At 46.7% G+C, this 54,540-nt stretch carries 40 protein-coding genes (1 of these 40 cut by a window edge); 27 read left to right on the top strand and 13 right to left on the bottom strand.

The window, feature by feature from the left end:
* A partial coding sequence (locus tag DPF93_RS09460) for an integrase core domain-containing protein (protein WP_164675302.1) occupies positions 1-207 on the top strand: 207 nt, incomplete at its 5' end.
* A 56-nt stretch (positions 208-263) separates the two neighbouring features.
* Here DPF93_RS09460 and DPF93_RS09455 read toward each other — a convergent pair.
* The 3 genes from DPF93_RS09455 to erpA all read right to left on the bottom strand — a co-directional run bounded on the left by DPF93_RS09455 (position 264) and on the right by erpA (position 5,096).
* Positions 264-3,383: an efflux RND transporter permease subunit gene (locus DPF93_RS09455; RefSeq protein WP_114765952.1), complete on the bottom strand. Its 3,120-nt coding sequence runs from the start codon at positions 3,381-3,383 to the stop codon at positions 264-266.
* A gap of 8 nt (positions 3,384-3,391) precedes the next feature.
* Complete coding sequence (locus DPF93_RS09450; RefSeq protein ID WP_114765951.1) at positions 3,392-4,492, bottom strand: efflux RND transporter periplasmic adaptor subunit; 1,101 nt, start codon at positions 4,490-4,492, stop codon at positions 3,392-3,394.
* 262 nt (positions 4,493-4,754) lie between these two features.
* Positions 4,755-5,096, bottom strand: coding sequence for an iron-sulfur cluster insertion protein ErpA (gene erpA / locus DPF93_RS09445; protein ID WP_114765950.1), 342 nt, complete (start codon positions 5,094-5,096; stop codon positions 4,755-4,757).
* Positions 5,097-5,387: 291 nt separating this feature from the next.
* On the opposite strand from erpA, the gene hemL reads away from it, so the two are divergent.
* From hemL to DPF93_RS09365, 16 genes are all read left to right on the top strand, one after another.
* Entirely contained in the window at positions 5,388-6,683 is a 1,296-nt protein-coding gene (gene hemL, locus DPF93_RS09440; RefSeq protein ID WP_114765949.1) for a glutamate-1-semialdehyde 2,1-aminomutase, read from the top strand.
* Between the two features lie 380 nt (positions 6,684-7,063).
* Entirely contained in the window at positions 7,064-8,149 is a 1,086-nt protein-coding gene (locus DPF93_RS09435) for an AI-2E family transporter (protein WP_114765948.1), read from the top strand.
* Between the two features lie 58 nt (positions 8,150-8,207).
* Positions 8,208-9,230 (top strand): 16S rRNA (guanine(1207)-N(2))-methyltransferase RsmC, encoded by a 1,023-nt coding sequence (rsmC, locus tag DPF93_RS09430; protein ID WP_114765947.1) that lies wholly within the window; start codon positions 8,208-8,210, stop codon positions 9,228-9,230.
* A gap of 251 nt (positions 9,231-9,481) precedes the next feature.
* A complete protein-coding gene (locus DPF93_RS09425; RefSeq protein ID WP_114765946.1) occupies positions 9,482-12,865 on the top strand; it encodes a response regulator in 3,384 nt (1,127 codons plus the stop codon).
* A 653-nt stretch (positions 12,866-13,518) separates the two neighbouring features.
* The gene (locus DPF93_RS09420) at positions 13,519-15,201 is read left to right on the top strand and encodes an ABC transporter substrate-binding protein (RefSeq protein WP_114765945.1); all 1,683 of its coding nucleotides are present in this window, start codon (positions 13,519-13,521) and stop codon (positions 15,199-15,201) included.
* A 176-nt stretch (positions 15,202-15,377) separates the two neighbouring features.
* Complete coding sequence (locus DPF93_RS09415) at positions 15,378-16,364, top strand: ABC transporter permease (RefSeq protein WP_114765944.1); 987 nt, start codon at positions 15,378-15,380, stop codon at positions 16,362-16,364.
* A 2-nt stretch (positions 16,365-16,366) separates the two neighbouring features.
* A complete protein-coding gene (locus DPF93_RS09410; protein ID WP_114765943.1) occupies positions 16,367-17,392 on the top strand; it encodes an ABC transporter permease in 1,026 nt (341 codons plus the stop codon).
* Between the two features lie 2 nt (positions 17,393-17,394).
* Entirely contained in the window at positions 17,395-18,378 is a 984-nt protein-coding gene (locus DPF93_RS09405) for an ABC transporter ATP-binding protein (protein ID WP_114765942.1), read from the top strand.
* Positions 18,379-18,419: 41 nt separating this feature from the next.
* On the top strand, positions 18,420-19,415 hold the full coding sequence (locus tag DPF93_RS09400) for an ABC transporter ATP-binding protein (protein WP_114765941.1): 996 nt from the start codon (positions 18,420-18,422) through the stop codon (positions 19,413-19,415).
* Positions 19,416-19,495: 80 nt separating this feature from the next.
* A complete protein-coding gene (locus DPF93_RS09395) occupies positions 19,496-21,217 on the top strand; it encodes a glycoside hydrolase family 9 protein (RefSeq protein WP_114765940.1) in 1,722 nt (573 codons plus the stop codon).
* 1 nt (position 21,218) lies between these two features.
* Positions 21,219-22,094: a glucosamine kinase nucleotide-binding domain-containing protein gene (locus DPF93_RS09390; protein ID WP_114765939.1), complete on the top strand. Its 876-nt coding sequence runs from the start codon at positions 21,219-21,221 to the stop codon at positions 22,092-22,094.
* A 12-nt stretch (positions 22,095-22,106) separates the two neighbouring features.
* On the top strand, positions 22,107-24,032 hold the full coding sequence (locus DPF93_RS09385) for a beta-N-acetylhexosaminidase (protein ID WP_114765938.1): 1,926 nt from the start codon (positions 22,107-22,109) through the stop codon (positions 24,030-24,032).
* A gap of 78 nt (positions 24,033-24,110) precedes the next feature.
* Complete coding sequence (locus DPF93_RS09380; RefSeq protein ID WP_114765937.1) at positions 24,111-26,519, top strand: glycoside hydrolase family 94 protein; 2,409 nt, start codon at positions 24,111-24,113, stop codon at positions 26,517-26,519.
* A gap of 51 nt (positions 26,520-26,570) precedes the next feature.
* Positions 26,571-27,983 (top strand): phosphoglucomutase/phosphomannomutase family protein, encoded by a 1,413-nt coding sequence (locus DPF93_RS09375; protein WP_114765936.1) that lies wholly within the window; start codon positions 26,571-26,573, stop codon positions 27,981-27,983.
* 149 nt (positions 27,984-28,132) lie between these two features.
* Complete coding sequence (locus tag DPF93_RS09370) at positions 28,133-28,693, top strand: DJ-1/PfpI family protein (RefSeq protein ID WP_114765935.1); 561 nt, start codon at positions 28,133-28,135, stop codon at positions 28,691-28,693.
* Positions 28,694-28,772: 79 nt separating this feature from the next.
* Positions 28,773-29,066, top strand: coding sequence for a ribbon-helix-helix domain-containing protein (locus tag DPF93_RS09365; protein WP_114765934.1), 294 nt, complete (start codon positions 28,773-28,775; stop codon positions 29,064-29,066).
* A 6-nt stretch (positions 29,067-29,072) separates the two neighbouring features.
* Here the strand turns inward: DPF93_RS09365 and DPF93_RS09360 are convergent, their stop codons facing one another.
* From DPF93_RS09360 to DPF93_RS09335, 6 genes are all read right to left on the bottom strand, one after another.
* Positions 29,073-30,104: an ABC transporter ATP-binding protein gene (locus tag DPF93_RS09360; RefSeq protein WP_114765933.1), complete on the bottom strand. Its 1,032-nt coding sequence runs from the start codon at positions 30,102-30,104 to the stop codon at positions 29,073-29,075.
* Entirely contained in the window at positions 30,104-31,729 is a 1,626-nt protein-coding gene (locus DPF93_RS09355; RefSeq protein WP_114765932.1) for an ABC transporter permease, read from the bottom strand. Before DPF93_RS09355 ends, DPF93_RS09360 begins: the two co-directional genes overlap by 1 nt.
* 96 nt (positions 31,730-31,825) lie before the next feature.
* On the bottom strand, positions 31,826-32,839 hold the full coding sequence (locus tag DPF93_RS09350) for a Fe(3+) ABC transporter substrate-binding protein (RefSeq protein ID WP_114765931.1): 1,014 nt from the start codon (positions 32,837-32,839) through the stop codon (positions 31,826-31,828).
* Between the two features lie 147 nt (positions 32,840-32,986).
* Entirely contained in the window at positions 32,987-34,216 is a 1,230-nt protein-coding gene (locus DPF93_RS09345; protein ID WP_114765930.1) for an ammonium transporter, read from the bottom strand.
* Between the two features lie 23 nt (positions 34,217-34,239).
* Complete coding sequence (gene glnK / locus DPF93_RS09340) at positions 34,240-34,578, bottom strand: P-II family nitrogen regulator (RefSeq protein ID WP_004742633.1); 339 nt, start codon at positions 34,576-34,578, stop codon at positions 34,240-34,242.
* Positions 34,579-34,764: 186 nt separating this feature from the next.
* Positions 34,765-35,136 carry a YacL family protein gene (locus tag DPF93_RS09335; RefSeq protein WP_114765929.1) on the bottom strand — a complete coding sequence of 124 codons (372 nt, stop codon included), beginning with the start codon at positions 35,134-35,136 and terminating at the stop codon, positions 34,765-34,767.
* 134 nt (positions 35,137-35,270) lie between these two features.
* On the opposite strand from DPF93_RS09335, the gene DPF93_RS09330 reads away from it, so the two are divergent.
* From DPF93_RS09330 to DPF93_RS09320, 3 genes are all read left to right on the top strand, one after another.
* Positions 35,271-36,422, top strand: coding sequence for a sugar diacid recognition domain-containing protein (locus DPF93_RS09330; protein ID WP_114765928.1), 1,152 nt, complete (start codon positions 35,271-35,273; stop codon positions 36,420-36,422).
* A gap of 133 nt (positions 36,423-36,555) precedes the next feature.
* Complete coding sequence (locus DPF93_RS09325; protein WP_075649362.1) at positions 36,556-37,821, top strand: GntP family permease; 1,266 nt, start codon at positions 36,556-36,558, stop codon at positions 37,819-37,821.
* A 17-nt stretch (positions 37,822-37,838) separates the two neighbouring features.
* Complete coding sequence (locus tag DPF93_RS09320) at positions 37,839-38,972, top strand: glycerate kinase (RefSeq protein WP_114765927.1); 1,134 nt, start codon at positions 37,839-37,841, stop codon at positions 38,970-38,972.
* Between the two features lie 90 nt (positions 38,973-39,062).
* On the opposite strand, the gene acnB is transcribed toward DPF93_RS09320, so the two are convergent.
* The 4 genes from acnB to hrpB form a co-directional block, all read right to left on the bottom strand.
* Positions 39,063-41,651 carry a bifunctional aconitate hydratase 2/2-methylisocitrate dehydratase gene (gene acnB / locus DPF93_RS09315; protein WP_114765926.1) on the bottom strand — a complete coding sequence of 863 codons (2,589 nt, stop codon included), beginning with the start codon at positions 41,649-41,651 and terminating at the stop codon, positions 39,063-39,065.
* 286 nt (positions 41,652-41,937) lie between these two features.
* Positions 41,938-44,196 carry a patatin-like phospholipase family protein gene (locus DPF93_RS09310; RefSeq protein WP_114765955.1) on the bottom strand — a complete coding sequence of 753 codons (2,259 nt, stop codon included), beginning with the start codon at positions 44,194-44,196 and terminating at the stop codon, positions 41,938-41,940.
* A gap of 63 nt (positions 44,197-44,259) precedes the next feature.
* Positions 44,260-46,623 (bottom strand): penicillin-binding protein 1B, encoded by a 2,364-nt coding sequence (gene mrcB, locus DPF93_RS09305; RefSeq protein ID WP_114765925.1) that lies wholly within the window; start codon positions 46,621-46,623, stop codon positions 44,260-44,262.
* A gap of 2 nt (positions 46,624-46,625) precedes the next feature.
* Positions 46,626-49,085, bottom strand: a complete 2,460-nt coding sequence (gene hrpB, locus DPF93_RS09300; RefSeq protein WP_114765954.1) for an ATP-dependent helicase HrpB — start codon at positions 49,083-49,085, stop codon at positions 46,626-46,628.
* Between the two features lie 54 nt (positions 49,086-49,139).
* Here hrpB and sfsA point away from each other — a divergent pair, with 54 nt between their 5' ends.
* The 7 genes from sfsA to panC all read left to right on the top strand — a co-directional run.
* Complete coding sequence (gene sfsA / locus DPF93_RS09295; RefSeq protein WP_114765924.1) at positions 49,140-49,859, top strand: DNA/RNA nuclease SfsA; 720 nt, start codon at positions 49,140-49,142, stop codon at positions 49,857-49,859.
* 132 nt (positions 49,860-49,991) lie between these two features.
* A complete protein-coding gene (gene dksA / locus DPF93_RS09290; protein WP_114765923.1) occupies positions 49,992-50,438 on the top strand; it encodes an RNA polymerase-binding protein DksA in 447 nt (148 codons plus the stop codon).
* Positions 50,439-50,520: 82 nt separating this feature from the next.
* On the top strand, positions 50,521-51,408 hold the full coding sequence (gluQRS, locus tag DPF93_RS09285) for a tRNA glutamyl-Q(34) synthetase GluQRS (protein WP_114765922.1): 888 nt from the start codon (positions 50,521-50,523) through the stop codon (positions 51,406-51,408).
* An 87-nt stretch (positions 51,409-51,495) separates the two neighbouring features.
* Complete coding sequence (gene pcnB / locus DPF93_RS09280) at positions 51,496-52,872, top strand: polynucleotide adenylyltransferase PcnB (protein ID WP_114765921.1); 1,377 nt, start codon at positions 51,496-51,498, stop codon at positions 52,870-52,872.
* Positions 52,869-53,354: a 2-amino-4-hydroxy-6-hydroxymethyldihydropteridine diphosphokinase gene (gene folK, locus DPF93_RS09275; protein ID WP_114765920.1), complete on the top strand. Its 486-nt coding sequence runs from the start codon at positions 52,869-52,871 to the stop codon at positions 53,352-53,354. Before pcnB ends, folK begins: the two co-directional genes overlap by 4 nt.
* Before the next feature lie 23 nt (positions 53,355-53,377).
* Positions 53,378-54,172, top strand: coding sequence for a 3-methyl-2-oxobutanoate hydroxymethyltransferase (gene panB / locus DPF93_RS09270; protein WP_114765919.1), 795 nt, complete (start codon positions 53,378-53,380; stop codon positions 54,170-54,172).
* Between the two features lie 11 nt (positions 54,173-54,183).
* Positions 54,184-54,540, top strand: partial view of a pantoate--beta-alanine ligase gene (gene panC, locus DPF93_RS09265; protein WP_114765918.1) — the 5' end (the start) only. 525 nt of this gene lie beyond the right edge of the window; 357 of the gene's 882 nt are visible here — the first part of the coding sequence; its start codon is at positions 54,184-54,186; its stop codon lies beyond the right edge, outside the window.

Here is a 54,540-nt window from a genome sequence, read left to right as displayed (position 1 = left end):
TCAATGACGGATGGGTATGACTGCTACCAGAATGCGTTGGCAGAGAGGGTGAACGGCATTTTGAAAATGGAATATCTCTTGCGAAAGCCTAAAGATGTAGCTCAAGCAAGAAAAATGGTCGCTGAGTCAGTAGAAATCTATAATCAGATGAGGCCTCATACAGCGCTAAAATACAAAACGCCCGATGAAGTACACCGAGCGTTTTAACTAAAAAGTGTCAACCCATATCAGGACGGGTCATAAATGAAGTGTTTTCGCTAAGGTTAGTTTTCTTCAACTAAGATCGGTTTATCATCTTCTTGTGGCAGCTTATTACGCCCTAGCATCAACAGACATGGCGTTAGAACTAAGGTCAACACCGTTGCAAAAGCCAAACCGCCTGATACTGCCGTCGCCAATTGAGACCACCACTGGGTACTTGGCGCGCCAAACTCTACCTTTTGGTTAATCAAATCGATATTAATCTCTAATACCATCGGCAATAGACCCAATATGGTTGTCACTGTGGTCAAAAGCACCGGACGCAGACGCTGTACCCCGGTACGTAAAATGGCTTCACGCTTTTCTAACCCTCGGCGACGCAATTGGTTGTAGGTATCAATTAAGACGATATTGTTGTTAACCACTATCCCCGCCAAAGCGATCACCCCGATTCCCGACATCACCACACCAAATGGGCGCTGGAAGATAAGCAATCCGGCAAAAACGCCTACAGTGGAGAACAGAACCGCACTTAAGATCAAAAACGCTTGATAGAAACTATTAAACTGGGTGATCAAGATTAACGCCATCACTACCAGAGCGACTAAGAAGGCAGATTGCAAAAAGGCAGATGAGTTTTCTTGCTCTTCGTTTTGACCGCGCAATTTAAACTCAACTCCATCAGCAAACTTAAGCTCACTTAACGCCTGTTGGATCTTTGGTAGCTCCAGCGCAAGGTTATAGCCTTCTTTGATATCCGCTTTGATACTGATAATTCGGTGACCATCGACGCGATTAATAGTGTCTTGCTTGTGATCCGGGACAATGCTGGCAAAGTTGGTGATCGGCACCATGCCCAATGGCGTTTTTACTCGCAGTTGATCAAACTTGCCAATATCACGTTTGTCTTCTGGATAACGAACAATAATATCCACCTCTTCGTTCGAATCATCCGGCAGATAATCACCAATAGTTAAGCCATTAGTGACAAATTGCACCGTATTGCCGACGAGCGTAGCATCAGCAGCAAAACGAGAAGCGTCATCACGACGAATATCAATTTGCCAGTCAATCCCCTCTTTACTTGAGTTATCACTAATGTTGGTTAATGCTGGATAATTATCCGACCACTCACGCACTTGTTTGGCGGCTGAGTCCAAATCATCCAAATTCAGCGCCGACATTTCAATCACCAAGTCATGCTCAACCGGAGGACCTGCATCAGGGAACTTATATTCTATCTCCACCCCTGCGTATTGGTCAGTTTGCTGCTTGAGATCTTCAATAATGTCTTTCACTTTGCGACGATACTGCCAGTCAACTGGCGTGATCTGGATTTGACCAATCTCATCATCACCGCCGGTGCGAGTGTAGACGCTCTCAAATTCATCATGTCCCAGCATTGCTTGTTCGATATCGCGCATAATGTTGTCTTTCTCGTTAATCGAAAGATCGCCATAAGAGCGCACCTTAACGGTAAAAAATGGTGGATCCACTTCCGGGAAAAACTCTGCGCCTAATCCCGCTTTGTTGTAAGCCGTGCCAACACCAAATGCCATCGCAATGGCCAAAATGAGAATTTTGATTGGGTGGCTGAGGGCAATATCGAGCGTGTGATAATAGAGCTTTGTAATACCTGTCGCCTGTGAAAAGTCACCATCATGCAACGCAACCATGCGCGCTCGGCTTTCTTGCGTCACATGCTGCGGTTTACCAAATAAGCCGCCTAATACCGGCACAAATAGCAGCGCCATAACAAGCGAAGCAAACAAGGTAGCAATCAACGTCAGCGGTAAGAACTTCATAAACTCACCGGTGATGTCAGGCCAAAACAGTAGCGGTGCAAATGCCGCTAATGTGGTTGCGGTTGATGCAGTGATTGGCCACGCCATCCGTTTTGCTGCGTCTCGATAAGCTTGTTTTCTCGGTGTGCCTTCTTGCATGCGCCGATCGGCAAACTCGGTCACCACGATCGCACCATCCACCAGCATGCCGACCGCCATAATAAAGGAGAACAGCACCACGATATTCACCGTGACACCAAATACCGCCAGCGCCAGCAAACCTGCCAAAAACGAACCGGGAATCGAAATCCCGACCAACATCGCGGTGCGCATACCTAAAATGGCGATAATCACGATCACCACCAAGATGATCGCGGACAAAATATTGTTCTGCAGATCATTGAGCATCATCTTGACGTCATCGGACTGATCCCAAGTGTACTTAACCAGCAGATTGTTTGGCCATTGTGGGCTTTTCTGCGCCTCGGTCAGCACTGCCTTAACTAGTTCAACGGTTTCAATGATGTTTTCACCTGCGCGTTTACTCACATCGAGCACCACCGCAGATTCACCATCCAGACGGGCAAAGGTTTCTGGATCGCGAAACGCGCGGCGCACTGTCGCGACATCCGCGAAAGTGATCACTTGTTTGCCATCCACTTTAATCGGCAGTTCCAGAACATCTTTAATTGAGTCAAATACCGAAGGTACTTTAACGGAAAAACGCCCGTAGCCAGTATCAACAAAGCCGGCTGCCACCACGCGGTTGTTCAGCGCAATTAGGTTATAGATATCTGCCTGATCTAAGCCGTAGCTTTCCATCAGCAATGGGTCAACGATGATCTCAACGATATCCTCGCGATCCCCAGCAATCTCTACTTCCAGTACTTGTCGATAGCTCTCAAGCTTATCCTGCAGACGGCGAGCAATTTGCACTATGGTGCGCTCAGGCACTGTGCCGTAAAGCACCAAAGACAATACCGGCTCTTCCGATGCTAACGTCACTTCGTTAACGGTTGGCTCATCACTGTCTTCCGGTAATTTAGGTTTGGCAAGATCAACCGCTTCACGCACATCTGCCATCGCTTTGTTGAGATCCATCCCCACCGAGAACTCAAGCATCACCGAAGCGTGCCCTTCTGCTGCGGTCGCGGTCATCTCTTTTACGCCCTCAATTGAGCGCAGTTCTTGCTCGATAGGTCGCACTAAGAGACGTTCTGCATCAACCGGAGAAATCCCTTGGTGACCAACCGAAACATAGATAATGGGAATGGTGATGTCTGGGCTCGATTCTTTCGGAATCGTGATATAGGTGATCACCCCAGCGATAAGAATAAAGACCAGCAATACCAGCATGGTCCGAGTGCGCGAAAGCGCAGCATCAATTATGCTAAACATGCTGTCTCCTACTGCGCTTGGCTTGAGCTTGGTACTGCCATCACTTTATCGCCATCACGGACAAAACCTTGTCCAGTGGTGATAATATCCACTTCTTGACCTAGCCCTGTTAGCCAAACGCCATCTTGCTCTGCTTTGACTAATTGGATCGGCACAAACTTGACTGTATCTTGATTTAGCAGGGTTTTGACACCCAAATTGCCTGACTCATCCAAAGCCAGCATTGCGGGAGTGATTTTTACCGCTTGTTGATCTTTAAGATTCAGCTCTACCTCTGTACTCACACCTGCTGGAATTAACTGCTCTGGATTCGCCACTTCGATTTCGATAGGGAATGTATTGGTCGAAGCGGAAGAAACGCGCGCGATATAACGCACTTTGCCTTGGGTTTGCTGTCCGTTAATAAAGCGTACTGTTGCCGGCTGATTAAGCTTAATGTCTTGAATATGACGTTCACTAACATCAGCCTCAATGACGATTTTTTCCAAATCGATCAGCGTCGCAACCGGATCGCCAACACCGACAAAATCGCCCTTTTCGATAAACAGGTAATCGACTACTCCAGCAAACGGCGCTTTCACACTGGTATTACGCAGCGCAAGTTTGGCGTTACTGACCATGGCTTTGGCTTCAACCAGCATCGCTTGCGCATTGGCAAAAGCAACTTCGCCTTGTAATCCTTTACTCTTGAGTGATTGTGCCGCTTTAAACTCTTTCTCTCGCACCGCAAGCATCGCCGTTGCGCGCTGGAGTTGGATCTCTAAGTCACCTTTATCAATCATGGCAATCACTTGATTACGCTTGACGACATCGCCTTTTTTGACCTGCAGTGAGGTGATTTTCCCTGCAATTTCAGCACCGAGCTTCGCTTCTCTGTCAGGCGCTGTGCGTCCATAAAGATCAATGGTTTTATGAGTGGACTGGGCAACAAAGGTATCAAAGGCAACCTTAGCCAGCGGCACCTGAGTTTCTTGTTGTTTCTGATCAGTTGGCAACTCTTCTGAATTGGAAGAACCCATCGCCAACCATGTACCGAGCAATACGACGAGAAATATCGAGATAAAATAAGGTCGTACTGATAAAAAACGAAATATAGACAACTTAGCCATAACTATCCTTAACTACTTCATAAGCAACATCCAGCGTGCTTAAGATTCCTTTCTACTGTTTCTTATAGATTTTTGATCAAAAAGGACCGCATTAATCTTGTACACTTGGATAGCATAACAAGGTTGCAACAGATGACAAGTTTACAAAATGTACAATTTTTCGTAACAGCGACAAATTTGACGCCGCTCGTTAATTAACCAACTCATCGTTGTAATACAAAAAAAGCTGCCATTGGCAGCTTTTTCTCTTTCGTAGTGCAAATTACACGCTAAACGAAGCACCACAACCACAAGTCGTAGTTGCATTTGGGTTGTTAACGAAAAATCGTGAACCTTCCAAACCTTCCATGTAATCCACTTCACCACCAATCAAGTATTGTAGGCTCATAGGATCAACAACTAGCGTAACGCCGCTATTTACAATAGTGGTATCGCCATCATTTACGTTTTCATCAAACGTAAAGCCGTACTGGAAACCACTACAGCCGCCGCCTGTAATGTAGACGCGCAGTTTTAGATTTGGGTTTTCTTCCTCAGCAATCAACATGTTTACACGCTTTGCCGCCGCATCAGAAAATGTCAAAGGAATATTGGCTTCGCTCACACCGACCTCTCTCACTTGTCGCTACTGCTTATGATTTACCAAAGTTTGGTCGTATATTGTGCAGCAGTTTTGTTTTATTGATTGGGTGATTATCTAATACCTGAGTGCAGCGTTCAAGTATTCACCACCGATTGAGTAAATTGATAGTTTAACTTACTGGTTTTGAAGGCGGCAATTACCCACTTTGGTCTTAAATTGTTCATAATTTGTTGGAAAACGTTTTTCATCCTCGCATAGAGGGGTACAATGCCTCCCTTAAGCTGGTCCGAGCAATCAAAAGAGGATATTTCAATGACCAAATCAGCAGACCTATATGAAAAAGCGCAGAAAACCATTCCTGGCGGTGTGAACTCTCCAGTACGTGCTTTTAACGGCGTTGGTGGCGCTCCAATTTTTGTTGAACGTGCTGATGGCCCTCTAATTTTTGATGCTGACGGCAAAGCTTACATTGACTACGTGGGCTCTTGGGGTCCAATGATCCTAGGTCACAACCATGTTGCAATTCGCGAAGCTGTAATCGCGGCTGCACAACGTGGTCTAAGCTTTGGTGCACCAACTGAACTTGAAATCAATATGGCTGAGCTGGTTTCAGAGCTAGTACCATCAATGGAACAAGTTCGCATGGTAAGCTCAGGTACTGAAGCAACCATGAGCGCAATTCGCCTAGCACGCGGCTTTACGGGTCGTGACAAAATCATCAAGTTTGAAGGTTGTTACCACGGTCATGCTGATAGCCTGCTGGTTAAAGCAGGTTCAGGCGCTCTAACACTTGGTCAACCAAGCTCACCGGGTGTACCAGAAGACTTCGCGAAGCACACTCTAACTGCAACGTTCAACAACCTAGAGTCTGTACGTGAGTTGTTCGCAGCTAACAAAGATCAAATCGCGTGTATTATTGTTGAGCCTGTTGCAGGCAACATGAACTGTATTCCACCTGTAGATGGCTTCCACCAAGGTCTGCGTGAAATTTGTGACCAAGAAGGCGCACTACTGATCTTTGATGAGGTAATGACAGGCTTCCGCGTAGCACTTGGCGGCGCACAAGCGCATTACGACATCAAACCAGACCTAACCACGCTAGGTAAAGTGATTGGTGGCGGTATGCCTGTAGGTGCGTTTGGTGGTCGTCGCGAAGTGATGCAATACATCGCGCCAACAGGTCCAGTTTACCAAGCTGGTACTCTGTCTGGTAACCCAGTTGCAATGGCAGCAGGTTTTGCATGTCTAAACGTGCTACGCGCGGAAGGCAATGAAGAGCGTTTAGCTTACATCACCAAACAACTGGCTGACGGCTTTAAGCAACTGGCAGACAAGCACGGCATTCCTCTAGTGGTTAACCAAGTTGGCGGTATGTTCGGCTTCTTCTTTACTGAGCAAGAAAGCGTAACTTGCTACGAAGACGTAACTAAGTGTGATGTTGAACGCTTCAAGCGCTTCTTCCACTTAATGTTAGATAACGGTGTTTACCTAGCGCCTTCTGCTTTTGAAGCAAGCTTTACATCTCTGGCGCACGGCAGCAAAGAAATTGAAGCAACGCTTAGCGCGGCAGATCGCTGTTTCGCGATTCTTGCGCAAGAAGCAAAGTAATACCAGTTATTTTGAAGAGGCTGCCTAGGCAGCCTTTTTTATTGCCAATTGACAATAACTAAAAGCACGAGAGCGCTGAGTAACAGCGCAAACCACGGAATGCGACGCTTTGGTTTTTCCGCTGAAGTTGCACTGCACTTATCATTGTTGCAACACCCCATATTAAACTCTCCGCAAATAGGTTTTAGAAATACAACTCAAGAACATCACTTTGTGTGATTGACTACCCTGCGCTCGATTAAGAGTTGAAAACAGGCTCACTGCCTAGCGATGCCAATGGCAAACAATAAGAGTTAACAAAACTCTGATTTCAATATCTTGCAGTCACTGGGGTATCAAGCCATTATACTCTATATCTTGGTTATCTACTGGGCACTACTGTGACAAATAAAGTAAACATTACGTCAGGACATTGGGTTCTGATCGCAGCCTTACTTGGCGCAGGCTTCGCTTGTTTTCTATTAGTTGAGCCGTACATTAATTCTATTGTGATGGCATTTATTCTGTCGCTATTAATGTTTCCTATTCACGAGTGGATTGAAAGCAAACTGCCGAATCACAAAAACATCGTTTCTCTACTCTCTTGTGTGATTCTGACTTTTATTATTGTCATTCCGCTACTGTTCGTTTTTGCCGCCATCGTGCAGCAAGGTACGGTGTTTTCGCAAAATGTTTACTACTGGGTGACGCATGGCGGCATTCAAGAAGTCTTTGCCCATCCTTGGGTGGTCAAAGGGCTCAAACTGGTTAACACCTATTTGCCATTTGAAGAAATTCAGCCACAAGAAATTGCCCAGCGCGTGGCGCAGTTCGCCACCACCTTTGGCAGCAATATTGTCGGCTTTAGTGCTAAGATCTTAGGTGACGCGACTAACTTTTTGATGTCGTTCTTCTTAATGCTATTCGTGCTGTTCTTCCTATTGCGCGACCACGACAAAATTATTTCTGCAATGCGCCATATCTTGCCTCTTTCTCGTAGCCAAGAAGACAAGTTGCTGAGCGAAGTGGAAAAAGTAGCAAAATCTGCGGTTATGGGATCATTTCTAACCGCAATCGCGCAAGGTCTTGCTGGTGGTTTTGGTATGTGGTTGGCGGGTTTCCCAGGGCTTTTCTGGGGTACCATGATGGGCTTTGCATCCTTTATTCCTGTGGTGGGTACCGCGTTGATTTGGATTCCAGCAACTATCTACCTCTTCCTTACTGGTGATACAACATGGGCTATTTTCCTCTTGGTATGGAGTGTGGCCATCGTAGGTTCGATTGATAACTTGCTGCGACCACTGCTTATGCAAGGCAGCGCGGGAATGAATACCTTAATGATTTTCTTCTCGCTACTGGGTGGTCTACACCTATTTGGTTTGATTGGCCTTATCTACGGTCCAATTATTTTTGCCGTCACCATGGTCCTTTTCTATATCTATGAAGAAGAGTTTTCTGACTTCTTAGACCAACAAGATAAGAGTTAGCACCCGAGGGAGGATTATGAGAGAATCCTCCCTCTTTTTTATTCAGTCGAGCTACATCATGTCTGCCTATATTGCACCAAGCCAGATTGCTGAACGTCAGTTAGCCTATTTTTCAGGAAAACACGTTCTAGTCGCTGGTGAAGCCGAAGACCTCTTTCCAGTTGAGTTATCTAAACACTGTGAATCGGTAACGGTATTTACTACCAACTATGGCTACTACCGCCAGTTATCCGGCTACTCAACCATCACGAGTCTATTTGGTGCCGAGTTTACCGAGCAAACTTGTGCAGATATGGTTCTACTCTACTGGCCAAAGGCAAAAGCAGAAGCGGAATACTTGCTGGCGATGCTGATGGCGAAACTGGGTCCAGACACTGAAATTGTCGTGGTTGGTGAGAACCGCTCTGGGGTGAAAAGCATTGAAAAAATGTTCAAGCCTTATGGTCTGATCAACAAATATGATTCAGCCCGTCGTTGCTCATTTTATTGGGGTCAATGTAATCAAGCGGTGAAACCATTCAATCTTAACGATTGGTTTAAAACCTACACGGTTAACTACCAAACGCATCAACTGACAATCAAGAGTTTACCGGGTGTATTTAGCCATGGTGAGTTCGATATCGGCAGTCAGTTGCTGCTCGATACCTTGCCATCACTTACTGGCAAAGTGCTGGATTTTGGTTGTGGTGCAGGCGTCATTGGCAGTGTTATGGCGACGCTCAACCCAGAGATTAAGCTGGATATGTGTGATATTAGCGCACTGGCTATTGAGTCCTCTAAAGCAACCCTAGCGGCGAATAACTTGTCAGGTAATGTTTTTGCCTCGGACGTTTATTCAGATTGCGGCGACGACTACCAGTTTGTGATCAGTAACCCGCCGTTCCATTCAGGGTTAGATACCAGCTATAGCGCGACGGAAACCTTGTTAAAACATGCGCCAAAACAGTTAAAAACGTCTGGTGAACTGATTATTGTTGCCAATAGCTTTTTGCAGTATCCGCCAATTATTGAGCAAGCGTTTGGAAAATGCGACACGCTAAATAAGACCAATAAATTCGCGATTTATCGCGCACAAAAATAACGTTCAGTCCCGCAGAACGGCGTTTCTGCGGGCATTTTCTTCTCAAATCGCTTTTTTCTGCGCTGCCTACCACGCTTTCCGCCCCACTTACTTGTCAAAGTAAAAAAACTCGTTAATTTTGTCATTTTAGGCAATCTATACCTCAAGAACTTCTCACTGACTTGTTGCTAATCAGTGCCTTAAATAATCACGGTATACATAGTTAACGTTGAGTCCTCCGCTCAGCAATCATGGAAAGTTATACTTTAATTATGCTTAAGTTGTATCGAAAACAGCGCTTTAAACGCCTGCAAAACACCTTGATGTTAGCGTTTTTAGCCTTAAGTATTACCCCACTGACGGTAATCGCTCTCTTTTTCTTGCAGTCCCATAGCCAAGATCTGCAGGAACAAAGTACCTCACACCTAATTTCAGTTCGTGATAGCAAACAACAGCAGATCATCGATTACCTCAACGCACGTGAGTCTGAGGTGATGGGCTTTGTTCGCTCTGAACTTGCCTACGCAAGTGGCGGGCGCTTTTATGGCTTGGTCAATGCTTTCCAAAGCCTTGGCTTGGATATCGAACAAGCGCGGCAATATGCTCAGAAGCGTTATATTGTCGGCTCTGGCGACCAAGTAAAAACGTCAATTTTGCCAGAATCTCCAATATTCAATGGCACAGAGCGTTACCGACTGTTGCATAAGCGCTATCATCGCTCTTTCCTTGAACTCCTCAAGCGCTCTGATTTTGACGATATTCTGTTGGTGGATATTAACGGTAATGTCACTTACTCAATCTTTAAACACGAATACTTCGGCACTAACCTGCTTGATAACCAGTACAAAAACAGCAATTTAACGCAAGCGTTTGAGAAGTTGCGTGCTGATGTGACCAGTAAACACAAGGATAACCCTGACTACACACCTGTGGTCTTTTCCGATTTTAAACCAGAGCAAAACAAAAGTTATGCTTGGATTGGCGCACCGATTATCCAACAAGGCTACTTGCACAGTTACGCAATGTTTCGCTTACCCAACAACAGCCTAACCAAACTGATTGCTGACAATAACAATGTATGGGAAATCAAAACCCTACTGGTGGGTAAAGACAATCATCTACGCACCCTGTCCTACCAACAGCAAGACGTCGACAATAGCCAATCAATTATCGATAGTGCATTTACCAATCCATCAGCGGTGGGCACCTTTTACAACTCGTTAGGTGAAGAGATCATTGCCGCTCATAGCCATATTCAATCCAAAGGACTTGATTGGGCGCTAGTGGTCGAAGTACCTGAAAAAGAGGCTTTCTCTCGTATTAAGCAGCTCGAGACTCTGTTTGTGTTCGCGATGCTGTTTGCCATCGTTGTGGTGGTGATCGCGTCGCACTATCTGTCTAATTTTATTACAGCCCCGCTGCTCAAACTCACCTGGTCAGCTGAAAAGGCCTCTGCAGGCGATTTGAGCGCAGAAATCAACACCAGTCGCCGTGATGAAATTGGACGCTTAGCGATCGCTTTTGAGCGCATGCAGCGCTCGATTCGTGAAAAGATGCAGTTAATCAAAGAACAGAATGAAGAGCTGGAAAGTAACCTGAAACTGATTCAGAAAAAGAATGATGAACTGCAACTGGCAAACAAACTCAAAGATGAGTTTTTAGCCACCACCTCACACGAATTACGGACGCCTTTACACGGTATGGTCGGTATCGCCGAAACACTGGTATCAGGAGCCAATGGTCCTATTCGCGCCGAGCACAAATACCAGCTCGATATCATTATTAGCAGTGGTCTGCGCCTTGCTAATCTGGTTGATGACCTACTGGACTATCACAAAATGCGTTATGGCAATATGGACATAGCCACCAGCGCCGTCGATCTTTCCAGCGCCACTCGCCTAGTGCTTGAGCTCTCCTCTCACCTATTGGGCAACAAACAGATCCGCATTATCAACCAAGTACCAAGTGAGCCAGTTTGGGTTGCTGCCGATCCGCAGCGTCTTGAGCAAGTGCTGTACAACTTAGTCGGTAACGCCATCAAATACACCAATGAAGGCAAGATTGTCATTTCGGCCAATGTGGTCGATGCCAAACTTAGAGTGCAAGTGGTCGATACCGGTCAAGGCATACCGGCCGATCAGCTGGAGCATATTTTCGAGCCATTGATCCAAGCCGGCAGCGATACCAGTCGCTACCGCCAAGGCGCAGGACTTGGCTTATCGATTAGCCGTCAATTGGTTGAGCTAATGGGTGGCTCACTGTATGTCAGCAGCCAACCTATGGTAGGTACGACATTTAGCTTTACCTTGCCGCTTGCCACCGAACAACAAATCGATATGGCAAGCCACAGTGACAGCGTGCACTTTAAAGCGCCAGAAAGCTTTGAAGTTGAAGAAGCAGACATCGCGAGCTTGCCAGAAAATGCCGATGGCGAATTGCTATTGGTGGTTGATGATGAACCGGTCAACTTGCGTGTGTTAGACAGCTTCTTACGCCTCGCAGGCTATCGCGTTCGAACCGCTAAAGATGGCTACGAAGCGCTGCAATACATCGAGCAAGAAAAACCAGAACTGGTGTTGTTAGATGTGATGATGCCAGGTTTAAGTGGTTATCAGGTGTGTGAAACCATTCGCCAGCGATTTGATAATATTGAATTGCCCGTCATCATGCTAACCGCACTCAACCAAGCCGATGACCGCATTCGCGGCTTTGACGCGGGTGCCAACGACTACCTATCCAAGCCGTTTAATAAACAAGAACTGGCGGCAAGGATCTTGGTTCACTTATCGGCAAGCCAAGCAGAAAAACGTCTTTTAGAGAATCAAGAGTTGCAAGATGAACTGCGCCAACGCGCAGCGGTTGAAGCAAGCTTGATTGAAACCCAAGGTCGTCTGCTAGAACAACTTGAGTCAGCACCTGAAGCCATTATCTGTACCCGTGCCGACGGTAAAGTCCGTTTTGCCAATGAAGCAGCAGCACGCCTATTTAAACGCTCGGTTGAGCAACTTAAGCGCGCCAGCGCCGAAGAGTTGTTGTCACCGAAGTTTATCGATATTAATCAGGAGCATTATTGTGGCAAGGTCGACATCTATATAGAAGATACTCGCCAACATATTAATGGTGACATTCTTCGCCTGCCTGACGCTTCGGGTTTGAAGTCGATGTATATCTTCGACCATGGTGGTGGCGTAAATGCCGTACGCATCAACAACCTCGAAACCGCCATTGAAGCCCTAACCAGCTACGCCTTTGACGGTGATAAGGGCAAATTACAACAGCTTAAAGAGCTTGGTGGTGAATTTACCCGACTGGCTGATCGCGTCTCAAGCGATCAGAAGTCTAAACAAGAGCTGATGCGCGAGGTATTAGTCGATGCGATGGCTACCGCGCTTGATTACTGGGAGAGTTCAACCGGACACAGTAAGTTTACCTTCGCCGAACAAAGCGGTCTGTGGCGTGTCTACTTAGACCGCAGTACGCTACAAACCCGAACACTGGATAAGTACTTGCGCATCGAGACCCTGCCGAAAACGCCGCGTTGGCGTACCGTGCTCAACTCACTTGAATATATCCTTGCCAACTGTTCAGACATGACAACAGAGCGAAGCAAAATAGAAGAGCTACGCGATAAATTGCAACATTTGCTCACTACCTAAAAGTTGATATTCAGCAACAAGCCCACCCTTTGGTGGGCTTTTTTATTGCGCTAATTTATTGCGCTAGATAGCTATGAAATGAGTTTTTACACGACACAAAACAACGTCATCACTACCGTTAAAAACGCTCGATTTATCGAATGAAAACCACCGAATTTGGCGATAATCGTATTAGATTTACCCACTATAGAACGTAATTGAGAGAGCAATCACAACAATTCGGCAGATTTAAATTGGCGGATGAAATTAACCAAATGACAGCTAAGTGACAGAGATCTCAATCAAAAATAGCACCTTAAATTACCATTACAGCGAAGCGATAAAACGATAGTAACCACTAACATACTAATCTCACCCACAAACTTTTTGCGAGTGACATCAATATTAAAAAAACTTTAAAACCTTGTGCAAATCAACGGAAATTTACGTTATTAACGTTTGTCGCAATGTTTTTGACGAAATTAACGGGAATCGAAATTGCTAAAAGCGTCATTTCGGTGTTTTCTTAACCGTGCCTAAGGCCTACAGGCCACTCGAATGTGTATGACACCCTCCGACGTCATCCATCTCAATGAGGTAGGCCTTAGTGAGTGTTCATCAATTGATAACATTCGTATCCATTGTGAAATGAAAGCAAATAGTAAGGAACAGCTATGCTTGCCAACATTAAAAAAACTGCACTAGCAACAGCGATTATCGCAACAGCTACTACTGGTTTTGCATCAGTAGCAACAGCAGCAGAGAAAAATGAACTAACTATCCACCCGAAAGAGTTCACGACTTTTGTACGTAACTTCAACCCTTTCCTAGGTGCAACTAACCTACATACAACAACTGACTTCATGTTTGAGCCACTTGTTGTTTTCAACGAGATGCAAGGTAACACGCCTGTATTCCGTCTAGCAGAGAACTACACAATTGCTGACGACCTACTAAGCGTTGTATTTGATATCCGTAAAGGTGTGAAGTGGTCTGATGGCGAAACATTTAACGCAGACGACGTAATCTACTCTTTCAACCTAGTGAAAGAAAAACCTGAGCTAGACCAAGCTGGTACTAACGCTTGGGTAACGAAAGTAGAAAAGCTAAACGACTACCAAGTTAAGTTCTACGTTTCTGAAGCTAACTCAAACGCACCATATGAGATCGTTAAACTTCCTATCGTTCCTGAGCACATCTGGAGCAAAGTTGAAGATCCATCAACCTTCACCAACGAAAACCCAGTTGGTAGCGGTCCGTTTACTGAAATTGCTACATTTACACCACAACTTTACGTTCAGTGTGAAAACCCGAACTACTGGGATGCTGATAACCTAGATGTTGACTGTCTACGTGTTCCTCAAATCGCGAACAACGACCAGTTCCTAGGTAAAGTAATCAACGGCGAAATGGACTGGACTTCATCATTCATTCCAGACATCGACCGTACTTACGCTGCTGCAAGTCCTAACCACCAATACTGGTACCCGCCAGCAGGTACTCAAGCATTCGTAGTTAACTTCAAGCACCCAGATGCTGCTAAGAACGAAGCTCTAACTAACGTTGACTTCCGTCGTGCATTCTCTATGGCACTTGACCGTCAAACTATCATCGACATCGCATTCTACGGTGGCGGTACAGTGAATGACTTCGCATCTGGTCTAGGTTACGCATTCAAGACTTGGTCAGACGAAGAGACTCACAACAAGTACAAAGGCTTCAACACGTACAACGTTGAAGGCGCTAAAGAGCTTCTAGCGAAAGCTGGCTTTAAAGATGTGAACAACGATGGTTTCGTTGACACTCCATCTGGTAAGTCTTTTGAGCTACTAATCCAATCGCCAAATGGTTGGACTGACTTCAACAACACAGTTCAACTTGCTGTTGAGCAGCTAGCTGAAGTAGGTATCCAAGCGAAAGCTCGTACGCCAGACTTCTCTGTATACAACCAAGCGATGCTTGAAGCGACTTATGACGTTGCATACACCAACTACTTCCACGGTGCAGATCCACACTTGTACTGGAACAGTGGTTACAACTCTAACCTTCAAGAAGGTGACGGTATGCCTCGTTTCGCACTGCACTACTACAAAAATGCAGAGCTAGACAAACTACTTAACAGCTTCTACAAAACAGCTGATAAGAAAGAGCAGCTAGAAATTGCTCACGGCATCCAATCTATCATTGCTGAAAACCAAGTAACGATTCCTGTAATGTCTGGCGCATACATGTTCCAGTACAACACAACTCGCTTTACTGGTTGGTGGAATGAAGAAAACCCTCAAGGACGTCCAAACATTTGGGCTGGTATCCCTGAGCGTCTACTACACGTACTGGACCTAAAACCAGTTAAGTAATAGGCAATAAATCTAGCGGCGCACATTCCGTGCGCCGCACATCCCCCCCTCCTTCCAATATGTCATGAAAGGTATGGCGCTCTGCGTCAGGGGATTTCTACGCTCAAATTTGTAGTTTCGCTAAGAGCGACCTGACACCAGGAACAGGGAAAATCTGGGTGAGTAAGGTGTAAGTTATGGGTTATTTTTTAAGACGTTTGTCATTTTATTTTGTCGCCCTTTTAGTTGCGGCAACTTTAAACTTTATTATTCCGCGAGCAATGCCAGGTGACCCAGTTACCATGATGTTTGCTAACGCATCGGTTCAGGTTACACCTGAACGTATCGCAGCAATGAAAGAGCTACTAGGTTTCGTCGATGGCGGTCTATTGGTTCAATACGCTGCTTACATGAAAAACATTCTAAGTTGGGAATTGGGTACCTCTATCCAGTTCTACCCACTATCAGTAAATGAACTACTAGGTGGTGCATTTGGTTGGTCACTATTCCTAGCTGGTACTGCGGTAATTCTTTCCTTCTCACTAGGATCAATTCTTGGTATTTACGCAGCTTGGAAACGTGGCAGCAAATACGATGCCTTTATCACTCCAGGTATGCTGGTTATCCAAGCGGTTCCTCAAGTTGTAATCGCGATGATTGCCCTATTTACCTTCGCAATCGGTCTTAAGTGGTTCCCGACTGGCTATGCATATACAGCCGGTACCTCACCAGATTGGACTAGCTGGGCATTTATCAAAGACGTTGCCTACCATGCTGTCCTTCCTCTTTTCTGTGCGACCGTGGTTCAGATTGGTGGCTTCTTGGTGAACATGCGTAACAACATGATCAACCTGCTAGCAGAAGACTACATCACCATGGCAAAAGGTAAGGGTCTTAACGAGAAGCGTATCGTTTTCAACTACGCGGCACGTAACGCGATGCTACCAAGTGTAACCGCACTTTCGATGGCTTTGGGTATGGCAATCGGTGGTCAGTTGATTATCGAAATCATCTTTAACTACCCAGGTCTTGGTTCAGTACTGTTTAACGCAATCAAAGCACGTGATTACCAAGTGCTGCAAGGTCAGCTACTTATCATGACTCTATTTATGCTGTTCTTTAACCTACTAGCAGACATGCTGTACGTTGTTCTTGACCCTCGCCTACGTAAGGGAGGCAAATAATTATGAAAGGTTTCGTTAAACTCGTTATTGGCAACCCAATGGCACTCGTGGGCAGTATCATCCTCGCATGTTTCGTTTTTATTGCCTTATTTGCTCCTTTATTAGCAAAACACGCACCAGACAAGCGCACTGGTAACCCACACGAGTATCCATCAATCGTGGTGAAATCAGCGCAAAGCAATCCTGATGGTTGGATCGCACAAAACCTTGCTGACGACCGTCGCACACTGATTTTGTCGAAAAAAGCCGACCACGTAATGGGTACTAGCCGCATGGGTCGTGACGTTTGGTCTCAGTTTGTTCATGGTGCACGTGTTTCACTTGCAGTTGGCTTTGGCGCAGGTATCACTGTGTGTTTCCTAGCAACAGTTATCGGTATCTCAGCTGGTTACTTTGGTGGTCGTGTCGATGACATTTTGACTGCTGCGATGAACATCATGCTGGTAATCCCACAATATCCATTGCTGTTCGTACTGGCTGCATTTATCGGTGAGGCAGGGCCGCTAACCATTGCCTTGATAATCGGCTTTACCGCCTGGGCCTGGGGTGCGCGTGTCATACGTTCTCAAACCATGGCACTGCGTGAAAAAGAGTTTGTTAAAGCAGCAGAAGTACTGGGTGAATCTTCATGGCGCATTATCTTCGTTGAAATTCTACCAAACCTTATCCCAATCGTTGGTGCAAGCTTCATCGGTTCGGTGATGTACGCAATCATGATGGAAGCGACTATCTCGTTCCTAGGTCTTGGTGACCCGAATACCGTTAGTTGGGGCATCATGCTTTACAACGTACAAACCTCATCTTCAATGCTAATTGGCGCTTGGTGGGAGCTACTAGCACCATGTTCAGCACTGATCTTACTGATGACTGGTCTGGCTCTACTTAACTTCGCGGTAGATGAAATTGCTAACCCGCAACTTCGTTCACACAAAGGCATGAAACGCTGGAAAAAACTTGCTGAGCAAGAAAAGAAAGAGCGCGAGCCTGAACTACCACCACAAAATGCACTTTGGAGCGGAGATAAATAATCATGACAGCACCACTAATTTCTATCCGCAATCTATGCGTTGACTACATTACTGCCTCGGGTGATGTTCGAGCGTGTAACAACGTTAGTTTCGATATCGCACCGGGTGAAGTGTTCGGTCTTGCTGGTGAATCTGGTTGTGGTAAATCAACCGTTGCCTTCTCGCTGATGCGTCTACATAAGCCGCCAGCGTTTATCACCGGCGGTGAGGTAATCTTCAACGGTGAAAACATCTTAGAGTACAGTGATGACCGTATGCAGGCATTCCGCTGGAGTGAAATGTCGATGGTTTTCCAAAGTGCAATGAACGCTCTAAACCCAGTTTTAACCATGGAAGAGCAGTTCTGTGACGTGATTATGCGCCACACTAATATGACTCGTGAGCAAGCACGTAAACGTGCTGAGGGTCTACTTGAGATTGTCGATATTCACCCAAATCGTCTAACAGATTACCCACACCAGTTCTCTGGTGGCATGCGTCAGCGCTTGGTTATTGCGATCGCTCTGGCACTTAATCCGAAGATGATCATCATGGATGAACCAACAACTGCACTGGATGTAGTGGTTCAACGTGAAATTCTACAAAAAATCTACGCACTTAAAGAAGAGTTTGGTTTCTCGATTCTGTTTATTACGCACGACCTATCACTGATGGTCGAGTTCTCTGACCGAATCGGCATCATGTACTCTGGTGAGTTGATTGAAGTTGCTCCTTCGAAGGAAATTTTAACTAGCCCATACCACCCTTACACCAAGGGCTTGGGTAGCTCTTTCCCTCCACTAACCGGGCCAAAAACGAAACTAACAGGTATTCCAGGTAACCCTCTGAACTTGCTTGAAATCCCTCAAGGTTGTCGCTTCCAAGCTCGTTGCGACCGTGTACATGACAAATGTACTCAGGTTGAGACCAAGTTGAGACAGATTGAGCCAAATCGCTACTCAAACTGCCACCTTTACGGTGAGCCAATTGCCCAGACCAAGATCTAGCAATGTAAAAAAGCAAAACTAAAAAATTTCTGGAGACAATCATGAGCAAAGATTTCGGCGAACTACTGGTAGAGGGTAAAAACCTCGTTAAGGATTTCCCTATCAGCAGTAATGCCCTAAAACAACCAATGATGCGTGCAATCAACGACGTATCATTCAAGATGTACAAAAGCCGTGGCTTATCTGTGGTCGGTGAATCTGGTTCAGGTAAATCAACCACTGCAAAAATGATCGCAAAAATGTACGCGCCAACCTCAGGTACGATTGAGTACAAAGGTCGTGACATTCTTGATATCAAATCTAAGTCAGATCTAATGCACTACCGTGAAGGTGTGCAGATGGTATGGCAAGACCCGTTTGGTTCACTTAACCCAACGCACAACATTTTCCACCATATCGCACGTCCGTTGTTGATCCATAAAAAGGTCAAACCGGGCAACAAAAAGGAGCTGGAAGAGCGTGTGTACGACTTGCTAGAACAAGTTGGCTTGATCCCACCAAAAGCGACCGCTGAAAAGTTCCCCCATCAGCTATCAGGTGGTCAACGTCAGCGTGTTAACTTAGCGCGTAACATTGCGGTAGGTGCGGAAGTTGTCCTCGCCGATGAGCCGACCTCAATGCTCGACGTTTCTATCCGTGCCGGGGTACTTAACCTGATGGAAGAAATGAAGTTTGAGAAGCAAATGTCGCTACTTTACATCACCCACGACATCGCGACTGCACGTTACATCGCAGAAGATCTTGCGGTTATGTATGTCGGTCACATGGTTGAATGGGGTGACACGGAAGAGATCATCCACGATCCGCAACACCCATATACTCAATTGCTGGTTTCAGCGGTGCCAGATCCAAGCAAGTCGATCCACGAAAAACTGAAAGGCAATAAGGGTGAAATCCCACTCTGGACGCCAGATTCAGTCGGTTGTCCATTTGCCGGTCGCTGTACCCATGCAACTGATAAGTGTCGTGAACGTCTACCGGGTGTTACGCAGTTATCTGACAACCACTTTGTGCGCTGTTACTTATACGAAAACTAAGCACTAACGAGCCAAGAGTTGCGACTCTTGGCTCTCATTCTCTCACAGAAGCTATTACCAATATTTTTGCGGAGACAGCAATGCTGCTAGTTACTAACCATCTTGGTTATGAATCCCTTGGGCCTAAACAGGCTGTATTGATGACGAAAAAGCTACGCCTAACCACTACCACTGCCTTGTTAGTGTGTGCTGACAGTCATCAAACTGTTGCGTCTATAGAAGTTGAAAAAGGCGGAAAAGTTGCACATTGGCACCAAGGGAATTTTTTTCGCATTGATTTCTCCAATTACCAATCTCTCGGACGCTACTACCTGCGTTTCGATAACATCCGTTCAGAAATATTCGAAATAGGCTCTGGGGTCTTAATGCAAAAGACCTTCTCTGATGTACTGCACTATTTTAAATCACAACGTTGTGGCGGCATCTTTGATAAGCAAGACCATCAAGCACCAGTGCTTGATAGCGAACAAGCCGTTGATGCTCATGGCGGTTGGTATGACGCCTCAGGTGATGTAAGCAAATATCTCAGTCACTTGTCTTACGCTAACTACTTTAACCCTCAGCAAACCCCGATGGTGGTTTGGAATATGCTAAAAGGCTTAGAGCTGGTTGCAGACAATGAAAAATTTGCCAAGTTTTCTGCCGTGCGCTTAGTCGAAGAAGCCCTGTATGGCGCCGACTTTTTACTACGTATGCAAAACCCGGCAGGCTTTTTCTATATGACGGTATTTGATAAGTGGTCAAAAGACATTAATCAGCGCGAGATCTGTGCTTACGCAACTCAAGATGGGCATAAGTCAGCCGATTATCAAGCTGGTTTTCGCCAAGGTGGCGGTGTGACAATTGCGGCTCTTGCGAAAGTGGCTCGTCTTGAACAAGACGGAGAATTTACATCGGCGGATTATTTACAAGCGGCAGAAACAGGCTATTGGCACCTCAAAGAGTTCAACACCCAATATCTCAATGATGGTGAAGAAAATATCATTGATGAGTACTGCGCACTCTTGGCTGTGGTTGAGCTTTTCCGCTCCACTCACAACCATGACTATCTCGCCGAAGCTCGCCTTTGGGCAGAGCGCCTGGCTGCGCGTCAAACCTCAGATAGCCAGCAGGAAAACTACTGGTCAGCCAACCACGATGGCTCAAGACCTTATTTCCACGCTGCTGAAGCGGGACTTCCGGTTATAGCCTTGTGTGAATACCTTGCCATCGAACCAGAGCAAGCGCTGCGCGAGCCAATGGTTCAAGTGGTCAATCAAGCAATTAACTTCGAGCTGGCGATCACAAGCCAAGTTGCCAATCCATTTGGTTACCCGCGCCAATATGTCAAACCAGTTGATGGTGACAAGCGCGCGGCGTTTTTTGTCGCCCACAACAACGAGACCGGCTACTGGTGGCAAGGCGAAAATGCCCGCTTAGGCTCGTTGGCAACGATGGCATTTATGGCGCAGCCGTTTGTTACTGATGCCCAACAACGTAGCCAATTAATTCGCTACGCACAAAACGCCTTGAACTGGGTAGTTGGACACAACCCATACAACATGAGCATGCTCGATGGTCATGGACACAATAACCCTGATTACTTACCTCACCTTGGTTTCTTTAATGCTAAAGGTGGCGTTTGCAACGGTATTACAGGCGGTTTTGAGGACGAGGAAGATATTGCATTTAATCCTCCTAAGCAGAAAGATGATATGTTGCAGAACTGGCGATGGGGTGAGCAATGGATCCCTCACGGAGCTTGGTATTTGCTCGCGATCATCTGTCAATTTAACCATTTTGACAGCTTAAAGGAGCAATAACATGACTCGTTACCATGTAGGTATAGACGGCGGCGGCACCTCTTGTCGCGCACGCATTCGCGATGAAAACCACACACTAATCGGTGAAGCTAAAAGTGGCAGTGCCAACATTATGTTGGGCGCAGAAGTCGCGATGGCTGCGATTATTGAAGCGATTAGAGTTGCTGCAAACCAAGGTGGGTTAACTCAACAAGACTTTACCAATATGCATGTCGGTCTAGCCCTTGCTGGCGCCGAGCATAAAAACTCTTGGCAAGCTTTTATGGCGCTACCTCATCCTTTTGCCTCCTTGGTTCTTAATACCGATGCTTACGGTGCATGCCTTGGCGCGCACAATGGCGATGATGGCGCAATTATGATTGGCGGCACTGGTTCGTGCGGCATTTTTCTCCAAAACGGTGAACAGCATGTCGTCGGTGGTCGCGAGTTTCCTATCTCTGATCAAGGCGGCGGCGCAGTTATGGGGCTACGTCTTATTCAACAAGTGCTGCTCGCTTATGACGGTATCGTGGAAAAAACACCACTTGCCGAACATGTACTGAATTACTTTGGTCATGACGTCGATGCGATTGTTGAGTGGTCAAAAGGCGCAATTCCAAAAGATTATGGACAGTTTTCTCCAGCCATTTTTGAGCATGCCTATCAAGGCGACAGCCTTGCAATCTCAATGCTCAAACAAACGGCAGCAGATATTGAGATGTTCCTCATTGCATTAAATCGCAAAGGTGCAACGCGCATTTGCTTAATGGGCAGCATTGCTGAACGCATTCAAGATTGGCTATCTCCTCCTGTACAACAGTGGATTGTTACTCCTCAATTTGACGCAATTGAAGGAGCAATCATGATGGCAGGAAAAGCAGAACACAATCTGTATTAAAGGTTTGTATTTATGAGCTACCGTGTTGATCTCACTGTTTTATCTGAACAAAAACAGTTTTGCCGTTTCGGCGTAACCTTGCACAACCTTTCCGATCAAGATTTGGTCGACTGGAAACTGCAATTTATTATCGACCGCTATATTCTTCCAGATAGTTTTACCTGTGGAGAGATCTCGCAAATAGGTAGTTTTTGTACGGTCACCCCTGACATCGAAGTATTGCAGGCCAATCAGCATTATTACTGTGAGTTCAGCATCAATACGGCGCCCCTACGTTACTACACCGACGGCTTTAAAGATGCCCTAATTGTCGAGCAGCATGGCAAGGTCACCCACCCTGTCGTAGTGACTCCAATTGCGCTCGCCTCGCCATATCGCGACCGCTCAGTGGTCCCTGAGGTAGATAGTCATCGTCTTGCACTGATCCCTAAACCAAATGCGATGACAGTGCATGACGGGCACTATTTACTGTCACCAAATAGTCAGATCACTTTGCAATCAACTCGCGCTGAAAAAGCGGCGACTTGGCTGCAAGTCGAATTGGACTCTTTGTTCCAATTTAAAACCAATCCAATTGGTCATAGTGACATTCTATTTCGTGATAATCCGACCCTAGATGAAGGGGAATACAATTTAACCATCAACAGTAATGGTATTCGCCTAGAAGCAGGCTCTACTGCCGGCTTTGTGCATGCCAGCGCTACGCTGCTGCAACTTCTCGAAGTGACCGGACAAGCCAACACGCTCAAAGCACCTTATGTGCAAATCACAGATACGCCACGTTTCCGTTACCGTGGCATGATGCTGGATTGTGCCCGCCATTTTCATCCGGTTGAGCGCGTGAAACGCCTGATTAATCACCTTGCGCACTACAAATTTAACCACTTTCATTGGCACCTTACCGATGATGAAGGCTGGCGCGTAGAAATAAAAGCCTACCCAGAGTTAACCGAGATTGGTGCTAAGCGTGGCGTTGGTACTGCGCTTGAACCGCAGTTCAGTAGCTTAAAAGAGCCTCACCAAGGTTACTACTCGCAAGAGCAAATTCGCGACGTCATTTGTTATGCCGAAGAGCGTGGGATCACTGTTATTCCAGAAATCGATATTCCTGGTCACTGTCGTGCAGCCTTGAAATCACTGCCTGATCTTTTGTGTGATACCGAAGACAAATCACAGTATCGCAGCATTCAACACTATAACGACAATGTGCTATCACCAGCCCTACAAGGCACCTACGACTTCCTTGATAACGTGCTGACAGAAGTGGCTGAACTATTCCCTTCTCCTTGGGTGCACATTGGCGCAGATGAAGTGCCAGATGGCGTGTGGGTGAACAGTCCAAGCTGCAAAGCCTTAATGGCAGAGCACGGCTATCACAGCGCAAAAGAGCTACAAGGTCATCTGCTGCGCTATGCAGAAAAAAGACTAAAAACGCTTGGCAAACGCATGGTCGGTTGGGAAGAAGCGCAGCACGGCAACAAGGTAAGCAAAGACACCATTATCTATTCGTGGCTTAGCGAAGAAGCGGCACTGAACTGTGCTAGCCAAGGTTTCGATGTCATTTTACAGCCAGCGCAATACACCTACTTGGATATGACACAAGATTATTCTCCAGAAGAACCCGGGGTTGATTGGGCAAGCACCATTCCACTAGAGATCGCCTATCGTTATGAGCCGCTGAAAGAAGTGCCAGATAGCGATCCGATCCGCAAACGTATTTTAGGTATTCAGTGCGCGCTGTGGTGTGAGATTGTCACCCACCAGCAACGCATGGACTACATGGTGTTCCCACGCTTAACCGCGCTAGCAGAAGCGTGTTGGACGAACAAACCACAACGAGATTGGACAGATTATTTATCGCGTTTGAAAGGACATTTACCGCTACTTGATAAACAGGGCGTTGAATACCGTCATCCGTGGCAAACAAATAACCGCTAACAGCCTGAAGTTGTTAGAAGTTTTCACTAGCTTAAAAGTTTAACCACCTAAGAGTGGCTTGGTAAAAAGGAAATTAAGATGAAATACGGCTATTTCGATAATGACAATCGTGAATATGTCATCACACGCCCAGATGTCCCAGCACCATGGACCAACTACCTTGGTACAGAAAAGTTCTGTACGGTAATTTCACATAACGCTGGCGGCTACTCTTTCTACAACTCACCAGAGTACAACCGTGTGACGAAATTCCGTCCGAATGCGACATTCGACCGTCCGGGACACTATGTTTACCTGCGTGATGACGAAACTGGTGACTATTGGTCAATCTCATGGCAACCAGTAGCGAAGAGCCTAGACGAAGCAACTTATGAGGTTCGCCACGGTCTGTCATACTCGAAATTTAAGTGTGACTACAATGGCATCGAAGCGACTAAGACATTGTTTGTACCAAAAGGTGAAGACGCAGAAGTGTGGGATGTGGTGATCAAAAACACCTCAGACAAGCCACGCACGATCAGCGCATTCTCATTTGTTGAATTCTCGTTCAGCCATATTCAATCAGACAACCAAAACCATCAGATGTCACTGTACTCTGCAGGTACTGCGTACAAAGATGGTGTGATTGAGTACGATCTCTACTACAACACGAACGATTTCGAAGGTTTCTACTACCTAGCGTCAACGTTTGATCCAGATTCATACGACGGTCAACGTGACAGCTTCCTTGGTCTATACCGTGACGAAGCGAACCCACTTGCCGTTGAGCAAGGTAAGTGTTTCAACACGGCGCAAACCTGTTACAACCACTGTGGTTCACTACACAAACAATTCACTATCCAACCAGGTGAAGAAGTTCGCTTTGCTTACATCCTAGGTATCGGTAAAGGTAACGGTGAGCGTCTACGTGCGAAATACCAAGATCTAGCAGAAGTTGACAACGCATTAGCAGGCATCAAAGCGCACTGGGATGAGCGTTGTGGCAAGTTCCAAGTCAAATCTCCAAACGAAGGTCTAGACACCATGATCAATGCTTGGACGCTATACCAAGCTGAAACTTGTGTGGTTTGGTCTCGCTTTGCTTCGTTCATCGAAGTGGGTGGTCGTACAGGTCTTGGCTACCGTGATACTGCACAAGACGCGATTTCTGTCCCTCACGCTAACCCGAAAATGACTCGCAAGCGTATCGTTGATCTGCTTCGCGGTCAGGTAAAAGCGGGTTACGGTCTGCACCTATTTGATCCAGATTGGTTCGATCCAGAAAAAGCGGACGTTAAACCATCTAAATCACCAACGGTAGTACCAACACCATCTGATGAAGACAAGATCCACGGCATTGAAGATACCTGTTCTGATGACCACCTATGGCTAGTGCCAACTATCTGTAAGTATGTCATGGAAACGGGTGAGCATAGCTTCTTCGATGAAATGATCCCTTACGCTGATGGCGGCGATGCTAGCGTATATGACCACATGAAAGCGGCGCTAGATTTCTCAGCAGAATACGTAGGTCAAACTGGTATTTGTAAAGGTCTACGCGCTGACTGGAACGACTGTCTAAACCTAGGCGGCGGTGAGTCTTCTATGGTGTCATTCCTCCATTTCTGGGCACTGCAAGAGTTCATCGATCTAGCTAAATACCTAGGTAAAGATGCTGATGTTGAAAAATACACCATCATGGCAGCAAACGTTCGTGAAGCGTGTGAAACGCACCTATGGGATGATGAAGGCGGTTGGTACATCCGTGGTCTAACCAAAAATGGCGACAAGATCGGTACCGCGCAGCAAAAAGAAGGTCGTGTTCACCTTGAGTCAAACACACTAGCCGTTCTATCTGGCGCGGTTTCTCAAGAACGTGGTGAAAAAGCGATGGATGCCGTCGATGAGAACCTATTCTCAGAATACGGTCTGCACCTAAATTCACCATCATTTGCCACACCAAACGATGACATCGGCTTCGTGACTCGCGTTTACCAAGGCGTGAAAGAGAACGGCGCAATCTTCTCGCATCCAAACCCATGGGCTTGGGTTGCTGAAGCGAAATTAGGTCGTGGTGACCGTGCAATGAAGTTCTATGATGCACTAAACCCATACAACCAAAACGACATCATCGAAAAACGTATCGCAGAACCTTACTCATACGTACAGTTCATCATGGGTCGTGACCACCAAGATCACGGTCGCGCAAACCACCCATGGCTAACAGGTACTTCTGGTTGGGCTTACTTCGCAGTAACTAACTTTATCCTTGGTGTGCGTACCGGCTTTGATGGTCTGACTATCGATCCTTGTATTCCAACTAACTGGCCAGGTTTCGAAGTCACTCGTCAGTGGCTAGGTGCAACATACAACATCAAAGTAGTTAACCCTGACTCAGTCAGCAAAGGCGTTAAGTCGATTACAGTAAACGGCGAAGCGGTAACTGGCGCATCAGTACCAGTGCAAGCAGAAGGCAGTGTCAACGAAGTCATCGTGACTCTAGGTTAAACCCGATGGGCAGCCCAAGCGCGGCTGCCCTCATTTTCTAAGGAAAATCCCATGATCCAATTTGGTACAGGCGGCTGGCGCGCCTTTATTGGTGAAGAGTTTACCAAGGATAACGTCTGTCTCGTTGCTCAAGCCGTTGCCAATATCATTAATGATGAGCAAGTAGCAGATCGTGGCTTCATCATTGGTTATGACCGCCGTTTTCTTTCCGATAAAGCTGGACGTTGGTTTGCTGAAGTCTTAGCAGCAAATAACATTAAAGTGAGCTTTATCGACAAGTTTGTTCCGACGCCAATCGTAATGTTCAAGGCAAAGGAAATGAACTGCGCCTATTCAGCGTGTATCACTGCCTCGCATAACCCTGCCGATTACAACGGTATCAAGGTATTTATCGAAGGTGGTCGTGACGCTGACGAAGTGATCACGCAGAAAATCGAAACGCAAATCGCGACCTTAACGCAAGCGGATGTGAAAAGTGTCGAATTTGAACAAGCGGTTGACGATAAGCTTATCGAAATCATCAACCCAATGAATGAATTCGTCGATTCGATTATTAATTTTATCGATATCGAAGCGATCAAAAAAGCTAACCTACGCGTACTGATCGACCCAATGTTTGGCGTAGCGAAAAACGCGCTCCAAACCGTACTGATCAATGGTCGCTGTGAAGTTGACGTTATTCACGATGGTAAAAACCCAGACTTCGGTGGTTTAATGCCATCACCAAGCGCCGCAACATTGTATCGCTTGATGCACCTTGTCGCGCACGAAGGTTACGATATTGGTATCGGTACTGATGGCGATGCTGACCGTCTTGGTATCATTGATGAAAAAGGTAACTTTATTCATCCAAATGAAGTACTGATCCTGCTTTACTACTACCTACTTGAGTACAAAGGCTGGAAAGGCTCTGTGGTACGTAATATTGCCACCACTCACCTGCTCGACAAAATTGCCGCTGACCATGGTGAAAAGAGCTTTGAGGTTCCAGTAGGCTTTAAGCATATCAGCTCACAAATGGAAGCCGATGATTCACTGATCGGTGGTGAGAGTTCAGGCGGTTTAACCATTCGTGGTCACATCAAAGGCAAAGATGGTGTATTTGCTTCTAGCCTGTTGGTTGAAATGATTTCGGTTACAGGTAAGAAACTCTCTGAGTTACTAGATGAAATCTACGGCAAGTATGGTTATGCCTACACTGCTGAGGGTGATTGCAAATTCAAGCCAGCAGTGAAGCAAGCGCTGTACAACAAAATCTATGTTGATAAGCAGTTGCCTGAATTTGAGTACGAGATTGACAAAGTCAGCTATGAAGACGGCGCAAAAGTGTACTTTAGAAATGGCGGTTGGGTGATCGCTCGTTTCTCTGGTACCGAGCCTCTGCTACGTATTTTTGCTGAGATGGCGGATAAGCCAACTGCAGAACGCGTTGTGCAACAAGTGAAAGACTTTTTGCAGCTATAAACTTTACCAAGCACCCTATAGGTGAAGAGTATTTGCCCAGCTATTGGCTGGGCTTTTTTGTGCCCATTCGCCATGTAGTAATCCCTTATTACCAACTCATGTAAACAAGTTGTTAAATTAACTTCTCCAATAACAAGAGGAGAAAGACCATGGCAAAAGTGCTGATCATCGCCGGAGATTTTGTTGAAGATTATGAATTAATGGTGCCATTTCAAGCATTATCCATGCTTGACCATCAAGTGAGTGTGGTATGCCCAGATAAACAAAAAGGCGAGCAGATCAAAACCGCTATTCATGACTTTGAAGGCGATCAAACCTACACTGAAAAAGTCGGTCACAACTTTACCCTCAATGAGAGCTTTTCAGCGGTTGCTTCCGAGCAATTTGACGCTCTTCTGTTGCCAGGAGGTCGTGCACCTGAGTATCTGCGCCTTAACCCACAAGTAATAACTTTGCTGCAAGAGTTCTATCAAGCAGGTAAACCGATCGCAGCGATTTGCCATGGCGCACAGTTGCTCACAGCAGCCAAGATCGTTGAAGGTGAAGATATCTCCGCCTACCCAGCGTGTGCACCTGAAGTAACTCTAGCGGGCGCAACTTATGTAGATCTAGCAATGGATCAAGCTATCACCTCAGGTCAGTTTGTTACCGCTCCTGCCTGGCCGGCACACCCTGCATGGCTGGCACAATTCAATCAAAAACTCACTTAAACTAGACCAAAGGCGTAATGCACTTTGAGTAGAATCCATTAAGCTAAAAACTTGTTGAGAAACCAGTTGGAGCGATGCCATGTGTGAGATTTATTCCGGTGCGGAAGTGGAACTGTTTGAACTAAAGTCCAAATCAGTACGCATAGATGGGGTCGTGACCAGCATTCGCTTAGAAGCAGTGTTTTGGAAGATCATCGAAGATATTGCTGCCGAAGCGGAAATTAGTGTGGCAGAGTTTTTAACGCGGATTTATAACGAAGTGATAGAAAAGCGAGGGGAAGTGGGTAACTTCACCTCGCTGCTGCGCGTCGCCTGCACCACCTATCTCAATGGTGGGCAGCGCATCTCACTCAATTTGACTGAAAGAGCTTAAGCCGGTTTAAAACGCCAGTACGCCTTGAGTTTCAACTTTAACTGAAACCATCTGACCAATCTCCAGCGCCTCAGACGAGCTGGCAAACAGTTTGTGTCCATTAGCATTAATCACGTAGCGACAATGATCGCCCATAAACTGCTGCTCAGTCACGGTAACGCCACTCTCTTGTGCCGCACTGATCTGCACATGTTGAGGTCTTAGGAGTAATTCACAGCCGCCATTAATATCGATCGGTTGCTGAGCAACCGCTTCAATGATGCCCAGTTCAGTATCAAACTCAAAATCAGAAATACGTGTCGCGGTTAAGTAGCTACCGCCCCCTAAGAAGTCAGCAACAAACTTACTTGATGGCTGATAGTAGAGCTCACTGGCCGTACCGTATTGCTCAATCACACCATGGTTCATCACAGCCATTTTATCGGCAAAGGCAAACGCCTCCTCACGGCTGTGAGTAACAAAAATCGCTGTCACGCCTTGTTGCTTAAAGATCTTACGAATTTCACCAATCAGCTCATGACGAACCTGAGTATCAATGTTTGAAAACGGCTCATCGAGCAAAAGCAAATCTGGCTTGTAAGCCAACGAGCGAGCAATCGCGACGCGCTGCTGCTGACCACCTGATAATTGGTGAGGGTAACGCTCACCAAATTGCTCTAAGTGCACCAACTCCAGCATCTCTTTTACTTTGCTTTTCTGCTCCGCTGCACTCAATTCGCACAATCCAAACGCCACATTTTGCTCGACAGTCAAATGAGGGAATAAAGCGTAGTCTTGAAAGATCATACCGATATTGCGCTGCTCTGGCGGCAACCAATTTTCGCCATCATCGATGGTCATGCAATTTAACGTCATTGAGCCAGAGCTAAGCGGCAGAAGACCGGCAATGGCTTTAAGTAGCGTCGTTTTACCACAGCCACTTGCGCCTAATAGGCAGACGATTTCACCTTGCTCAACTTGCAACGACAACTCTTTCAAGATGGTCGTCTGCTCATCGTATTTACAGGTAAGATTATTTATAGAAAGTGCACAGCTCATCAATGTACCTGCTCTAAAGAACGGTTGACCAACACCAAAGGCACTAACCCAACTAGGACCAGTAACACAGCAGGCATTGCAGCCAGCTCAAGGTGCTCATCAGAAGCAAAGTTATAAACGTAAGTTGCCAGTGTCTCAAAGTTAAATGGACGCAGCAACAAAGAAGCATTGAGCTCCTTCATCGACTCAATAAAGACCAAAAGTCCTGCGATCAACGCGCCACGGCGAATCAAAGGCAAATGAACGCGACGCAACATTTGATTGGCATTGCAGCCCATAGTGCGCGACGCCATATCCAGCGACGGCGACACTTTACTCAGGCTACTTTCAATACTGCCAATCGCTACCGCAGAAAAGCGCACCACCAGAGCAAAAATAATCGCAAACATCGAACCTGAGAAAATCAGCCCTGGACGTCCCCACTCCATTGCTTTGGCAATATCATTGACCAAATGATCCATAAACAGCACAGGTACCATCACACCTATGGCTAAAACGGTGCCCGGCACAGCATAGCCAAGCGATGAAAAACGCATAAAGGCAACCGCGCTGCGCTTGGCTGACAAGCGCTGGTAAAAGTTGACCACCAAGGCAATCAATACCGCAATCACGGCAGCACTCAGTGAAACATACAAGCTATTGATAGCGTATTGCTGGAACTCAGCAGTCCAACTCTGCGCGAAATACTTATAGGCGTAGATAAGCAGTTGTCCTAGTGGGAAAATAAAGGCAATCGACACCAAGCCCCAGCACCAAGTGAGTGCCAACCATTTTTTCCAACCGCTCAGTTGGTAACGAAAGTCTTCACGGCTGCTGAACTGGTTTTGAAATAGCTTTTGCTTACGGCGACTATAACGCTCGGTCGAGAGTAGCAAAATCACAAACACCAGCATAATCGCCGAGATTTTGGCGGCAGCCGTTAAGCTGGAATAACCCAGCCAAGTATCGTAGACCGCGGTGGTTAAGGTATTAACCGCAAAATAGCTCACTGTGCCAAAATCACCGATGGTTTCCATCGCCACTAACGACAAACCGACCGCAATCGCAGGGCGCACTAACGGCAAAGAAATTCGGTAAAAACTCTCCCATGGTGAGCATTTTAGTAAGCGAGCGGATTGCAGCAGAGAGACGTTTTGCTCCATAAAGGCAGCGCGGCATAACAGATACACGTAAGGGTAAAGCACCAGTGCCAAAACAACGATCGCGCCGCCTAAGGTACGAATATCTGGGAACCAATAATCACCCGCTTGCCACCCCATTAAATCGCGTAAAGCAATCTGGATTGGACCGGCGAAGTCAAACCAATCTGTAAAGATATAACCGACAATATAAGCAGGCATGGCGAGCGGCAAGACCAGCGCCCATTGCAAAATACGCTCACTTGGCAAACGACACATCGCCATCAGCCAAGCTGAAGGGATGCCAAAGACTAGAGACAGCAACATAACGCCCGCCGCAAGCGCCACCGTATTAAAGGTGTAAGTCGGCAGAACGGTTGACATTAAATGAGAAAACAGCTGATCGGTTTCACCGATAGCTGTAAAAAATATCGCAAAAATAGGCAAAACCAGTAGCAGGGCTAAAGACCCACTACTGGCTTTCCAAATAGAGTTTTTTTCTTTCATCGCCTAATCATTTCAGGCGGAAAGAGATGCAAAGTCATACTTCACATCTCATATTCCATATTTAAATTATGGGTTATTTTATACCCTTAACGATGATTAAAGGTCAAACTTCACTTCATCTAGTAGCTTGATTGCTGCGTCGTGTTGGTCAGCGATCTTATCTAGAGAAATCTTGTCTGCTTTAAACTCACCCCATGAAGCAACTAGCTCTGATGGCTTCACGTCTGCTTTTACAGGGTATTCGTAGTTCACTTCAGCGTACATGCTTTGCGCTGTATCACCTGCAAGGAACTCCATCAGTTTCACTGCGTTTTCTTTGTTTGGCGAGTACTTAGCCATAGCCATACCAGAGATATTTACGTGCGTACCTGTGGTGTTCTGGTTAGGGAAGTTGATGTAAACCGCATCAGCCCAAGCTTTTTGCTCTTTGTCGTTAACCATTTTGCCTAGGTAGTAGCTGTTACCTAGAGAAACGTCACAAAGACCTTCTTTAATCGCTTTAACTTGCGCGCGGTCGTTACCTTGTGGCTTACGTGCTAGGTTAGCTTTTACGCCTTCTAGCCACTCTTTAGTCGCCGCTTCACCGTTTTCAGCAATCATCGCTGACACTAGAGAAACGTTGTATGGGTGCTTACCACTACGAGTACAGATTTTGCCTTTGAACTCAGGTTTAGCTAAGTCTGCGTAAGTGAAATCATCACCTAGCTTACCCACGCGGTCACGTGATGAGTAAACGCTACGCGTACGAGTTGTTAGAGCAAACCACTCGTTATCAGTATCTTGGTATTGCGCTGGGATATTCTTTTCTAGAATGTCGCTGTTAACTGGTTGAACCAAACCTTTCTCTGTTAGATCAGAAAGACGGCTGATATCAACAGTTAGGATCACGTCTGCTGGGCTGTATTCACCTTCTTGCTGAAGTTTTTCTGCTAGACCTTTTTTAGCAAACTTTACGTTTACTTTGATGCCGGTTTCTTTTGTGAACTCGTTGAACATAGGCTCAACTAAGAAAGGTTGACGGTAAGAGTATACGTTCACTTCTTCAGCAGCCATTGCTGTTGGGGCTAGAGTTGCACAAGCTAGTGCAGAAAGAGTTAACAGCTTTTTCATTGTCGAAATCCTTCGCTTATATGTAATGATAATGTTTATCAGTTGCGTTATTATATTCATGTTTGTTTGGATTTCAATCGCTAAAAACAAAAAACCCACTAAGGCATTAACCAAAGCGGGCTTTTTCAGTAATCTATTTGTAACGTTTTATTTCACTGAAACAAACTCTGGGTAAGCACCAACACCACAGTCGTGCATGTCCATGCCTTCCAATTCTTCATCTTCTGAAACTCGGATACCGATGGTTGCTTTTAGTACGCCCCACACCACTAGGCTAGCACCAAATACCCAAGCAAAAATCACTGCCGCGCCAAGTAGCTGAGCACCAAAGGTTGCATCACCGTTGCTCAGTGGCACTACCATTAGACCAAAGAAACCACACACACCGTGTACTGAGATAGCACCAACTGGATCATCAATTTTAAGCTTATCTAGCGCGACGATACTAAACACCACTAGCGCACCAGATACTGCACCAATAGACAACGCATAAACAGGTGAAGGCGATAGTGGGTCTGCGGTAATCGCTACCAAACCAGCCAATGCACCGTTTAGAATCATGGTTAGGTCCGCTTTACCCCAAGTTGTTTTACATACTAATAGAGAAGCAATAGCACCTGCGGCTGCGGCTGCGTTAGTGTTCAAGAAGATTTGACCAACTGCAGTCGCGTTCTCAAAATCCGACACCATTAGCTGTGAACCGCCGTTAAAACCGAACCAGCCAAACCACAGAATAAAGGTACCTAGTGTTGCAAGCGGCATGTTTGAACCAGGAATTGGGTAGATTTCGCCGTTCTTACCATATTTGCCTTTACGCGCACCAAGTAGCAAGACACCTGCTAGAGCAGCGGCTGCACCCGCCATGTGTACAATACCTGAGCCAGCAAAGTCACTAAAACCTGCTTCTGATAAGAAACCGCCACCCCATGTCCAGTAACCTTCCATCGGGTAGATAAATGCGGTTAGTACTGCTGAGAAGATAAGGAATGACCAAAGCTTCATACGCTCAGCAACAGCACCAGATACGACTGACATCGCCGTTGCAACAAACACGACTTGGAAGAAGAAATCAGATTCTAGTGAGTGATCAGCACCTTCGCCTTGCGTGCCAATCAGTGCACCAAATGACGGTAGCCAGCCGCCTTCACCATTGTCGACATACATAATGTTGTAACCAACAATTAGATACATGGTACAAGCAATAGCGTACAAACAGACGTTCTTAGTTAAAATTTCAGTGGTATTTTTAGAGCGAACTAGCCCCGCCTCTAGCATGGCAAAGCCTGCTGCCATCCACATAACAAGCGCGCCAGAAATTAGAAAGAAAAAGGTGTCGAGGGCGTAGCGTAATTCGCTTACTGTTAATGATAATTCCATGATGAGTCTCCAATCCTTGAGTCTTAAAGTGCTTCAGCGTCCATTTCACCAGTACGGATTCGCACCGCTTGGCTTAGGTCATAGACGAAAATTTTACCGTCACCAATTTTGCCGGTGTGGGCTGCTTTGCTTACTGCTTCAATTACACGGTCAACATTCTCTGCCTGGGTCGCGATTTCTAGTTTTACTTTTGGCAGAAAGTCCACTTGGTACTCCGCACCGCGATACAGCTCTGTGTGACCTTTTTGACGACCAAAACCTTTTACTTCTGATACCGTCATACCTTCGATACCAACATCAGCTAAGGCTTCTCGCACATCGTCCAATTTGAACGGTTTGATAATGGCGTTGATTAGTTTCATTGCATCCTCTCTCAGATCGATTGTCCTTTTCTTTCTCTAATCCAAGGGATGTGCCAACTTTTTAAATTGTTGATTTTAAATGCTTTATTAAAAAATTAGTGTTTGAAGCACAAAAAAGGCGCACCATGATGGTGCGCCTTTTCACGATATCAATGCATCTATTGATGCATTCACCAATAATGTGCACTAGCGTGTCGTCAGGAAGCTTTTCCACTGCTCAATCATGATTGAAAAATCTTCAACCCCACAGTTGGCGGTACTTTCACAATCATAAAAATCAAACTCACTGTCTGCATCCAACTCTTCGCCGTGCGTAAGCACATTTTCTTGAACGATAACCTCATCACCTTGGATAGATAAGCTAATTTCCGTCCCTTCTAGAAAATGTTCACTTTGCGGATTGGTAAGTGCTTGTTCAATAAGTTGCTCAACTTGCTCTATTTTTTGCCAGTCTTTGCCTATCTCATCTTGCAGCCAGCGCCCGACAATCTCGTGCCCCATACTGCACTTAACGTAGTATTCGCCCATTAGCGTATTGCGAATAAATTCAAATTCCATCGTCACAGTCCAGTAAAATAAAAACGCGGCAGTATAGCCACAACCCAACGGCAGAGCAAAGCGGATTCGTGTGGATATTGTCGCGACAAATCAGCAATGGTATGGTGCATTTTTGCCTCTAACCATCATCCCGTATGCAGCTCAACGAAACCATCGCACGACAAATTGTCGAACGCACCATGAAAATTATCCCTTACTCGGTCAACGTGATGGATGAGTTTGGTCGAATCATCGGCTCTGGCGATCCAACTCGCCTGCGCCAACGCCATGAAGGCTCTATTCTTGCGATTGCCGAACAGCGCGTGGTGGCGATTGACCAAGCAACCGCTGAGCATCTCAAAGGGGTTAAGCCGGGGATCAATTTACCAATTATTTTCCAAGATAAAGTGATTGGCGTGATTGGTATTTCCGGCAAGCCCGATGCGGTGCATCAATATGGTGAGCTAGTCAAAATGACCGCTGAGTTGATCATCGAGCAAGCGGCGTTGATGTCGCAAGTGGAATGGCATAAACGTCACCGTGAAGAGTTGGTAATGCAACTTATCCAAGGCGCATCAACCGATGATGGGCAAATTCGCGTGATCGCCGAAAGGCTTGAGCTCGACTTGGCGAAACCACGTATCGCTGCGATCGTGCAAGTCATGCCAACGGGCAGTGATGCACCATTATCGCTGGCACACCTACAGCAGTTGGTGCATCTATTGGAGTTTCCGGAACGTGACAACCTCGTTGGCATTTTGTCCGTTTCAACCAATGAAGTGGTGGTGCTCAAACCTATCGAATTAACCAAAGCGGGTTGGTCGGTCGACAATGAGCGCAAACGCGTAACTAAGTTACTTAAACGTGTTCGTCAGTTAGGCAAGTTTCAAATCCGCATCGCTCTGGGTGATTATTTCGCCGATAGCGACGGGCTAAGCAAATCGTACCAAACCGCTAAGCTGACTTTAAACGCTGTCGCAGACCAACAAGGGGAAGTGTTTTTCTACCAAAATCACCGCCTACCTGTGCTGCTAAGCAGCCTGTTCGAAGAGTCGTGGAAAGCCGACCAACTTAGAGAACCCTTCGATTTGCTGGTGCAAAACGACAGCAAAGGTACGCTCGAGAAAACCCTCAAAGCATATTTTGCTCAGAATTGTGATGCTTATCAAACTTGCCAAATCCTGCATATTCACCGCAATACACTACGTTATCGACTTGAGCGCATAGAAGAGATTACATCCCTAAATATCAATAACTTAGATGACAAATTACATCTCTACCTAGCACTAAATCTATTTCATCACTAAATGAACTTTTGTGCAATTGCACAAAAATGTCGTTATTTCAGCCAGAATATTTGTTGCTCAATCCAAAGACGCTTTTAAGTAGCACGTCTATAGTGCCAACAAAATTATTCTTAAAACCTTTTTGGAAATCCCCATGGCTGAAGTCTCTACACTTGGTGCCTTAGCGGCACTTGTTGTTGCCATTGCACTTATTCTACGCAAAGTTCCACCAGCGTACGGCATGATTATCGGTGCCTTAGTTGGTGGTGTGGTTGGCGGCGTTTCGCTGACTGACACTGTGTCGCTAATGATTGGCGGCGCGCAAGGTATTGTTACTGCGGTTCTGCGCATTCTCGCGGCTGGTGTACTTGCAGGCGTATTGATTGAGTCAGGCGCAGCAACCTCTATTGCAGAAACGATTGTTAAGAAAGTCGGCGAAACTCGCGCCCTACTTGCTCTGGCTCTAGCCACTCTTATTTTGACTGCTGTTGGCGTATTCGTTGACGTTGCAGTAATTACTGTTTCTCCTATCGCTCTGGCGATTGCCCAGCGCGCGAACATCTCTAAAACAGCCATTCTGCTTGCGATGGTCGGCGGTGGTAAAGCGGGTAACGTCATGTCACCAAACCCGAACGCCATTGCAGCAGCTGATGCGTTCAACGTACCACTGACTTCGGTTATGGCTGCGGGTGTTATCCCGGGTCTATTTGGTCTGGCACTGGCTTATATCATTGCTAAACGCCTAACCAACAAAGGCAGCATGGTGCATGAAAGCGAAGTGGTTTCTGTCGATCACAGCAAACTGCCTACCTTTGGCGCTGCGATTGTTGCACCGCTAGTTGCGATTGCACTCTTAGCTCTACGCCCTATCGCTGGTATCAACGTTGATCCCCTTATCGCGCTTCCGCTTGGCGGCTTTATTGGTGCGGTAGTCATGGGTCGCTTTAGCGATACTAACCACTTCGCTGTTTCTGGTCTAAGCCGCATGGCTCCGGTTGCAGTCATGCTTCTTGGTACGGGTACACTGGCGGGCATTATTGCTAACTCAGGTCTGAAAGGTGGCTTAATTGAAATCCTGACAGCTTCTGGTTTGCCATCTTATCTACTGGCACCAATCTCAGGTGCAATGATGTCACTGGCAACCGCTTCGACAACAGCAGGTACTGCGGTTGCAGCCAGCGTATTTAGCCACACAATTTTGGAACTTGGCGTACCAGCTCTAGCTGGCGCGGCAATGATTCACTCAGGTGCAACCGTACTTGACCACATGCCTCACGGCAGCTTCTTCCACGCTACAGGTGGTGCAGTTCACATGGATATTCGTGAGCGTCTTAAGCTCATTCCTTACGAGTCAGCGGTTGGTCTAATGATCGCATTTGTCTCAACCATGATGTTCGGCGTATTTGGTTTATTTGTTTAAGGCGTTTAGGTATTACTATGAAAATTGTTATTGCTCCAGATTCTTACAAAGAAAGTCTTAGCGCGATGGATGTCGCCGTTGCTATTGAGCAGGGATTCAAACAAGTCCTGCCAAATGCAGAATACATCAAATTGCCAATGGCTGATGGTGGCGAAGGTACGGTTCAATCATTGGTTGATGCAACGGGCGGTGAGATCATTGAGCACTCAGTAACGGGTCCACTGGGTCAATCAGTGACGGGATTCTACGGTCTAATGGGTGATGGTAAAACGGCCATCATTGAAATGGCAGCGGCATCGGGTCTGCACCTAGTCGAACCTGAAAAGCGCAACCCAATGATCACCACCACCTTAGGTACTGGCGAGCTAATCAAAGCGGTACTTGATAAAGGTGTTGAGCACATTATCGTTGGCATCGGCGGTAGTGCGACTAACGACGGCGGTCTAGGCATGGCGCAAGCTCTGGGCATTCGCTTACTTGACGAGTCAGGTCAATCGCTTGGTTTTGGCGGCGGTGAACTAGCGAAACTGCACACCATCGATATGAGTGAGCTTGATCCTCGCCTAGCGAATGTACGCTTAGAAGTGGCGTGTGATGTTGATAACCCATTGTGCGGCGAAAAAGGGGCATCACAAGTATTTGGTCCGCAGAAAGGCGCAACACCAGAGATGGTCGCGCAACTAGACAGTAACCTTGCTCACTATGCGGCAGTGATTAAACAGCAATTGGGTCACGATGTGCTAAACCGTCCTGGCGCTGGTGCGGCTGGCGGTTTAGGTGCAGCCTTAATGGGACTGCTAAACGCAGAATTGCGCCCAGGTATCGAAATCGTTATGGATGCGGTCAATCTATCCGAAGTGGTTGCTGATGCTGATCTCGTGATCACTGGTGAAGGTCGTATCGATAGCCAAACAATCCATGGTAAAACGCCAATTGGTGTCGCGCGTACCGCGAAAAAGCACAATGTACCGGTTATCGGCATTGCTGGCTGTCTCACTCAAGATTGTGGTGTGGTGCATGAGCACGGTATTGATGCTGTATTTGCTGTGGTTAACCGCTCCGTTGACCTGCCAACCGCGCTAGTAGAAGCGGCGCAAAACATCGAATTAACTGCGCGTAACGTTGCTGCGATGCTTCAAGTGAAGCTGTAATTCACCGGCTTTCCTTGAATTGATAAAAACAAAAAACCGCAGATATCTTCTGCGGTTTTTTTATTAGCTAAGCTTTATTCTAAAACAAGCTTATGCAGGCTCTTGGAAGATCACTTCATCCGCTTTCTTGGTGTACTGTTCCATCTTATGGAAGTTCAAGTAACGGTAAGTGTCCGCCGCAGTCGCATCAATTTGCTTAGCGTACTCTAGATACTCTTCCTTAGTTGGAATCTTACCTAGAATTGCACCCACAGCTGCTAGCTCTGCAGAAGATAGGTAAACGTTCGCACCTGTACCTAGACGGTTCGGGAAGTTACGCGTTGACGTCGACATTACGGTCGCTTTGTCTGCTACGCGCGCTTGGTTACCCATACATAGCGAACAGCCCGGAGTTTCAATACGAACCCCAGCACGACCGTAAATGCCATAGTAACCTTCTTCAGTTAGCTGATCCTTATCCATCTTAGTTGGCGGCGCTACCCATAGACGAGTATCTAGTTGACCACCGAACTGCTCAAGTAACTTACCAGCAGCACGGAAGTGACCAATGTTAGTCATACATGAACCGATAAATACTTCATCGATTTGTGTGCCTTGAACTTCAGACAGTAGGCGAGCATCATCCGGATCGTTTGGCGCACATAGAATTGGCTCGCTGATCTCAGCAAGGTCAATTTCAATCACGTGTGCGTATTCTGCATCCGCATCCGCTTCCATCAGTTCTGGATTTGCCAACCACTCTTCCATCGCTGTGATACGACGCTCGATAGTACGGCGGTCACCGTAACCTTCAGAGATCATCCACTTAAGCATAGTGATGTTTGAGTTTAGGTACTCTTCCACTGACTCTTGCGACAGTTTAACAGTACAACCCGCAGCAGAACGCTCTGCTGACGCGTCAGATAGCTCGAATGCCTGCTCAACAGTTAGGTGCTCAACGCCTTCAATCTCTAGTACACGACCAGAGAATTCGTTGATCTTGCCGGCTTTCTCAACCGTCAGTAGACCTTGCTGAATCGCGTAGTAAGGGATGGCATGAACAAGATCACGTAGCGTGATACCTGGCTGCATTTCACCTTTAAAACGCACTAGGATAGATTCAGGCATATCCAATGGCATAACGCCGGTTGCCGCTGCAAACGCAACGAGACCAGAACCTGCTGGGAATGAGATACCTAATGGGAAACGAGTATGTGAGTCACCACCAGTACCAACAGTATCAGGCAGTAGCATACGGTTTAACCATGAGTGAATAACACCATCGCCCGGGCGCAGTGACACACCACCACGGTTCATAATGAAATCAGGCAATGTATGGTGTGTGTTTACATCAACTGGTTTTGGATAAGCCGAAGTATGACAGAATGACTGCATCACAAGATCTGCTGAGAAGCCCAGACACGCTAGGTCTTTCAGCTCATCACGCGTCATTGGACCGGTAGTATCCTGCGAGCCGACTGTGGTCATCTTAGGCTCACAGTATTGACCTGCACGCACACCTTCTACGCCACATGCCTTACCGACCATTTTTTGTGCCAGTGTGTAGCCTTTGGTTGACGCTGATGGGTCCACGGGCTTCGCAAACAGGTCGGTATCTTCAAGACCCAGTGAAGCACGTGCACGACTGGTTAAGCCACGACCGATGATAAGTGGAATACGACCACCAGCGCGAACTTCATCCAGCAGCACTTTGCTCAGTTCAAACTTAGAAATTTCTTCGTTGTTCTTACGTACTACGCCTTCATATGGGTAGATATCAATTACATCACCCATATTCATGTTCTGTACGTCTAGTTCAATCGGTAGTGCGCCCGAGTCTTCCATTGTGTTGTAGAAGATTGGTGCAATTTTACCGCCTAGACAGATACCGCCAGTGCGTTTGTTTGGTACGTATGGGATATCGTCACCCATAAACCAAAGCACTGAGTTAGTGGCAGATTTACGTGAAGAACCTGTACCAACTACGTCACCGACGTAGGCTAGAGGGATACCGTCTTTTTGTAGCTCTTCGATTTGCGTGATTGGACCAACGCTTCCCGCTTCATCAGGGTTGATGCCATCACGCTCCATTTTAAGCATCGCTTTGGCGTGCACAGGAATATCAGGGCGAGACCAAGCGTCAGGTGCTGGTGACAAGTCATCGGTATTGGTTTCACCAGTGACTTTAAATACTTTAACTGTGATTTTTTCTGCGACTTTATCTTTTGCAGTAAACCATTCGGCATCCGCCCACGACTGCATAACTTGCTGCGCATATTGGTTGCCTGCTTTAGCCTTCTCTTCGACATCGTAGAAAGCATCAAACATCAGCAGAGTATGAGACAGTGCAGTCACTGAGATAGGCGCAAGCGCTTCATCATCTAGTAGCTCAACTAGCGGTGCAATGTTGTAACCGCCCTGCATCGTACCTAGCAATTGTGCCGCTTTTTCACGGCTCACTAATGGGGATGCAACTTCACCTTTCGCCACAGCGGTTAAAAAGCCCGCTTTAACATAAGCAGCTTCATCAACACCTGGTGGGATACGGTTTTCAAGTAGGTCAAGAATAAACGCTTCTTCACCTTGTGGTGGGGTCTTTAATAGCTCAACAAGTCCAGCAACTTGTTCTGCATCCAAAGGCTTTGGAACAACTCCTTCAGCAGCACGCTCTGCGACGTGTTTACGGTAGGCTTCAAGCACGACTTTTTCCTCTCATTGCGGTTTCTCCTCGGTTTCTGTTTGTTATAAACATGAGGAGTAAACATCCTTGGAAACTTGGCTCTCCATTGCCATATTGTCATTATTCATCGACTGATAAACAGCGCCAGAGAGGCCAAACTGTGGGCGGGATAATAGCAAATTTAACCTTAAATTAAAATCTCATCATTTTGACCAACATAGCAACTTAAGACTAAAGTTCTATGATTTGTCCGCTATTTCCGCCCGTTACAAACGATTGTTTTGTGATTGCTCTTTTTTATCCAATCTACTTAAATGATGTACCGACAATTAAATAGATTGAATCGAAATTATCTTCCGTTCGCCCGTAAGCAAACATAATCGGTCCTATCGGCGAATCAACTCCAGCAAACACCGAGCCTGCGGTGTATAACGGCGCATCAGAAAGCCCGACATCCGGATCAGACCAAACACCACCGTACTCAAGCGACGCACCAAGATACAGCGGTGATGTGAACAAGCCGAAATCATTGTCAAACCAACGGTAACGGTAAACAAGGCTACCAAAAACTTTGTTCTTACCAATCAAGCTATTACGAGGAATACCTGACAACTGTAAGAAGCCACCGATGTTTTCCGGATCTATCGGCAGTGAGGAATTTTGACTTTCCACAAACCCTGCATCTAAATTTGCGACCAAAGTATGGCGAGAAAAACTCTTCGCCGCAGTTAAAGTGCCGCCAAATTCGTAAGAGATATCGCTTTCGGTGCCCGCGAATACCGAGGAAGGATCGCCAACCGTTTTGTCTTTAGAGACTAAATAGTGCAAATCAAGATAGACACCACGCGTCGGTAAACTGTAGTTATCTAGGGTATCGATGCGATAGTTGGCAAACACCCCTTGGCGAGTAAAGGCAACGTCACCGAGGGAAGGCAAGGTTGAAAATAAACCATCACCATCGGTATAGCGTAAGCCGATTTTAAACTCGCGCCACAACGCATCCTGATAGCCTAGCGCCCACTCAGCAACCCACTCGTTATAACTGACCGGTAAGAAATCTTTGGTCGCTTCCAAACTGGTGTCTTCAAAACCTGCAAGTGGTGCGTTACGTTTTTGCTTATTGTATTGCAGACCAATGGTGGTAAATAGCTTCTGATTAGAAAGAAATGGGCGATAAAACTCCGCTTCAATCAGTTTGTCGGTGCCTACTTCAAGATTGGTTCTTAGCTCGGCACCGTGCTGATTTAGATCAGTAAAATTGGTTGAGACACCAATGGAATATTGGCTATCGGTATTGAAGTCATCTTCAAGGAAGAAACGAAAATTCATGTAGTTAGGTCCCCATGACTTCTCGTTGACATCGACAAACAAGACATCTTGATCATCTTGTTCGGCATAGCGATAGGAAATAAGCTCAAAGCGATCTAGGGCATAAAGGTCTTGCACACTTTGCTCAAGCTGCTTAGTGGTGAAACGCTGCCCTGGCTGCAAGTTAAGGCGACTTTCTAACAACTCATCACTGTAGTGAGTGTTGTTATTCAGTACGATATCCGACACGACTGTTTCATCGCCATAACGCAGCTCTTTACGTGCCGCCTGTTTTCTATCGACGTACTTTTGATAGTCTGCGCTACTGAGCGATAAGGATTGCAAGCGCTCCTTCTGCGCCATCGCGATTCGGATGCCTTCTTGATAGGCTTCTGGCATGCGCGCAAACTCGGTGGTTTCCATATCGCCAACTTGAGGGCGCAACAGCAGATCTTGCTCCCCTAGCGTTTCTGCTTGGCGGTTGGTACTGCGACGCACTAGGTAGTTGGACAGCTGATCAGCCACGGTAAACAAGTCAGTAAAATCTTCTTCTTGCTTGTAGTCGGTACTGATATCAACCGCAATCACCACATCCGCGCCTAGCTCGCGCGCAACATCAACTGGCATATTGTTGGTTACGCCACCATCAACCAATAAGCGATCGCCAATCCGATAAGGCGGTAATGCACCTGGAACCGACATACTCGCCATCATGGCATCGACGAGGTAGCCATGATCAATAACCACCGATTCTAATTCGATAATGTCGGTAGCTACTGAACGATATGGAATGGCTAAATCATCAAATGATGCAAACGCGGGCAAATTGCCAGTGGTTTCACGTAAAATGCGCAGCATTCCCTGCCCTTGCACCACACCACGCGTACCTTTAATGCCAGACCAATCAAAGCCAAGATCAGTGGTTAGTTGATAGCGATCTTCATACTCTTTGTCACGCACTCGACGTTGGCTACGATCAACGCGATCGCGATAGCCACTACTCCAATCGACACTAACAATAAAGGCTTCAATTTCATCAGCGCTCATGCCCGTGGCATACAAGCCACCGACATAAGCCCCCATGCTGGTACCCGTAATGTAATCCACAGGAATACGCATTTGCTCAAGCGCTTTCAACACGCCAATATGCGCCGCACCTTTAGCGCCACCACCGGCTAGCACCAATGCAACTTTAGGTCTTTGCTCCTGCTCCGTAACCTCTTGGGCTAAAACGTTCGAAGCAATCAAGGCAACCATAGTCAGTAACAGGCTTAGCTTTTTCACCAGTGATGTTCCCTCATGTTTGGCTTAATTACAGATCTACCAAGTAAAGATTTTTTTCAACCAATCTGCCGGTTGGTTACTGCACTCTTGTTGCAACTTACCATGTTCATCCCAAACTGGCAGCTTAAAATCACTCCCACAATCAAGGACTAAGCTTCCGTTAGCAGTTTTGGCAAAACCAAAGGTGCTGATCTCTTTTGGCCATGGCAACAATAACTTCGCTGGAATTCGATGTTGTAGATACTCGGCATAAACACGCAGAGCGCCACTCGAGCCCGTTAGCTTAGTAGTTTTGTTATCATCACGCCCGAGCCAAATAGTGGTCACTTCACGCCCATCAACCCCAACAAACCAGCTATCTTTGGTGTCATTACTGGTGCCCGTTTTACCAGCCAATGCCGCTGAAGCAAATTGATTGGTCAGATAACGACCAGTGCCTTCCGCCACGCCACGCTTCATCGCATAGGTGGTTAGCCATGCTGCGCGCTGATCGACGGTCTGCTTGGCAACAGGTAGTGATTGGTAGAGAACCTTACCTTCCATATCCACCACAGAGCGAAGCGCCGAGAGCTGCGCCTGCTTACCTGAGTTAGTTAAGGTTTGGTACATCTGTGCCACTTGAAATGGCGTTAGGCTGAATGAGCCCAAAAACATCGACGGCACCGGACGAATTTCTTGCTTATCAACACCAAGCTTGGCAAAAGTATCCATCACTTGTGGAATACCTAACTGCATCCCCAATTGTACGGTAGGTACGTTGAGGGATTTGGCGAGCGCCATATACAGTGGCACATCGCCACGATATTTACGGTCATAGTTGCGTGGCGACCAAACATTGCCTTTCGAGCCTTTTAAACTCAACGGTTTATCGTTCAGTGTCGTCGCCAAATTGTAGCGCTCAGGTTGCTGCAAGGCAGTTAGATATACCGCTGGCTTAGCCAGTGAACCAATTTGACGACTGGCATTAAGCGCACGGTTAAAACCATCATAGCCAGTGCGTTTACCGCCCACCATGGCGCGGATCTCACCACTGTGACGATCTACGGCGATAGCGGCACCCTCCAGCTCTTTGCCTGCCACTTTTGCCAGCTGCGGGATCTTCTTCTCGATCGCTTTTTCCAACTCATGCTGTGACACCGGATCGAGCGAGGTAAACACTTTCAAGCCTTTATCAGCTTCAAATGCACTGCCCACTTTCTCCTTTAGCTCAATCGTTAGCTGTTGAAAATAAGCAGGCTGACGGCTAGCAATGCGCGGATTATCCTGAATATCAAGCGGACGACTTGCCGCTTGATCAAATTCGTTTGGCGTTAAATAGCCTTGTTGCATCATCAAACGCAAAACAAGATCGCGGCGCGTTTTAGCGCGATCAGGGTAACGGACCGGATTGTAATACGATGGTCCTTTCACCATGCCGACCAGCATCGCCAATTGATCAATGCGCAGCTCTTGGATTGGCTGCCCAAAGTAAAGTCGCGCCGCTAAACCAAAACCGTGCACCGCTTCACCACCACTTTGACCGAGGTAAACTTCATTGAGATACGCCTCAAGAATGCGGTCTTTGTCGTAACGGTAATCAAGGATAATGGCGATATACGCTTCGCGGATCTTACGCCACAAGGTGCGATCACTGGTTAAGAATAAATTCTTAGCCAATTGCTGAGTTAAGGTACTGCCACCTTGAACCGTGCGCCCGGCTTTGATGTTCACCACCATCGCACGAGCAATCGCCAATGGTGAAACCCCATCATGTTTGTAAAAGTCACGGTCTTCGGTCACCAAAAGCGCATCAACCATCACTTCCGGGAACTGTTCACGACGTAAGAATAATCGCTGCTCGTCGCGGTTTTTCTCCAACATGCCCAGCATTTTGGGCTCTATCCGCAGATAACCTAAATCCCCTTTTTGCTCCAACGATTGAATTCGAGTTAAACCGCTGGCGTCAAAATGGAGCATCACATGGCGATCCGGCTCAGGTCCGTCGGTAAATTCAAATGGGCGACGAATGAGCTCAATCTTGGTCGAGGAAGAGGAATACTCACCTGGGTATCTCGGTTGGCGCACTTTGCGATAATTAAGCACATCCAGCTCATTGCGCACCTCTTGGATGCTGATTTCATCCCCTGGGGCAAGGTTTAAAATACGAGCGTACACCACCGTTGGCAGTTCAAATAACTGCCCTTCAAATTTTTGTTTGACCAAACTATCAAGGTAGATGCCAATAAAAACCAAGATCGCGATACCGATTAGCGCAAGCTTCCAGCTGATACCCCATAAGGTTTTCAACCATGACTTTTTACCATTTGCTGGCTTTTTCTTTCTTGGACTGGGTTTGCCACGCTTAGCCGGCGTCTTTTTAGCGGCTGGCTTTCGTGGTGTTTTGGTGCTTTTATCTGTCATGGTTATTGATTGAACTGTCTTTTAGTTTTGGTGGTTGCAATATGATTAGCCGGATCATCCGGCCAAACATGCTTAGGATAACGACCTTTCATTTCTTTTTTAACTTCTTGGTACGCTCCTGACCAAAAACTTGCAAGATTACTGGTTCTTTGTAGCGGTCGCTGTGCGGGAGATAGCAATTCAAGCACTACCGTCTTTCTTCCCATCGCGACTGTCGGGGAACTATGCTCGCCGAATACTTCCTGCATACGCACACTCAGCATGGGCTCATGCCCAACTAGATAGGTGATCTTTTTCTCGCTACCGGTTGGTAATTGAAAGTGGGTCGGCAACCACTCGTCAATTTCTTGATTGAGCGGCCAGCCTAAATAAGCCGTCAACGCCTGAGTTAGACTAACTTGTTGCAGCGCTTTCGCCGATTTCACGCCAACCAGATATGGCTCAAGCCAGTCTTGTAAATTGCTCAGTAAGGATTGCTCATCAAATGCCGGCCACTCTTGCTCTGGCATCCATTCACTCGCGCAGCGAATGCGCGCTAAAAGCTCATTGGCACTCTCTGACCAATTCAGTACCTGCAAACCTTGGCGCTTAACATAATTGAGCAGTGCTTGAGTAATCATCTCCGCTGGCGGTGTAGGTAACTCTTTGCTTTCAACCACTATGCCTTGCCAATACACTCGCGCTTCTGCCACCAGTTTGCCGCGCTTATCATCCCAATCAGCCACTTCTAATCGCTTGAATTTATCCGCAGCAACGCTGCGTAACTCAGCAATATCCAGCGCGATGGCTGAGCTAATTAACGCCGAATCCCCATGGCTGCGCAGCAAATCAATCGCCACTATATAGTCACTGCTACTGAGCGGCTCATCATCACGAAACTGCGCGCCATGGCTGTTTGCCAGCACAAAACGCTCACCTTGTGAGCGGCGCTGCGCAACTCGGTCAGGAAATGCCAGTGCAAGAAGTAAAGGCGCAACGCGCTCATCAACCAAAGCAACATCGAAACTCAATTTAAGTTTACTTGCTAGGCTTTGCGCGCGGTTGAGCACCACTTTCTGCTTACTGTGCTTACTCGCTTGTAAGCGCTGCACACTATGAGAAAAATCGACTATGTAGCGCTCTGGCTCTTCGAGCAAAGCTGCCAGAGCCAATGCCGTATCATGCCAGGCTCTGTTGGCTAGTGCTTGGACTAACATTGCGCCACTGCGAGGCTCAAGCCCTAACTGTTGTACTTTTTGCCCTGCCGCTGTGAGCTGATGCTTGTTATCCATTAGACCTAACGAGCCGAGCAGGCTGCGTGCCTGTGATAGCGCACTAACAGTAGGTTGGTCGAGCCACTTAAGCTCACTAGCATCAACGCAGCCCCACTGCGCCAGCTCCATTGCTAACGGTGCCAAGTCGCTATGTAAAATCTCAGCGCTTGGCACGTAAGGTTGCTGGGAAAGCTGGCTTTCACTATAGAGACGCAGGCAAATACCCGGCTCAATACGCCCGGCACGACCCGCACGTTGCTCTGCCGAGGATTGGGCAATGCGCACTTGCTCAAGCTTAGTGATCCCGGTTTTTAAATCGAACTTAGCGATACGCTCAAAGCCCGAGTCGACCACCAAGCGAATCCCTTCAATCGTCAATGAGGTTTCCGCAATATTGGTCGCCAACACCACTTTACGTTTACCTTGCGGCGCAGGCTGAATAGCGGCTTGCTGCTGGCTAAAATTAAGCTGCCCATATAAAGGACACACTTGGATATCATCCGCTAAATCAGTTAAGCGCTCTTGCACTTGCAAGATACTGGCAACACCAGGTAAAAACGCTAACAGTGAGCCGCTTTCATGAGCCATCAAGGTTTGAATTTGTTTCGCCATACTCTCGACTAGGCGTTCATTCGGCTTGAGTGCTTGATAGCGAAACTCAACCGGAAAACTGCGCCCTTGCGATTCTATGTATGTGGCTTGTGGCATTAGCTTGGCTAACGCTTGCTGATCTAAGGTTGCTGACATCACCACCAGCTTAAGATCATCACGTAGCGCTTCTTGAATTTCCAAACACAAGGCGAGTCCCATATCGGCATGAATGCTACGCTCATGAAACTCATCAAAGATGATTAAGTCGATACCAGTTAATTCCGCATCGCTTTGGATCATGCGAGTCATGATCCCTTCTGTGACAATCTCCAGTTGCGTCTCTTGGCTTACTTTGGTTTCACCACGCACACGATAGCCAACGCGCTGCCCCACTTGCTCGCCCAACTGCTCGGCCAAATAGCGGGCAATATTACGCGCAGCCAATCGACGTGGTTCCAGCATAATAATTTTGCCGCTTACCGCTCCTTGCTTAAGCAATTGCAATGGAAAGTAAGTCGATTTACCCGCACCAGGAGCGGCTTTGAGAATAAGTTGAGATGCATCGCGTACACCGGAGATAAGTGCCGGCATCACGCCTTCAATGGGCAGTTGTGACAATGGAGAAGCCTTGTGATGTAATGTTGCAAACATTGTACATAAAACCAGTCCTAAATGAAGTTTGAACCTTGCCTACAATCAGCTACTTTAATTAAACGCTATAAACGCTTTCTTGCCGACATCCAGCTCGATGACGGTAGCGAACGCACGATTCATTGTGCTAATACCGGCGCCATGACCGGATGCGCCGAACCGGGCAACAAAGTTTGGTTTTCGACCTCCGATAACCCAAAACGTAAATACCCAAATAGTTGGGAGTTGAGCGAAACCCAAGCTGGGCACCGTATATGTATCAATACCGCGCGCGCAAACCAACTTGCGGTGGAAGGTATAGAGCAAGGCGTTATTACCGAGCTGGCGAATTACCAACAGCTGCGCACCGAAGTAAAGTATGGCAGCGAAAATAGCCGCATTGACGTGTTGCTCAGCGATCCTGTGCGCGCGGAGTGCTATATCGAAGTCAAAAGCGTGACGCTGTTAGATGACAATCAATCAGGGCAAGGATATTTTCCCGATGCAGTAACGACAAGAGGTCAAAAACATCTGCGTGAGCTAACAGAAATGGTCAAAAATGGGAACCGTTCAGTACTTTTATTTATTGTTTTGCATTCAGGTATTGAAAAAGTTTCTCCGGCACACCATATAGACGCGGATTATTCACAATTACTGAAAAAAGCGATAGAACAAGGAGTGGAAATATTGTGCTATAAAGCCGATATTTCCCAAGGTGAGATTAAGCTCGCAAAGGCTGTAGATTTCAGATATCTCGGCTAAAAAATGATGCAGTCTTCACATAGGCGTTAACTTTACTCAACAGTATTTGCCTCCTAAAGTTCTTTTTGCTATAGATACCCGCCTTAAATTAGCTGCTCAAGCAGTTGACTAGGTGTTAGTAGGAGATGCTGCATGCCAGAATCGAAGAAAAAAGCGCTAGGCATCCTAGCCATTGCAGGTGTTGAACCATATCAAGAAAAGCCAGGTGAAGAGTACATGTCACCTGAGCAAATGGCTCACTTTAGAAAGATTTTATCAGCTTGGCGCAACCAGCTACGCGAAGAAGTAGACCGTACTGTGCACCATATGCAAGATGAAGCGGCAAACTTCCCGGATCCAGTTGACCGTGCTTCTCAGGAAGAAGAATTCAGCCTAGAGCTACGCAACCGTGACCGTGAACGTCGTCTAATCAAGAAGATCGAAAAAACATTAAACAAATTGGATGATGATGATTTCGGCTTCTGTGAGTCTTGCGGTATTGAGATCGGCATTCGTCGCCTAGAGGCACGTCCAACTGCAGATCTATGTATCGACTGTAAAACTCTTGCAGAGATCAAAGAGAGACAGATGCAAGGTTAATTCATTGCAGATGACTATTGAAAAGGGAGCCGTTAAGCTCCCTTTTTGGTTTCCTTAGTTTCATTTTCTATCCGGTCCATCTATGTATATTGGTCGCTTTGCCCCGTCACCTTCTGGTCCTCTTCATTTTGGCTCACTTATCGCCGCCCTTGGCAGTTACTTTCAAGCAAAAGCTAATCAAGGTCAGTGGTTGGTGCGTATCGAAGATCTCGATCCTCCCCGAGAGATGCCTGGTGCTGCCGATTTAATCCTACGTACCTTAGAAGCTTACCAATTGGAATGGGATGGCGAAGTGGTTTATCAAAGCCAGCGTCATCATCTTTATCAGCAACAAATTGATGCATGGATTGAATCTGGGCAGGCCTACTACTGCCAATGCACGCGTAAAGAGATCAAAGAAAGCGGTGGCTTTTATTTGGGAACTTGCCGCAAAAAACACCTAAGCAACGATAATCCAAGTGCGACGCGTCTGCGTATGACAGAGCCGGTATATCAATTTGTTGACCAAAAACATGGTCAGTTAACCATCCCCGCCGCCTTAGCAGAAGAAGACTTTATTATTAAGCGCCGCGATGGCTTATTTGCCTACAACCTTGCCGTAGTGCTCGATGATATTGACCAAGGCGTAACACAAGTGGTGCGTGGCGCAGACTTAATTGAACCAACAGGTCGTCAAATTAGTTTGTATAAAATGCTAGCTAAACAGCCAGTTAGCTATCTACACTTGCCTTTGGCGCTGGGAGAAAATGGGCAAAAGCTCTCTAAGCAAAATCATGCTCCGGCGATTGATAACCTCGATCCTAAACCAGCACTTTTAGAAGCGATGCACTTCTTAGGCTTTGAATTAGATGCACATATTGCCACTGGCAGCTTGGCGGAAATTATCGCTTGGGGCGTAGAAAACTGGCAGATTTGCCAGCTACCAAACACTACTGAGATCACACCAAGATTCTCAAATCGCCCTCGGTAAGCTATCATTAGCCGCAAATTCGCCCTAAGGCCTCAGAACTTAGATGGAAGCAGAGACGGTTTAACCGCCAATTTTTGCTAAAAGCACATGAATAGAAACGACTATACACCAAGCGAGCCAATCAGTTGTCCTGAACTCGCACTCAACATTCTAACTCGCCAAGAGCACAATATTTCGCGTAAACAGATCAGTGATAATGCACTGAAAGTACTTTACCGACTTCATGGTGCAGGCTTTGATGCCTTTCTGGTAGGAGGCGGTGTACGCGATCTATTACTAGGGCAAAGCCCGAAAGATTTTGATATTGCGACTAACGCAACACCAGAACAAATTCGTCAGCTATTTAAAAACTGTCGTCTTATTGGTCGCCGCTTCCGCTTAGCGCACATCATGTTTGGTCGCGATATTATTGAGGTAGCCACCTTCCGCGGTCATCACCAAGAGCCAAGCAAAAACGTTTCGCAACAATCGAAAGAAGGCATGCTGTTGCGTGATAACGTCTACGGCAGCGTTGATGAAGATGCAGAGCGTCGTGACTTCACGATTAACGCGATGTACTACAGCATCGCAAACTACGCCATTCACGACTACGCTGGCGGCATCGAAGATTTAGAAGATAAGCTGATCCGCTTAATTGGCGATCCTGAAACTCGCTACCGCGAAGACCCTGTGCGCATGCTGCGTGCCATTCGCTTTGCAGTAAAACTCGACTTTGATATCGAAGAAGATACAGCAGCACCAATCGAAGAGTTGTCGCATCTGCTTAAAGAGATCCCGGCAGCACGTCTGTACGAAGAATCGCTAAAGATGCTGCAAACAGGCTATGGCTTAGAAACCTACCACCTAATGCGTGAGTACAATCTATTCCAGCAGCTCTTCCCTGCTGTGTCAGAGTTTTTCACCGATAGCTACGACTCGAAAACCGAGCAGATGTTGGATCTGGTATTAGATTCAACCGATCAACGTGTCGAAGAAGGCAAACGTATTAACCCTGCGTTTATGTTTGCAGCCATGCTGTGGTACCCACTGCAAGCCAAAGCCGATGAGCTGATGGAGTCACGCAACCTATGCCACTACGATGCGGTTATGGAAGCAAGCAACTACATCCTAGACGACCAAGTACGCACAATCGCAATTCCACGTCGCCATACCGCGACTATCCGTGAGATTTGGCAATTGCAGATGCGTCTACCGCGTCGCAACGGTAAGCGCGCTTCGCGTCTTATGGAGCTAAACAAGTTCCGTGCTGGCTTTGACTTCCTAGAAATGCGTGGCGAAATCGAAGGCGGTGAAACAGAGCTACTGGCGAAGTGGTGGAATACGTTCCAAAATGCTGGTCGCAATATGCGCCAAGCGATGGTCAACGATCTTGATAACGCGGCGCCTAGCCGTCCAACAACTCGTCGCCGTAAGCCAAGTAGTAAGAATAAGCGCAGCTTCCGTAAGAGTAAAAGCGAGTCATGATCACCGTCTATATCGCTGTTGGTAGCAACCTTGCTGATCCTGTCGCTCAAGCAAATGCCGCCATTGATGCGTTAAAGTTGCTACCAAGCTCTGAGTTTATTCAAGCCTCTCAGCTGTACAGTAGTACACCGATGGGACCACAAGATCAGCCTGATTACATCAATGCTGTAGTGGCAATCAAGACCCAATTAACGCCACTTGAACTGCTCGATTGCACCCAAGCCATCGAGTTAGAGCAAGGGCGTGTCCGTAAAGATGAGCGCTGGGGTCCAAGAACCTTAGACTTAGACATCATTCTTTACGGCAATGAAGTGATCGATTCCGAACGTTTAATTGTCCCGCACTACGGGATGCGTGAAAGAGAATTTGTTCTTTATCCGCTGGCGGAAATCGCACCTAATTTAACTCTCCCTGATGGGACTGAGCTTGCGCAGCTACTTAATCAAGTCGATCGCAATGGGCTCAGCGTGTGGCAGTCATAGCCAGATCCTAGTAAGGAAAAACAATGAAAAAAATTACCATCAACGACCTAATGAAATGGAAACAAGAAGGTCGTAAATTCGCTTCTTCTACTGCGTATGATGCAAGCTTTGCCCAACTGTTTGAGCAACAAGAAATGCCAGTACTACTGGTTGGTGACTCGTTAGGCATGGTTTTGCAAGGTGAATCAAGCACGCTACCAGTAACCGTTGACGAGATCGCTTACCACACGCGCTGTGTACGTGCAGGCAGCCCAAACTGCCTACTAATGGCTGATATGCCATTTATGAGCTACGCAACGCCTGAGCAAGCTTGTGAGAACGCAGGCAAGCTAATGCGCGCGGGTGCGAACATGGTAAAAATTGAAGGTGGCGACTGGTTAGTCGACACTGTAAAAATTCTCACCGAACGTGCGGTACCTGTGTGTGCGCACTTAGGTCTTACACCACAATCGGTGAACATTTTCGGCGGCTTTAAAGTACAAGGTCGTGAGCAAGATAAAGCGGATCGTATGGTTCGTGACGCACTCGCTCTACAAGAAGCTGGCGCACAGATCGTGTTGCTAGAGTGCGTGCCTGCTGATCTTGCCGCGCGCATTACTGAAGTATTAGACGTGCCTGTTATTGGTATCGGTACCGGTAATGTAACTGACGGTCAAATCCTTGTTATGCACGATATGTTCGGTATTTCGGCGAACTACATGCCTAAATTCTCGAAAAACTTCCTTGCTGAAACTGGCGATATGCGCACAGCAGTGACTAAATACATTCAAGATGTGGAAACTGGCGCCTTCCCTGACGAAGCTCATACGATTGCCTAGAGGAGTTGAGCATGCAAACATTTACTGATATTTCCGCTCTACGTGAGCAGATCAAACAGTACAAGCGCGACGGACGCAAAGTTGCTTTCGTACCAACCATGGGTAACCTACATGAAGGTCACCTAACTTTAGTACGTAAAGCTCGCGAACACGCGGATATCGTTGTGGTCAGCATCTTTGTTAACCCAATGCAGTTTGAACGTGCCGACGACCTAAATAACTACCCTCGCACTCTTGAAGACGATCTAAGCAAACTAAATGGCGAAGGTGTCGAACTGGTTTTCACTCCGACGCCAGAAGTTATTTACCCTGAAGGTTTAGACAAGCAAACTTTTGTTGAAGTCCCTGGTCTTTCAAGCATGCTTGAA

This window comes from Vibrio rhodolitus (assembly GCF_003350325.1).
Classification (GTDB): Bacteria; Pseudomonadota; Gammaproteobacteria; order Enterobacterales; family Vibrionaceae; genus Vibrio; species Vibrio rhodolitus.
This window is presented reverse-complemented; position numbering and strand designations above follow the sequence as displayed.

What these genes read in the sequence shown, in the direction of transcription:
- DPF93_RS09455 (WP_114765952.1), bottom strand. Translation starts at nt 3,383, where the DNA reads ATGTTTAGCATAATTGATGCTGCGCTTTCGCGCACTCGGACCATGCTG.
- DPF93_RS09350 (WP_114765931.1), bottom strand. Translation starts at nt 32,839, where the DNA reads ATGAAAAAGCTGTTAACTCTTTCTGCACTAGCTTGTGCAACTCTAGCC.
- DPF93_RS09330 (WP_114765928.1), top strand. Translation starts at nt 35,271, where the DNA reads ATGCAGCTCAACGAAACCATCGCACGACAAATTGTCGAACGCACCATG.
- DPF93_RS09425 (WP_114765946.1), top strand. Translation starts at nt 9,482, where the DNA reads ATGCTTAAGTTGTATCGAAAACAGCGCTTTAAACGCCTGCAAAACACC.
- DPF93_RS09420 (WP_114765945.1), top strand. Translation starts at nt 13,519, where the DNA reads ATGCTTGCCAACATTAAAAAAACTGCACTAGCAACAGCGATTATCGCA.
- rsmC (WP_114765947.1), top strand. Translation starts at nt 8,208, where the DNA reads ATGTCTGCCTATATTGCACCAAGCCAGATTGCTGAACGTCAGTTAGCC.
- gluQRS (WP_114765922.1), top strand. Translation starts at nt 50,521, where the DNA reads ATGTATATTGGTCGCTTTGCCCCGTCACCTTCTGGTCCTCTTCATTTT.
- DPF93_RS09325 (WP_075649362.1), top strand. Translation starts at nt 36,556, where the DNA reads ATGGCTGAAGTCTCTACACTTGGTGCCTTAGCGGCACTTGTTGTTGCC.
- DPF93_RS09345 (WP_114765930.1), bottom strand. Translation starts at nt 34,216, where the DNA reads ATGGAATTATCATTAACAGTAAGCGAATTACGCTACGCCCTCGACACC.
- DPF93_RS09320 (WP_114765927.1), top strand. Translation starts at nt 37,839, where the DNA reads ATGAAAATTGTTATTGCTCCAGATTCTTACAAAGAAAGTCTTAGCGCG.
- dksA (WP_114765923.1), top strand. Translation starts at nt 49,992, where the DNA reads ATGCCAGAATCGAAGAAAAAAGCGCTAGGCATCCTAGCCATTGCAGGT.
- DPF93_RS09410 (WP_114765943.1), top strand. Translation starts at nt 16,367, where the DNA reads ATGAAAGGTTTCGTTAAACTCGTTATTGGCAACCCAATGGCACTCGTG.
- folK (WP_114765920.1), top strand. Translation starts at nt 52,869, where the DNA reads ATGATCACCGTCTATATCGCTGTTGGTAGCAACCTTGCTGATCCTGTC.
- DPF93_RS09405 (WP_114765942.1), top strand. Translation starts at nt 17,395, where the DNA reads ATGACAGCACCACTAATTTCTATCCGCAATCTATGCGTTGACTACATT.
- DPF93_RS09375 (WP_114765936.1), top strand. Translation starts at nt 26,571, where the DNA reads ATGATCCAATTTGGTACAGGCGGCTGGCGCGCCTTTATTGGTGAAGAG.
- DPF93_RS09450 (WP_114765951.1), bottom strand. Translation starts at nt 4,492, where the DNA reads ATGGCTAAGTTGTCTATATTTCGTTTTTTATCAGTACGACCTTATTTT.
- DPF93_RS09385 (WP_114765938.1), top strand. Translation starts at nt 22,107, where the DNA reads ATGAGCTACCGTGTTGATCTCACTGTTTTATCTGAACAAAAACAGTTT.
- pcnB (WP_114765921.1), top strand. Translation starts at nt 51,496, where the DNA reads ATGAATAGAAACGACTATACACCAAGCGAGCCAATCAGTTGTCCTGAA.
- DPF93_RS09380 (WP_114765937.1), top strand. Translation starts at nt 24,111, where the DNA reads ATGAAATACGGCTATTTCGATAATGACAATCGTGAATATGTCATCACA.
- panB (WP_114765919.1), top strand. Translation starts at nt 53,378, where the DNA reads ATGAAAAAAATTACCATCAACGACCTAATGAAATGGAAACAAGAAGGT.
- DPF93_RS09370 (WP_114765935.1), top strand. Translation starts at nt 28,133, where the DNA reads ATGGCAAAAGTGCTGATCATCGCCGGAGATTTTGTTGAAGATTATGAA.
- DPF93_RS09395 (WP_114765940.1), top strand. Translation starts at nt 19,496, where the DNA reads ATGCTGCTAGTTACTAACCATCTTGGTTATGAATCCCTTGGGCCTAAA.
- DPF93_RS09310 (WP_114765955.1), bottom strand. Translation starts at nt 44,196, where the DNA reads ATGGTTGCCTTGATTGCTTCGAACGTTTTAGCCCAAGAGGTTACGGAG.
- DPF93_RS09415 (WP_114765944.1), top strand. Translation starts at nt 15,378, where the DNA reads ATGGGTTATTTTTTAAGACGTTTGTCATTTTATTTTGTCGCCCTTTTA.
- sfsA (WP_114765924.1), top strand. Translation starts at nt 49,140, where the DNA reads ATGAAGTTTGAACCTTGCCTACAATCAGCTACTTTAATTAAACGCTAT.
- DPF93_RS09335 (WP_114765929.1), bottom strand. Translation starts at nt 35,136, where the DNA reads ATGGAATTTGAATTTATTCGCAATACGCTAATGGGCGAATACTACGTT.
- mrcB (WP_114765925.1), bottom strand. Translation starts at nt 46,623, where the DNA reads ATGACAGATAAAAGCACCAAAACACCACGAAAGCCAGCCGCTAAAAAG.
- DPF93_RS09365 (WP_114765934.1), top strand. Translation starts at nt 28,773, where the DNA reads ATGTGTGAGATTTATTCCGGTGCGGAAGTGGAACTGTTTGAACTAAAG.
- hemL (WP_114765949.1), top strand. Translation starts at nt 5,388, where the DNA reads ATGACCAAATCAGCAGACCTATATGAAAAAGCGCAGAAAACCATTCCT.
- DPF93_RS09400 (WP_114765941.1), top strand. Translation starts at nt 18,420, where the DNA reads ATGAGCAAAGATTTCGGCGAACTACTGGTAGAGGGTAAAAACCTCGTT.
- DPF93_RS09355 (WP_114765932.1), bottom strand. Translation starts at nt 31,729, where the DNA reads ATGAAAGAAAAAAACTCTATTTGGAAAGCCAGTAGTGGGTCTTTAGCC.
- glnK (WP_004742633.1), bottom strand. Translation starts at nt 34,578, where the DNA reads ATGAAACTAATCAACGCCATTATCAAACCGTTCAAATTGGACGATGTG.
- DPF93_RS09390 (WP_114765939.1), top strand. Translation starts at nt 21,219, where the DNA reads ATGACTCGTTACCATGTAGGTATAGACGGCGGCGGCACCTCTTGTCGC.
- DPF93_RS09360 (WP_114765933.1), bottom strand. Translation starts at nt 30,104, where the DNA reads ATGAGCTGTGCACTTTCTATAAATAATCTTACCTGTAAATACGATGAG.